The 50,737-nt window shown below is 73.2% G+C and carries 44 protein-coding genes and 1 pseudogene; 15 read left to right on the top strand and 30 right to left on the bottom strand.

The features are described from left to right. Positions 1–125 precede the first annotated feature (125 nt). Together ACFWPS_RS42315 and ACFWPS_RS42310 are read right to left on the bottom strand one after the other, a co-directional pair. On the bottom strand, positions 126–1,763 hold the full coding sequence (locus ACFWPS_RS42315; RefSeq protein ID WP_383716183.1) for an APC family permease: 1,638 nt from the start codon (positions 1,761–1,763) through the stop codon (positions 126–128). 229 nt (positions 1,764–1,992) lie between these two features. Next, positions 1,993–2,406 (bottom strand): CoA-binding protein, encoded by a 414-nt coding sequence (locus tag ACFWPS_RS42310; protein ID WP_383716180.1) that lies wholly within the window; start codon positions 2,404–2,406, stop codon positions 1,993–1,995. 166 nt (positions 2,407–2,572) lie between these two features. Between ACFWPS_RS42310 and ACFWPS_RS42305 the strand changes: the two genes are divergently transcribed. From ACFWPS_RS42305 to ACFWPS_RS42285, 5 genes are all read left to right on the top strand, one after another. Continuing rightward, the gene (locus tag ACFWPS_RS42305; protein ID WP_383716177.1) at positions 2,573–3,343 is read left to right on the top strand and encodes a hypothetical protein; all 771 of its coding nucleotides are present in this window, start codon (positions 2,573–2,575) and stop codon (positions 3,341–3,343) included. Beyond that, on the top strand, positions 3,340–3,882 hold the full coding sequence (locus tag ACFWPS_RS42300) for a SixA phosphatase family protein (RefSeq protein WP_383716174.1): 543 nt from the start codon (positions 3,340–3,342) through the stop codon (positions 3,880–3,882). The genes ACFWPS_RS42305 and ACFWPS_RS42300 overlap by 4 nt, the downstream gene beginning before the upstream one ends. Before the next feature lie 26 nt (positions 3,883–3,908). Beyond that, positions 3,909–4,535 (top strand): YigZ family protein, encoded by a 627-nt coding sequence (locus ACFWPS_RS42295; protein WP_383716171.1) that lies wholly within the window; start codon positions 3,909–3,911, stop codon positions 4,533–4,535. A gap of 131 nt (positions 4,536–4,666) precedes the next feature. Then, a complete protein-coding gene (locus tag ACFWPS_RS42290) occupies positions 4,667–5,830 on the top strand; it encodes an exonuclease SbcCD subunit D (RefSeq protein WP_383716168.1) in 1,164 nt (387 codons plus the stop codon). An 82-nt stretch (positions 5,831–5,912) separates the two neighbouring features. Continuing rightward, entirely contained in the window at positions 5,913–8,903 is a 2,991-nt protein-coding gene (locus tag ACFWPS_RS42285) for an AAA family ATPase (RefSeq protein ID WP_383716166.1), read from the top strand. Between the two features lie 93 nt (positions 8,904–8,996). On the opposite strand, the gene ACFWPS_RS42280 is transcribed toward ACFWPS_RS42285, so the two are convergent. After that, entirely contained in the window at positions 8,997–9,443 is a 447-nt protein-coding gene (locus ACFWPS_RS42280) for an Lrp/AsnC family transcriptional regulator (RefSeq protein ID WP_383716163.1), read from the bottom strand. 134 nt (positions 9,444–9,577) lie between these two features. Here ACFWPS_RS42280 and ACFWPS_RS42275 point away from each other — a divergent pair, with 134 nt between their 5' ends. Together ACFWPS_RS42275 and ACFWPS_RS42270 are read left to right on the top strand one after the other, a co-directional pair. Next, complete coding sequence (locus ACFWPS_RS42275; protein ID WP_383716160.1) at positions 9,578–10,060, top strand: rhodanese-like domain-containing protein; 483 nt, start codon at positions 9,578–9,580, stop codon at positions 10,058–10,060. A 47-nt stretch (positions 10,061–10,107) separates the two neighbouring features. After that, complete coding sequence (locus tag ACFWPS_RS42270) at positions 10,108–10,623, top strand: immunity 21 family protein (protein WP_383716158.1); 516 nt, start codon at positions 10,108–10,110, stop codon at positions 10,621–10,623. Between the two features lie 7 nt (positions 10,624–10,630). Here ACFWPS_RS42270 and ACFWPS_RS42265 read toward each other — a convergent pair whose 3' ends face one another. The 6 genes from ACFWPS_RS42265 to ACFWPS_RS42240 all read right to left on the bottom strand — a co-directional run bounded on the left by ACFWPS_RS42265 (position 10,631) and on the right by ACFWPS_RS42240 (position 16,732). Beyond that, on the bottom strand, positions 10,631–11,860 hold the full coding sequence (locus ACFWPS_RS42265; protein ID WP_383716155.1) for a cytochrome P450: 1,230 nt from the start codon (positions 11,858–11,860) through the stop codon (positions 10,631–10,633). A gap of 34 nt (positions 11,861–11,894) precedes the next feature. Then, positions 11,895–13,289, bottom strand: a complete 1,395-nt coding sequence (locus tag ACFWPS_RS42260) for an NAD(P)/FAD-dependent oxidoreductase (protein WP_383716152.1) — start codon at positions 13,287–13,289, stop codon at positions 11,895–11,897. Continuing rightward, positions 13,276–13,503, bottom strand: a complete 228-nt coding sequence (locus tag ACFWPS_RS42255; RefSeq protein WP_383716193.1) for a ferredoxin — start codon at positions 13,501–13,503, stop codon at positions 13,276–13,278. The genes ACFWPS_RS42260 and ACFWPS_RS42255 overlap by 14 nt, the downstream gene beginning before the upstream one ends. Positions 13,504–13,646: 143 nt before the next feature. Further along, on the bottom strand, positions 13,647–14,336 hold the full coding sequence (locus tag ACFWPS_RS42250; protein ID WP_383716151.1) for a hypothetical protein: 690 nt from the start codon (positions 14,334–14,336) through the stop codon (positions 13,647–13,649). 182 nt (positions 14,337–14,518) lie between these two features. Further along, positions 14,519–16,207 (bottom strand): DUF885 domain-containing protein, encoded by a 1,689-nt coding sequence (locus ACFWPS_RS42245; RefSeq protein ID WP_383716148.1) that lies wholly within the window; start codon positions 16,205–16,207, stop codon positions 14,519–14,521. Positions 16,208–16,240: 33 nt separating this feature from the next. Continuing rightward, the gene (locus ACFWPS_RS42240; protein ID WP_383716146.1) at positions 16,241–16,732 is read right to left on the bottom strand and encodes an Lrp/AsnC family transcriptional regulator; all 492 of its coding nucleotides are present in this window, start codon (positions 16,730–16,732) and stop codon (positions 16,241–16,243) included. Positions 16,733–16,791: 59 nt separating this feature from the next. On the opposite strand from ACFWPS_RS42240, the gene ACFWPS_RS42235 reads away from it, so the two are divergent. Further along, positions 16,792–17,970: a trans-sulfuration enzyme family protein gene (locus ACFWPS_RS42235; RefSeq protein WP_383716143.1), complete on the top strand. Its 1,179-nt coding sequence runs from the start codon at positions 16,792–16,794 to the stop codon at positions 17,968–17,970. Positions 17,971–18,077: 107 nt separating this feature from the next. On the opposite strand, the gene ACFWPS_RS42230 is transcribed toward ACFWPS_RS42235, so the two are convergent. The 5 genes from ACFWPS_RS42230 to ACFWPS_RS42210 form a co-directional block, all read right to left on the bottom strand. Continuing rightward, positions 18,078–19,517, bottom strand: coding sequence for a GNAT family N-acetyltransferase (locus ACFWPS_RS42230; RefSeq protein WP_383716141.1), 1,440 nt, complete (start codon positions 19,515–19,517; stop codon positions 18,078–18,080). A 144-nt stretch (positions 19,518–19,661) separates the two neighbouring features. Further along, complete coding sequence (locus tag ACFWPS_RS42225; RefSeq protein ID WP_383716139.1) at positions 19,662–22,334, bottom strand: DUF6493 family protein; 2,673 nt, start codon at positions 22,332–22,334, stop codon at positions 19,662–19,664. Continuing rightward, positions 22,334–23,764, bottom strand: coding sequence for an SWIM zinc finger family protein (locus ACFWPS_RS42220; protein ID WP_383716136.1), 1,431 nt, complete (start codon positions 23,762–23,764; stop codon positions 22,334–22,336). The genes ACFWPS_RS42225 and ACFWPS_RS42220 overlap by 1 nt, the downstream gene beginning before the upstream one ends. 162 nt (positions 23,765–23,926) lie before the next feature. Then, complete coding sequence (locus tag ACFWPS_RS42215; protein WP_383716133.1) at positions 23,927–25,507, bottom strand: alkaline phosphatase D family protein; 1,581 nt, start codon at positions 25,505–25,507, stop codon at positions 23,927–23,929. 108 nt (positions 25,508–25,615) lie between these two features. Then, positions 25,616–27,046 (bottom strand): PLP-dependent aminotransferase family protein, encoded by a 1,431-nt coding sequence (locus ACFWPS_RS42210; RefSeq protein ID WP_383716131.1) that lies wholly within the window; start codon positions 27,044–27,046, stop codon positions 25,616–25,618. A 47-nt stretch (positions 27,047–27,093) separates the two neighbouring features. Between ACFWPS_RS42210 and ACFWPS_RS42205 the strand changes: the two genes are divergently transcribed. Beyond that, positions 27,094–28,062 carry an EamA family transporter gene (locus ACFWPS_RS42205; protein ID WP_383716128.1) on the top strand — a complete coding sequence of 323 codons (969 nt, stop codon included), beginning with the start codon at positions 27,094–27,096 and terminating at the stop codon, positions 28,060–28,062. 486 nt (positions 28,063–28,548) lie between these two features. Here the strand turns inward: ACFWPS_RS42205 and ACFWPS_RS42200 are convergent, their stop codons facing one another. Continuing rightward, positions 28,549–29,379, bottom strand: a complete 831-nt coding sequence (locus ACFWPS_RS42200; protein ID WP_383716126.1) for an alpha/beta fold hydrolase — start codon at positions 29,377–29,379, stop codon at positions 28,549–28,551. Between the two features lie 566 nt (positions 29,380–29,945). Between ACFWPS_RS42200 and ACFWPS_RS42195 the strand changes: the two genes are divergently transcribed. After that, entirely contained in the window at positions 29,946–30,707 is a 762-nt protein-coding gene (locus ACFWPS_RS42195; RefSeq protein WP_383716191.1) for a GntR family transcriptional regulator, read from the top strand. 75 nt (positions 30,708–30,782) lie between these two features. On the opposite strand, the pseudogene ACFWPS_RS42190 reads toward ACFWPS_RS42195, so the two are convergent. The 3 genes and pseudogenes from ACFWPS_RS42190 to ACFWPS_RS42180 all read right to left on the bottom strand — a co-directional run. Beyond that, a pseudogene (locus ACFWPS_RS42190) lies at positions 30,783–31,937 on the bottom strand (ROK family transcriptional regulator); the annotation flags it as partial. Between the two features lie 101 nt (positions 31,938–32,038). Then, positions 32,039–32,689 carry a response regulator gene (locus ACFWPS_RS42185; RefSeq protein ID WP_383716123.1) on the bottom strand — a complete coding sequence of 217 codons (651 nt, stop codon included), beginning with the start codon at positions 32,687–32,689 and terminating at the stop codon, positions 32,039–32,041. Positions 32,690–32,703: 14 nt separating this feature from the next. Further along, positions 32,704–33,858: a sensor histidine kinase gene (locus tag ACFWPS_RS42180; RefSeq protein ID WP_383716121.1), complete on the bottom strand. Its 1,155-nt coding sequence runs from the start codon at positions 33,856–33,858 to the stop codon at positions 32,704–32,706. 109 nt (positions 33,859–33,967) lie between these two features. Between ACFWPS_RS42180 and ACFWPS_RS42175 the strand changes: the two genes are divergently transcribed. Both ACFWPS_RS42175 and ACFWPS_RS42170 read left to right on the top strand, forming a co-directional pair. Beyond that, positions 33,968–34,891 (top strand): ABC transporter ATP-binding protein, encoded by a 924-nt coding sequence (locus ACFWPS_RS42175; protein ID WP_383716118.1) that lies wholly within the window; start codon positions 33,968–33,970, stop codon positions 34,889–34,891. Positions 34,892–34,893: 2 nt separating this feature from the next. Further along, entirely contained in the window at positions 34,894–35,604 is a 711-nt protein-coding gene (locus ACFWPS_RS42170; RefSeq protein WP_383716115.1) for an ABC transporter permease, read from the top strand. An 8-nt stretch (positions 35,605–35,612) separates the two neighbouring features. Here the strand turns inward: ACFWPS_RS42170 and mug are convergent, their stop codons facing one another. The 10 genes from mug to ACFWPS_RS42120 form a co-directional block, all read right to left on the bottom strand. Further along, a complete protein-coding gene (gene mug, locus ACFWPS_RS42165; protein ID WP_383716189.1) occupies positions 35,613–36,158 on the bottom strand; it encodes a G/U mismatch-specific DNA glycosylase in 546 nt (181 codons plus the stop codon). Then, positions 36,155–37,600 (bottom strand): adenylosuccinate lyase, encoded by a 1,446-nt coding sequence (purB, locus tag ACFWPS_RS42160; RefSeq protein WP_383716113.1) that lies wholly within the window; start codon positions 37,598–37,600, stop codon positions 36,155–36,157. Before purB ends, mug begins: the two co-directional genes overlap by 4 nt. Positions 37,601–37,673: 73 nt before the next feature. Beyond that, entirely contained in the window at positions 37,674–38,018 is a 345-nt protein-coding gene (locus ACFWPS_RS42155; RefSeq protein ID WP_383716110.1) for a DUF4326 domain-containing protein, read from the bottom strand. A gap of 10 nt (positions 38,019–38,028) precedes the next feature. Continuing rightward, positions 38,029–38,811, bottom strand: coding sequence for an SGNH/GDSL hydrolase family protein (locus tag ACFWPS_RS42150; RefSeq protein ID WP_383716107.1), 783 nt, complete (start codon positions 38,809–38,811; stop codon positions 38,029–38,031). Between the two features lie 91 nt (positions 38,812–38,902). Further along, a complete protein-coding gene (locus ACFWPS_RS42145; RefSeq protein WP_383716104.1) occupies positions 38,903–39,916 on the bottom strand; it encodes a hemolysin family protein in 1,014 nt (337 codons plus the stop codon). Then, positions 39,913–41,247 (bottom strand): hemolysin family protein, encoded by a 1,335-nt coding sequence (locus ACFWPS_RS42140; protein WP_383716101.1) that lies wholly within the window; start codon positions 41,245–41,247, stop codon positions 39,913–39,915. The genes ACFWPS_RS42145 and ACFWPS_RS42140 overlap by 4 nt, the downstream gene beginning before the upstream one ends. Positions 41,248–41,401: 154 nt before the next feature. Beyond that, a complete protein-coding gene (locus ACFWPS_RS42135) occupies positions 41,402–41,836 on the bottom strand; it encodes a GNAT family N-acetyltransferase (protein ID WP_383716099.1) in 435 nt (144 codons plus the stop codon). Between the two features lie 44 nt (positions 41,837–41,880). After that, on the bottom strand, positions 41,881–42,735 hold the full coding sequence (locus ACFWPS_RS42130) for an LLM class F420-dependent oxidoreductase (RefSeq protein WP_383716096.1): 855 nt from the start codon (positions 42,733–42,735) through the stop codon (positions 41,881–41,883). Positions 42,736–42,764: 29 nt separating this feature from the next. Next, on the bottom strand, positions 42,765–45,332 hold the full coding sequence (locus ACFWPS_RS42125; protein WP_383716093.1) for an ABC transporter permease: 2,568 nt from the start codon (positions 45,330–45,332) through the stop codon (positions 42,765–42,767). A 4-nt stretch (positions 45,333–45,336) separates the two neighbouring features. Continuing rightward, positions 45,337–46,125 (bottom strand): ABC transporter ATP-binding protein, encoded by a 789-nt coding sequence (locus ACFWPS_RS42120; RefSeq protein ID WP_383716091.1) that lies wholly within the window; start codon positions 46,123–46,125, stop codon positions 45,337–45,339. A 141-nt stretch (positions 46,126–46,266) separates the two neighbouring features. Here ACFWPS_RS42120 and ACFWPS_RS42115 point away from each other — a divergent pair, with 141 nt between their 5' ends. Together ACFWPS_RS42115 and ACFWPS_RS42110 are read left to right on the top strand one after the other, a co-directional pair. Beyond that, on the top strand, positions 46,267–46,518 hold the full coding sequence (locus tag ACFWPS_RS42115) for a toxin-antitoxin system HicB family antitoxin (RefSeq protein ID WP_217551774.1): 252 nt from the start codon (positions 46,267–46,269) through the stop codon (positions 46,516–46,518). Between the two features lie 4 nt (positions 46,519–46,522). Next, on the top strand, positions 46,523–46,897 hold the full coding sequence (locus tag ACFWPS_RS42110) for a fic family toxin-antitoxin system, toxin component (protein ID WP_383716088.1): 375 nt from the start codon (positions 46,523–46,525) through the stop codon (positions 46,895–46,897). 39 nt (positions 46,898–46,936) lie between these two features. Here ACFWPS_RS42110 and ACFWPS_RS42105 read toward each other — a convergent pair whose 3' ends face one another. Both ACFWPS_RS42105 and ACFWPS_RS42100 read right to left on the bottom strand, forming a co-directional pair. Next, positions 46,937–47,620 carry a class I SAM-dependent methyltransferase gene (locus ACFWPS_RS42105; RefSeq protein WP_383716086.1) on the bottom strand — a complete coding sequence of 228 codons (684 nt, stop codon included), beginning with the start codon at positions 47,618–47,620 and terminating at the stop codon, positions 46,937–46,939. A 75-nt stretch (positions 47,621–47,695) separates the two neighbouring features. Further along, positions 47,696–48,382, bottom strand: a complete 687-nt coding sequence (locus ACFWPS_RS42100) for an esterase/lipase family protein (protein WP_383716083.1) — start codon at positions 48,380–48,382, stop codon at positions 47,696–47,698. Between the two features lie 119 nt (positions 48,383–48,501). Here ACFWPS_RS42100 and ACFWPS_RS42095 point away from each other — a divergent pair, with 119 nt between their 5' ends. Beyond that, on the top strand, positions 48,502–50,676 hold the full coding sequence (locus ACFWPS_RS42095) for a LuxR C-terminal-related transcriptional regulator (RefSeq protein ID WP_383716186.1): 2,175 nt from the start codon (positions 48,502–48,504) through the stop codon (positions 50,674–50,676). Positions 50,677–50,737: the final 61 nt, after the last annotated feature.

The following is a 50,737-nucleotide window of genomic DNA, read 5'->3' as shown; positions in this document are numbered from 1 at the left end:
TTTGTGGTCGGGGTTGTGGTGGGGGGGGGCGGGGTGTCCCACCCCCTAAAATCTCGGCCGCCCCTACCCCCCCGGCACTGCCGCCGTGGCTGACGGGACGCAGGTGAGGAGGTGAGGAGGAGAGGTCAGTGCGCCGGGGCGTCGGTGACCACGACCTCGTCGATGCTGCGCTCGATGTCCTGGGCCGTGGAGGCGGTCGCCTTGGCCCAGTAGTAGATGCCGATCGAGAAGACGGCGATGACCACGATGTCCCACCACAGCGCGATGTTGTTCTGTCCGCCGAAGCTGCCCTGCCAGGAGATCAGGCCCAAGCCGATCAGATAGGCCGGCAGCCACTGCGCGGCCCGGAAGTCCAGCCGGGGCGCGTCCGGCAGGTTCCTGCTGTGGGCGTAGAAGGCGTAGCCGCCGAGCAGCAGGTAGCCGAGAATGATCGCGAGGCCGAGCCGCCACAGGATGTCCCAGCCGGACCAGTAGATGATCAGGTTGGCGACCACGAACGACAGCGGAGAGAGCACCTTGCCGAACGGCAGCCGGTACGGGCGCTCGCGCTGCGGCAGCTTGTCGCTGAAGACGCCGTACGCCAGCGGGGCACCGGCGTACATCAGCACGCTCGCCGAGGTGATGAAGCCGACCAGCTGCTGCCAGCTCGGGAACGGCAGGAAGCAGATCACGCCGGTCACGAAGGACATGATGAGACCGAACCACGGCACACCGCGGGCGTCGGTCCGGCTGAAGATCTTCGGAGCGTAGCCGTTCTTCGCCAGGCCGTAGGAGACGCGGGAGGTGGCGGTGGTGTAGATGAGGCCGGTGCCGCCGGGGGAGATGATCGCGTCCAGGTAGAGGACCCAGGCCAGCCAGCCGAGGCCCACCAGGGTGGCGAGGCCGGCCCACGGGCCGCTGATGCCCTCGTACGCGAGGTGGCCCCAGCCGCGCGCGAAGGTGCTGTGCGGCAGCGCGGCGATGAACACGATCTGGAGCAGGACGTAGATGACGGCGCCGATCGCGACCGAGCCGAGCGTGGCGCGCGGCAGGTCCTTCTTCGGGTTGCGGCTCTCGCCGGCCAGCTGGATGGCCTGTTCGAAGCCGAGCAGCGCGAAGATGATGCCGCTGGTGCTGATCGCGGTCAGGACACCCTTGGCGCCGAAGGGCGCGAAGCCCTCCGAGTGGAAGTTGCCCGGGTGGAAGTTGCCGATCGCGATGATGAAGATCGCGGCCAGCGGCACGGCGATCTTCCACCAGGTCGCGGCGCTGTTGGTGTGCGCGAGCACCCGGACGCCGAAGAAGTTGACGCCGACGAACAGGGCCATGAGCACGACAGCCGACAGCAGGCCGCTCGCGGTCAGGGTGCCGTCGGCGTGCTGGAGGTGCTGGGCCCACTTCCAGTGACCGGCGTAGCCGATCATGGCCTCGACCTCGATCGGGGCCACGGTCGCCGCCTGCAGCCAGGAGAACCAGCCGAAGGACATGCCGGCCAGGCCGCCGAACGCGTAGTGCGGGTAGCGGGCGGTTCCGCCCGCCACCGGGAACATGCCGCCGAGTTCGGCGTGCACCAGTGCCAGGAGCACGATCGCGATCGCGCCGATCACCCACGAGATGATCGCCGCGGGGCCGGCCACGCCGACCGCCTTCTCGGCGCCGTACAGCCATCCGGAGCCGATGATCGAGCCCACAGAGGCCCACATCAGGCCGATGAGCCCGACGTCCCGCCTCAGACCGCCCGAAGGTGTGATGTCCTCCGTCGCGGCATTCTCGACACTCACCATGTCAAGTGGCCTCTCAGTTTCTGAACGCAGCTTTAACGAGCAAGAGGGCACAACCTAAGGGCGCGTGTCGCAACTGGAGAAGAGTGTTGCCCAAGATTTGACCCTCGATCTTTCCTGTCTTGGCAAAAGCTTTTACACAGGTCAGCAAGGGTCACGGAATGTCCGTATTCAGTGGCGATATGTGAGAAGAGGGTGAGACAGGAAAGCTCAGATCTTCCTCAAATCCGGCTCAGATCTGGCCCAGGCGCGGTATTTCGATGGCCGGGCAGCGGTTCATGACCATGTCCAGACCCGAGGCCCGCACCCGCTCGTACGCCGCCTCGTCGACCACCCCGAGCTGGAACCACACCGCCTGCGCGCCCCTCGCCACCGCCTCGTCCGCGACCGGCCCGGCCAGCTCGCTGTTGACGAAGACGTCGACGACGTCGACATCGAAGGGGATCTCCGAGAGGGACGCGTAGCCCTGCTCGCCGTGCACCGTCTCCGCCTTGGGGTGGACCGGCACGATCCGCTTGCCGAACCGCTGCAGCACCTGCGCCACCCCGTACGCCGCCCGTCCCCGGTTGGATGACAGGCCGACCACCGCCCAGGTGTCACCCGTCCCGGTCAGAATCCTGCGGATCGTCGCTTCGTCGCCGTACACCGTCGGCCTCCTCGGCTCGGGGAACATTCGCCGTGGCCAACAGTGGCCGCCGGACCCTGATTCCCTGGCCCGCACCGGGCCCGCGCAGTACCGTCGGGACAGTCCGCGCGGCAGGGGGTGTCGCATGTCCCGCATGTCCCGCCACGGTGACCTGAATCGTCGCAAGGTGCCTGCGCACGTCCCGCCGCCCGCCTACGCTCAGCCCGTGCTGCGCATCCTCGACGCCAAGACCGGTCAGACCGTCCCCGCCGTCTCCGCCCGCCGTGCCCTGACCCGGGTCGAGGTCCATGCCTCCGGGTACGACCTGACGGCGCTGCGGGTCCTGCTCACCACCGACCTCCTGCTGCGCGCGCTGGAACTCGGCGGCACCCCGGTCCTGCCCCTGCTCACCGCCGACCACCACCAGGCCGAACTCCACGCGGCCGCCACCACCCTCGGCATCCGCCCCTTCGAGGACGGCCGCGACCTCGCCGCGGGACTGGGCGAGGCGCAGGTGGTCCACGTCACGGCCACGGGCGGGACCGTGGACCGCGCCGGGGTGACCGTCGCCGTCGCCCCCGCCGACGGCCCCGACGCCGGTGTCCTCACCACGCTCGACGACCCCGCCGCACTCCGGCTCGCCCTCCTCGACGCCCCGCGCGGCACGGCCGTCCACCTCGGTGCCGGCGCCCTCGACGAGGCCGGACGGCGGCTGGGCAGGCTGCGGCTGTCGGTGGCGCAGTGGGCACGCAGCCCCTCGCGGCCGGTGCCCGAGAAGGTCCGGGGGCGGCTGCGGGACGCCTGGGAGGACGACCTCGACGTGCCGGGGGTGCTCGGCGTGCTGCGCTGGATGGAGGACCAGCCCGAGATCCCGGCCGGCGCCCGCTTCGAGACCTGCGCCTACGCCGACCGGCTGCTCGCCCTCGACCTCACCCGCGATCTCGGGCGGGCGGCGTGATCACCCGGGCGGGCGCGGGCCCGCTGCGCCGCCTGGTCGTCCTGCGGCATGCCAAGTCGGCCTGGCCCGAGGGCGTCCCGGACCGGCTGCGCCCGCTCGCGGACCGCGGCCGCCGCGACGCCCCCGCCGCCGGCCGCGCCCTCGCCGAGTCCGACTGCCTGCCCGACCTCGCGGTCTGCTCCACGGCGGTACGCGCCCGGCAGACCTGGGAGCTGGCCGCCGGCCAGTGGGGCACACCGCCGCCGGTCCGCTACGACCGGCGGGTGTACGCGGCCGACGTGCCCGACCTGCTGGCGGTCCTGCGCGAGGTGCCGGCCGAGGTGGAGACGCTGCTGCTGGTCGGGCACAACCCCGGCCTGGAGGAACTCGTCCTCGACCTCGCGGGCGACGGCCTGGACGACACCCTGGAGCAGGTGCGCAAGAAGTTCCCGACGTCCGCGATCGCCGTCCTCGCCTGGCACGGCACGGCGTGGGCGGCCCTGGCCCCGGGGACGGCGCTGCTGACGGAGGTGACGGTGGCCCGGGGGCGTAAGGAGTAGCGCACGGGGCCGCATAGGCTGGGCGGATGCAGGACGAGTACCGCACAGTCGCCCGCGCGGGCACGCACGAGACCGAGGTCAACCGTTCCCGCTTCCTGTGCGCCCTCGCCCCGGCGGCCACCGAGCAGGAGGCCCAGGACTTCGTCGCGGCGGTCCGCAAGGAGCACGCCGACGCCACCCACAACTGCTGGGCCTACGTCATCGGCGCCGACGCCGGCACCCAGCGGGCCAGCGACGACGGCGAACCGGGCGGCACCGCAGGCGTCCCCATGCTCCAGATGCTGCTGCGCCGCGACATGCGGTACGTCGTCGCCGTCGTCACCCGCTACTACGGCGGCGTCAAGCTCGGTGCCGGCGGCCTCATCCGCGCCTACGGCGGTGCGGTCGGCGAGGCCCTCGACGCCGTCGGCACCCGCACCCGGCGCCGCTTCCGGCTGGCCACGGTGACCGTCGACCACCAGCGCGCCGGCAAGGTCCAGAACGACCTGCGCGCCACCGGCCGCGAGGTCCGCGACGTCCGCTACGGCGAGGCCGTCACCATCGAGATCGGCCTGCCGGACGCCGACGTGGCCGCCTTCCGCGCCTGGCTCGCCGACGCGACGGCGGGCACGGCCGGCCTCGAACTGGGCGGGGAGGCGTACGGAGACGCGTGAACCGGGGGTGAAATGCGTTAGCGTGGCGGGTGTTGACGGGGACGTCCTCGTACCGGTTCATGCCATTTCATGCCGGTTTGTTCGGGTCAAATGGGTGCAATAGGGGCAGGCGTGCAGGTCGGGGTGGTCTCGTGAGAATCCTGCACACGTCCGACTGGCACCTGGGCCGGGCGTTCCATCGCGTGAACATGCTCGGCGCGCAGACCGAGTTCATCGGCCACCTCGTGGCGACCGTGCGCGAGCACGCCGTCGACGCCGTGGTGGTGGCAGGGGACGTGTACGACCGCGCAGTGCCGCCGCTCGCCGCGGTGGAACTCTTCGACGACGCCCTGCACCGGCTCGCCGATCTCGGCGTGCCCACGGTGATGATCTCCGGCAACCACGATTCCGCCCGCCGCCTCGGCGTCGGCGCCGGTCTCATCGACCGCGCGGGCATCCACCTGCGCACCGAACCGTCGGCCGTCGGCACACCCGTCGTGCTCACCGACGCCTTCGGCGATGTCGCCTTCTACGGTCTGCCGTATCTCGAACCCGCCCTCGTGAAGGACGAGTTCGCCGTCGAGAAGGCAGGACACGAGACGGTGCTGGCCGCCGCCATGCACCGGGTCCGCACCGACCTCGCCGCCCGCGCGCCCGGCACCCGCTCCGTCGTCCTCGCACACGCCTTCGTCACCGGCGGCGAGCCCAGCGACAGCGAACGGGACATCACGGTGGGCGGAGTGGCCGCCGTCCCGGCCGGCGTCTTCGACGGCGTCGACTACGTGGCCCTCGGCCACCTGCACGGCTGCCAGACCCTCACCGAACGCGTCCGCTACTCCGGCTCCCCGCTGGCCTACTCCTTCTCCGAGGCCGACCACCGCAAGAGCATGTGGCTCCTCGACCTCGCCGCCGACGGCACGGTCACCGCCGAGCGCCTCGACTGCCCGGTCCCGCGCCCGCTGGCCCGCATCCGCGGCACCCTGGACGACCTGCTCGCCGACCCCGCCCTCACTGCGCACGAGGACGCCTGGGTCGAGGCCACCCTCACCGACCCGGTCCGCCCCGCCGACCCCATGGCCCGCCTCACCGACCGCTTCCCGCACACCCTCAGCCTGGTCTTCGCCCCCGACCGGGCCCCCGACGACCCCGACGTCACCTACGCCCGTCGCCTGGCCGGCCGCACCGACCGGCAGATCGCCGAGGACTTCGTCGCCCATGTGCGCGGCGCGGGCCCCGACGAACGCGAACTGGCCGTCCTGGGCGAGGCGTTCGACGCGGTGCGCGCGGACGGCGCGGTACGCGAGGTGTCCCGGTGACCGACCTCTTGCACCGCCCGGCGGCCGACCACCCGCACGGCCCGGTGACAGCGCACCCGCCCCGCCTCGCAGAGGTGGCCGCATGAGACTCCACCGGCTCGACATCACCGCCTTCGGACCCTTCGGCGGCTCCCAGGACGTCGACTTCGACGCGCTCTCCGCCGCCGGGCTCTTCCTCCTGCACGGCCCCACCGGCGCCGGAAAGACCTCCGTCCTGGACGCCGTCTGCTACGCCCTCTACGGCACCGTCCCCGGCGCCCGCCAGAGCGGTCAGGGCCTCACCCTGCGCAGCGACCACGCCGACCCGGCCACCCGCACCGAGGTCCGCCTCGAACTCACCGTCGCCGGACGCCGGTTGGAGATCACCCGGCAGCCGCCGTGGGAGCGCCCCAAGAAGCGCGGCGCGGGCACCACACTGGACAAGGCCCAGACCTGGCTGCGCGAGTACGACGCGACGGCCGGCGCCTGGAAGGACCTCAGCCGCTCGCACCAGGAGATCGGCGAGGAGATCACCCAGCTGCTCGGCATGAGCCGCGAGCAGTTCTGCCAGGTCGTGCTGTTGCCCCAGGGCGACTTCGCCCGCTTCCTGCGCGCCGACGCCGGTGCGCGCGGCCAACTGCTCGGCCGGCTCTTCGACACCCAGCGCTTCGCCGACGTCGAGAAGCGCCTCGCCGAACGCCGCAAGACGACCGAGGCCCGGGTCCGGGAGGGCGACTCCGCACTGCTCGCCGACGCGCACCGGATGCAGCAGGAAGCCGGCGACGCGATGGAGCTGCCCGACCTGACCCCTGGCGAGCCCGGCCTGGCCCCGGCCGTCCTCGCCGCCGCGGCCGTCGCCCGCAGCACCGCACGGGAGCGCCTCACCGTCGCCCACTGCCGGCTCACCGCCGCCGAGTCGGTCCAGTTCGCGGCCGACCGCGCACTGGCCGACGTACGCGAACTGGCGCGGTTGCAGGCCCGGTTCGCCGAGGCGCGGCAGCGGGCCGTACGACTGGAGGAGCGGGCCGGGGAGCGCCGGGCGGAGCAGGCGCGGATGGAGCGGGCCCGGAAGGCGGCGGCGGTGGCGTCGGCGCTGGAGCTGCGGGAGGCCGCCGAGGCGGGGCACCGCGGCGCGGCCGCCGCCGAGGTGCGTGCGCGTGCACTGCTGCCGGAGACCTTCGCGGGAGCCGGTGCGGCAGGGCTCGCCGGCGCTGCCCGCCGGGCCGCCGAGGAGCTCGGCGGGCTGGAGGCCGGGCGCCGGGCCGAGCGACGGCTCGCCGAGGTCGTCGACGAGCGGGGCCGCCTCGACCGGCAGGAACGGGACGACGAGGACGTGCTGCGCGAGGCCGCGGGCTGGCTCGCCGGCTGGGACGCCAGGCGCACGGGACTCCAGTCCGGTATCGACGCCGCCCAGGACGCCGCGACCCGCGCCGAGCAGCTCGCCGTACAGCGCGACCCCGCCCGCCGGCGGCTGGCGGCGGCGCGGCTGCGGGACGAGCTGGGCCGGGACACCGACGAGGCCCAGCGCGCGGCCCTCGCCTCCGCCGAGCGGGCCGTCGAGGCGCGGACGCACTGGCTCGACCTCAAGGAACAGCGGCTGAACGGCATCGCCGCCGAGCTGGCCGCTCAACTCGCCGACGGTGAACCGTGCGCCGTCTGCGGGGCCACCGAACACCCGGCGCCGGCCGAGAAGTTCGCGGGCCACGTCGACCGCGACGCCGAGGAACGCGCGCTCGCCGCCCAGCAGCGCGCCGACGAGCAGCGCGCCCGGGACGAGCGGCGGCTCGGCACCGTACGCGAGGCACTGGCCGCCGCCACTGCCGAGGCGGGAGACACCCCGACCGGGCAACTGGCCGCCCAGGCCGATGAGTTGGAACGGGAGTACGCCCAGGCCCGGCGGGTCGGCTCCGCCCTGCACGCGGCGCACGAGCAGCTGCGGCTGGCCGAGCAGGAACGCGAGCGCCGACTGGACGAACGGCAGCAGGCCGAGGTCCGGGCCGCCGCCCGGCTGACCCGCCGCGAGGGCCTCGATGCGGAACGGGCCGCCCTCGAAGAGGAGTTGGACCGGGCCCGGGGGAGCGCCGCCAGCGTGTCCGCACGGGCCGCGCAACTGGAGAGGCAGGTGGCGCTGCTCACCGGCGCCGCCGACACCGCACGCGCCGCCGAGGACACCGCCCGGCATCTGAAGGACACCGACGCCAGGCTCGCCGACGCCGCCTACCGGGCCGGTTTCGACACCCCGCAGGCCGCGGCCGCCGCCCTCCTCGACGACACCGCCCACCGCGAACTCCAACGGCGTCTGGACGAATGGCAGTCCGAGGAGGCCGCGGTGCGTGCCGCACTGGCGGAGGCCGACACCGCGGCCGCCGCCCAGCAGCCGCCCGCCGACGTCGAAGCGGCGGAGCGCACCGCAGCCCTGGCCGCCCAGCGGCTGCGCGACGCCTCCTCCGCCCGCGACCGGGTGGCCCGCTGCTGCGCCGAACTCGACCGGCTGTCCGCCCGCGCCACCGACGGCGTACGCCGACTCGCCCCGCTGCGCGAGGAGTACGACCGGGTCGCCCGCCTCGCCGGACTCACCGCCGGCACCTCCGCCGACAACGAGCGCCGGATGCGCCTGGAGTCGTACGTCCTGGCCGCCCGCCTGGAACAGGTCGCCGCCGCCGCGACCGTACGCCTGCAGCGCATGTCGTCCGGCCGCTACACCCTGGTCCACTCCGACGACCGCACCGGACGCGGTCGCAGCGGCCTCGGACTGCACGTCGTCGACGCCTGGACCGGACGCGAGCGGGACACCGCCACCCTGTCCGGCGGCGAGACCTTCTTCGCCTCCCTCGCGCTCGCCCTCGGTCTCGCGGACGTCGTCACCGACGAGTCGGGTGGCGTCAGCCTCGACACCCTCTTCATCGACGAGGGCTTCGGCAGCCTCGACGACCAGACCCTGGACGAGGTCCTCGACGTCCTCGACTCCCTCCGCGAACGCGACCGCAGCGTCGGCATCGTCAGCCACGTCGCCGACCTGCGCCGCCGCATCCACGCCCAACTGGAGGTCACGAAGGGGAGATCGGGCTCGACTCTGCGGCAGCGCGGGGTCTGAGAAGCGACCCAAAGGGGCGCGGGGAACTGCGCGATCAGCCACGACGGCGCCGCAGTCGACCGACGGCATGTCGCGGCTCTCCCAGCGGAGCGCTCAGGTGCCGACCGCCCGGCGGGGGAGTGGCGAGGAGTAGACGACGCTCGTCGTCACCGAGCCCAGGGTGCCGATCCTGCCGGAGATCTCCTCCAGGTGGCGCATCGAGCGGGCGGTGACCTTGATGACGAAGCAGTCGTCGCCCGTGACGTGGTGCGCCTCCAGGATCTCGGGGGTGGCGGCGACCAGGTCGTGGAAGGGCTTGTAGTTGCCGTTCGGGTAGCGCAGCCGGACGAAGGCGAGGATCGGCAGGCCGAGGCGCTCCGGGTCGACCACGGCCGTGTACCCCTGGATCACGCCGGTCTCCTCAAGCCTGCGCACCCGCTCGGTCACCGCGCTCGGGGACATCGCGACGGCCCGCGCCAGCTCGGCGAAGCTGGCCCGGCCCTCGCGCTGGAGGACGTCGAGGATGCGCCGGTCGGTGGCGTCCGGGGAAAAGTCGGTCATGGGGGATGGATAACAGGGAATCCACGGCCGGACAAGGGCGGAGCCGGGGATCACGCCTTCAGGGAGCGGTATCACCGGCCGTAGATTTCCGGGCATGGAGATCCGCCGCCCAGGCTGCTAGCGAAAGGCCCGACATGACCGCCACCACCGCCACCACCGTCACTCCCGTCCTGCGCGTCGCCCCCGCCACCCCCGCCGAGGCCGCCGCCCACTTCCGGGCGAGCCTCGCCTTCCACGCCGACGTCTCCGACGTGGCCGCCGCCCTGGCCGCCGGCGGCGACCCCGGCTTCGCCGTCCTGGACTGCCGCTCGACCGAGTCCTGGGACCAGGGGCACATCCCCGGCGCGATCCACCTGCCCACCGCGCTCATCCCCGAGCAGGCGGCCGAACTCCTCGACAAGGCCGTGCCCGTGGTGACCTACTGCTGGGGTCCCGGCTGCAACGGCGCGACCCGCGCCGCCCTCGCGCTGGCCGAACTCGGCTACCGGGTCAAGGAGATGCTCGGCGGATTCGAGTACTGGGTGCGTGAGGGCTTCGAGTTCGAGACCTGGCAGGGGCGGGAGCGCCGCGCCCCGGACCCGCTCACGGCACCCGTCGAGGGCGACTGCGGTTGCTGATTCCCGGAGGCGAACCTGTGCCGTTGCTGTCCGTGTAGGTTCACCCCATGACTCGATATGCGGATCCAGGCGCGGTGGAATGGGTGGAGTCGGGCGGCGGCCCGCTGGTCGCGGTCCCGGAGACGGTCCTGCCGTTCTGGGCCGGCGCCGACAGCGAGGACCTGGCCACCGACTACGACCGGGCCTGCGAGGTCGACGGCTACGTCGGACTGCTCCCGGTCGGGGACAGCACGGCCCTGGTCCTCGGCGACGAACCCGCCTCGACGTCCTTCCTGCCGGACCACGGCACCTTCGTACGGTGGTCCGCCGCCAACTCGGAGGAGGAACTCCTGGCGCAGGTGCCGGCCGCCCTCGACGGCGCCGTGTGGGAGAACGAGGTCCGCTGGCAGGTCCCGGGCCCCGTCGTCCTGTTCGACTCCGCCTGGCCGGGCGGCGAGGCCGAGGGCGGCGACCATCTGCGGGTCCCGCTGGAGCCCGGCACCTACGCGGTGCGCGCCGCCTACACCAGGCCCGGCCCGGAAACCTGGCTGGGCCTGGTGCAGTTGCGCCGGCTGTCGTCCTGACGAGCCGTCACTTGATGCCGTCGATCGCGATGTCGAGGTGCCGCGGGCCGCGCAGCACCGCGTTCGGCCGGTACGGCGGCGGGTCCTCCACCAGCCGGGGGTTGTCGAGCCTGCGAGCCAGCTGGGACAGCGCGATCTGGGCCTCCAGGCGGGCCAGCGGGGCGCCGAAGCAGCTGTGGATGCCGCTGCCGAAGCCGAGGTGCTGGATGTCCTGGCGGTCCGGGTCGAAGCGGTCGGGATCCGTGAACCGGTGCGGGTCCCGGTTGCCCGCGCCCAGCACGAACCAGATGCGCGAACCCTTGGGAATCGTCACCCCGTGCACCTCCAGGTCGGCGATGCAGGTGCGCTGCGGCAGCAGCTGCACCGGCGGCTCGTAGCGCAGCAGCTCCTCCACGATCCGCACCGACAGCCCCGGGTCGTCGCGCAGCCGCTCCAGGTACTGCGGGTAGCGCAGCAGCGTCAGCATGCCGTTGGTGATGAGGTTGACCGTCGTCTCGTGGCCGGCGATGAGCAGCAGCACCGAGGTGCTGAGCACCTCCATGGTCGTCATGGATCCGTCCGGGCCGTGACTGTGCACCAGGTCGGAGAGCATGTCGTCGCGGGCTTCCTTGTGGCGCTGCTCCACCAGGCCGTTCAGGTACATGCCGAGCTGGAGCCGGGCCTCCTGCGCGGCCTTCTCGGAGTCGGCGGCCGTGCGGCTGTCGGGGTCGAGACCGGCGACGATCGGGTCGACCCAGGCCCGGAAGCGGGGCTCGTCCTCGCGCGGCACGCCCAGCAGCCGGCAGATCACGGTGACCGGGAAGGGGTACGCGACCTGGTCGACCAGGTCGATCTCGCGGGCGTCCCCGAGGCCGTCGATCAGCTCGGTGACGATCTCCTCCAGCTGGCCCCGCATGTTGTCGACCCGGTGCGGCTGGTGCGGCGGCCCGAAGGAGCTGTTGGCGATCCGGCGCAGCCGGTCGTGCTCGGGCGGGTCGAGCCGGATGAAGCTCGGCGGCAGCCCCGTCGCCTCAGGACCGGACAGCTCGTCCGCACCGGGCGCGGCCAGGTTGGCGGCGTCGGAGCTGATCCGCGGATCGTGGAGGAGAGCCTCGATGTCGTGGTAGGTGCTGATGATGTACGGGCCGTCATCCTCCTCGTGCAGCACCGGCGTCTTACGGAGTTCCTCGTACAGCGGGTACGGGTTGGCGCGGTTCGCGAAGTCGGTGATCTGGCGCAACATCGAGGTCTGCGTCATGACAGTTCCTTGGAGCGTCGGGGCCGGGGCGCGGTCAGTGGCGGGCGGGGTGGAAGACCAGCTGCTGGTCGGTCGGCGAGTAGCCGCTGAGGGTCACCATGGGGCCGTGCGTCGGCAGGGCGGGGTCCGGGAAGTCGGAGTCGACCGGCACCCGGCCCTCGGGACGGCGGTCCACCGTCGGGAACTCCACCGGGAACGGCGCGCCCCGCTCGATCTCCCGCTGGTAGAACTCCAGCCACCGCGTGTTGTCGAAGCTCACCGCGGCGATCGTCCGGCCGTTGTGGCCGTACACCCCGACGAACCGGCGTTCGGCCAGCGAACCCTGCGTGATCATGATCTGCTCGCCCATCGGCGGCACCCCGACCGACTTGATGTTCACGCCGAACTGCGACGACCAGAAGGCCGGCACCCACAGGTGCGGCCTCCGCTCGGCGCTCGGGCTGATCATGTTGTGGGCGGCGATCTCGGCCTGGGCGACCGCGTTGCCCCAGTGCTCCAGGGACAGGAACTGGTAGCCGAACAGCGCGTGCGGGGACCGCGCGACATCGCCGGCGACGAAGATGTCGTCGGTGACGATGCCCCGGAAGTCGAAGGCGCGGCAGCCCGCGTCGCAGGCGATGCCCCGCGGGCCCGCGCCGAGACCGGAACCGGCCAGCCATTCGGTGTTGCGGGTCGCGCCGAGCGACACGATCACCACATCCGCCTCGACGATGCTCTCGTCGGACAGATGGACCGCCCGCACCCGCCCGGCCGGGTCGCCCTCCAGCGCGGTGACCATGACCCCGGTGCGCAGGTCCACCCCGTTCTCGCGGTGCATCTCGGCCGCGACCGAGCCGATCACCCCGCCGAGGGCGCCCACCAGCGGCGCGCCCGCGCGTTCCGCCACGGTGACCGCGATCCCCTGCTCGCGGCAGGCCGAGGCGATCTCCGACCCGGTGAACCCGGCGCCGATCACGAACACCCGGCGCGGCCCGGCCTTCATCCGCCGCAGCAGCGCGGCCGCGTCGTCCCGGGTGCGCAGCGTGAACACGCCCTCCAGGTGGGCCTCGTCCTCCTTCGGCCAGGGCCGGGCGCGCACTCCGGTGGCGATCAGCAGCCGGTCGTACTCGACCTCGTCGCCGTCGGCCAGCCGGACCCGCTTGGCCTCGACGTCGAGACTCGTCGCCGCGACGCCCAGCCGCCACTTCGCGTCGATCTCCAGGCGGTGCGGCAGCGCGGTGTGGTGCGGGGCCGCCCTGCCGAGCAGTACCGCCTTGGACAGCGGCGGCCGGTCATAGGGCTCGTACGGCTCGTCGCCGATCATGGTGAGTTCGCCGGCGAACCCCTCGGCGCGCAGCGTCTCGGCGCCCCGCAGCCCGGCCAGCGAGGCACCCACGATCACGATCCGGCCCTCGCGCCGCAGCCAGTCGAGATAGTCAGTGGGCGGCATCGGAGGTTCCTCCCGCGAATCCGTCCAGGCCGTCGGCCGTGATCGCCTGCACCGGACAGGCGGCGACGGCGCGCGCCACCCGGTCCCGCTGCTCCTGCTCGGCCTGCGGGTTGTAGACGAGCGACTCCTCGCCGTGCATGGCGAAGACGTCCGGCGCGAGGAACGCGCACTGCGCGTATCCCTGACATCTGTTGAGGTCGACGACAAGGCGCATCATGGCTCCGCCCTTCCGGTGGCCAGGTCCGGTGCGTACCGCGGTCCGTCATGTCAGTCTCGGACGGCGGAGAACTCCCCGCACGCCAGCATGGGAGCCCGCCCCCGCGGTCGCGCGCCGGGGCCCGCCGATCGGGTGAGCCGTCAGGCCACCGGGACCGCGGGGTCCGCCGGGGTCGCGGCGGAGCGGCGGAAGCTCTCCATGACGATGTACGCGCTGAGCAGCAGCGACCAGGCCGGGAACACCAGCTCGGCCCAGGGCACGGCGGCCGACACGAACAGCAGGACCAGGGTGGTGAGGAAACCCAGCAGCGTGAGCCAGCGCGGCAGGATGCCCAGGCGGTGCCCGATCACCGACGCGGAACAGGCGAAGACGGCCGCCATCCGCATCGCGTACCCGGTCATCAGCGTGTACGCGAGGTGCTGACCGAAGTCCCAGGTGGGCCGGGACGGCGAGGTACCCGCCGGATGAGCGGTGTCCAGCACGGCCGCGGCCGCGGCGGCGGCGCCGAACATCGTGGCCGTGAAGACCAGGCCGCTGCCGAGGAACACGGTGGCCATGAACCGGTCCTCGGCGTCGCCGACGTGCGAGCGGACGGCGCCGACGAACCACAGGAAGAAGATGCCGGCGAACGGCACCAGCATCAGGGCCGCGCGGACGGCACTGAGCTGGGTGGGATCCGGCCGCTGGGTGCTGACCGCGTCGGCGCCCTGCGGGATGCCCAGCCGGATCAGCACCATGGCGGCGGCGAGCAGCAGCGCGAAGACGATCCCGGCCACGCCGGCGGCGCGCGGGGTCTGCAACGGCTGCCGTGGGGGCGTGGAGGTCTGCATGCGCGGCTCGCTTCCTGAGTCCGTTGGCCCCCGGCACCAGCAAGCCCGCTGCCACCGGCCGCCGCCACCGGAGCACCCCCGAACGGCAGACCGGCGCCGACCGGGCCACGGCTCCCGCCGGGCGCCCACGCGTGGTGGGCGCCCGCCGGGTCCTGCCGCCCGTCAGGCGCGGGCCCGTACGGTCAGAGCCGCGACAGCTCCTCCACCAGGTCGTCCAGGCCCAGCGAACCCTGGGACAGGGCCGCCATGTGCCAGGACTTGAGGTCGAAGCCGGCGCCCTGCCGCTCCCGGGCCTTCTCCCGGCCCAGCAGCCAGGCCCGCTCACCCAGCTTGTAGCCGATGGCCTGCCCCGGCATGGACAGGTAGCGGGTCAGCTCGCTCTCCACGAAGTCCGCGGGCCGGCTGCTGTGCGTGCCGAAGAACTCCTGGGCCAGCGCGGGCGTCCAGCGCTCCCCGGGGTGGAAGGGGGAGTCGTCCGGGATCGTCAGCTCCAGGTGCATGCCGATGTCGATGATGACCCGCGCGGCCCGCATCATCTGCGCGTCCAGGTAGCCGAGGCGACGCTCCGGGTCCGTGAGGAAGCCCAGTTCGTCCATCAGCCGCTCCGCGTACAGCGCCCAGCCCTCGGCGTTGGCACTGACCATGCCCACGCTGGCCTGGTAGCGGGAGAGGTTCTCGGCGATGTGCTTCCACTGAGCCAGCTGGAGGTGGTGGCCGGGCACGCCCTCGTGGTACCAGGTCGAGACGAGGTCGTAGACCGGGAACCGGGTCTGGCCCATGGTCGGCAGCCAGGTGATGCCCGGGCGCGTGAAGTCGTCCGACGGCGGCGTGTAGTACGGCGCCGCCGCGCTGCCGGGCGGAGCGATCCGGGACTCGACCCGGCGCACCCGCTCGGCCAGGTCGAAGTGGGTGCCGTCCAGCTTCTCGATGGCCTCGTCCATCACCGACTGCAGCCAGCTGCGCACCTCGTCGACACCCTCGATGTGGGTGCCCTGCTCGTCCAGGTGCGCCAGCGCCACCCACGGCGTGGCCGCGCCGGGCAGGATCTTCTCGGCCTCGGCCCTCATCTCGCCGAGCAGCCGGTGGTACTCGGACCAGCCGTACGCGTACGCCTCGTCCAGATCGAGGTCGGTGCCGTTGAAGTAGCGCACCCAGCGGGCGTACCGCTCCCGGCCCACCACGTCCGGCGCGCCCTCGATCGCGGGCGCGTACACGTCCCGCATCCAGTCGCGCAGCGCCAGCACCGCCTCGGTGGCGGCGCGGGCCGCCTCGTCCAGCTCGGCGCGCAGCGCCTCCGGCCCGGACGCCGCGAACTGCTCGAACCAGCCCTTGCCGTCGCCCGTGTCGGCCCACTCGCCGAGCTGTCCGACGAAGGTCGCGGTGGCACGCGGACCGGCGTACAGCTTCCGGTCCAGGCCGAGTTCGAGGGACTGCCGGTAGCCCTCCAGCGCGGCCGGCACCGCGCGCAGCCGTGCGGCGACCGCCGTCCAGTCCTCCTCGGTGGCGGTGGGCGTCACCGTGAACACCTGGCGCACGGCGTGCGCGGCGGAGCTCAGGTTGCTGACGGAACGCAGGCTCTCGTCGGCCTCGTGCACGGCGAGGGAGGCGTTGAGCCGCTCACGGAGCAGACGCGCGCAGCGACGCTCGATGTCACTGTCCGCACCGGGCTGCCGCTCGGCCTCGTCGAGCTTGGCGAGCGTGTCGCGCTCCAGCCGGGCGAGCGCCTCCGCGCCGGCCGGCGAGGTGTCGGGCAGCCTGCTCGAACTCTCCTTTACGCCGAGGAAGGTACCGGTGATCGGATCGAGGGCGATGAGCTCGTCGACGTAGGTGTCGGCGACCTGACGGGGCAGCGGGCTGTTGGTCTGTGACATGCGGTCCATCCTCGTACGCCGGACCACCGCGCGTCACGGGGATTGGGCCGCCGACACCGGCGGAAGCAGGGGCCCGCACTCCCACTGCTGGAATATCAGCCGGGTCTCCACCCGGGCGACCTCCCGGTGAGCCGTGAACTCGTCCAGGACCAGCCGCTGCAGGTCCGCCATGTCCGCCACGGCCACATGCACCAGGTAGTCGTCGGGACCGGTCAGATGGAACACCGTCCGCGACTCCGGCAGCGCCCGGATCCGCTCCACGAACGGTCCCACCAACTCCCGCCGGTGCGGCCTGACCTGCACCGACAGCAGCGCCTCCAGACCGCGCCCGAGCTTGGCCGGATCCAGCTCAAGGCGATGCCCGAGGATCACCCCGGAGCGGCGCAGCCGGGTCACCCGGTCCAGACACGTCGACGGCGCCACGCCCACCTGGGCGGCGAGATCGCGGTAAGTGGTCCGGGCGTCGTTCTGAAGCAGCCGCAGCAGATGCAGATCGACCGGATCCAGTACGACGGAATCAGCCATGGCCCGAACGTAACACGGGGCACACCCCACATCTCCCGTCGGGTGTTCACCCTGCGGTCATGGACTCAGCGAGCACCTACGACGCCCCGGCGCCCGTCCGCGGCCACGCCTCCCGCACGCCGCGCGCCCTGGCCACCGAGGCCGTGCACGCGGGCCGCGACGACCTCGCCCGCCAGTGCCTGCACGCCCCGCCGATCGACCTGTCCACCACCTACCCGTCGTACGACAGCCGCGCCGAGGCCGCCCGCATCGACGCCTTCGCCACCGACGGCGCGGACCCGGCGGGACCGCCGGTCTACGGACGCCTCGGCAACCCGACGGTGTCCCGCTTCGAGACCGCCCTGGCCCGTCTGGAGGGCACCGAGGCTGCGGTCGCCTTCGCCAGCGGCATGGCCGCCCTGTCCGCCGTCCTCCTCGCCCGCGCGTCGACCGGCCTGCGCCATGTCGTCGCCGTACGGCCCCTCTACGGCTGCAGCGACCATCTCCTCACCGCCGGCCTCCTCGGCACCGAGGTCACCTGGACCGACCCGGCCGGGATCACCGACGCGCTGCGCCCCGACACCGGCCTGGTGCTGGTCGAGTCGCCGGCCAACCCGACCCTCGCCGAACTCGACCTGCGCGCCGTCGCCCACGCCTGCGGCACGGTTCCGCTGCTCGCCGACAACACCTTCGCCACCCCGGTGCTGCAACGCCCCGCCGAACTCGGCGCACGGCTCGTGCTGCACAGCGCCACCAAGTACCTCGGCGGCCACGGCGACGTGCTCGGCGGAGTGGTCGCCTGCGACGAGGAGTTCGCCGGGCAGCTGAGAAAGATACGTTTCGCGACCGGCGGCGTCCTGCACCCCCTGGCCGGCTACCTGCTGCTGCGCGGCCTGGCCACGCTCCCGGTACGGGTCCGCGCCGCCTCCGACACCGCAGCCGAACTGGCCCGCCGCCTCACCGCCGACCCGCGCGTCGCCCGCGTCCACTACCCGCGACTGGGCGGCGCGATGATCGCCTTCGAGGTGTACGACGACCCGCACGAGGTCGTCTCCCGGGTACGCCTGATCACCCCCGCCGTCAGCCTCGGCAGCGTCGACACCCTCATCCAGCACCCGGCGTCCATCAGCCACCGCGTCGTCGCGGAGGGGGACCGCCGCAGCGCCGGGGTGAGCGACCAACTGCTGCGCCTGTCGGTGGGCCTGGAGGACGTGGACGACCTGTGGGCGGACCTGGACCGGGCACTGGGGGTGCTGTAGCGCCCCTTCAGCAGTAGCACCCCGTCAGCTGCAGCGCCCCGAAAGGGGCGCGGGGAACTGCGCGACCAGCCACAACACACCCGCAGCCGCCGCGCAGACCATGCCCCCTACGGCGCTTCGGCGTTCCCCAACTCACCCGCACTGGAAAGCCACCCCGCGGCAGTCACGGCATCACCCGGCCCCGCCGCCAGCCGCGCCGTGATGACCAACGTCCCCTCCTCGATCTGATAATCCAACGGCAACCCCAACCCCCTCATCGCCGCCACCATCCCCGTGTTGGACGCCTGAGTCACCGCGTACACGCTCTCGCAGCCCGCCTCGACGGCCATCCCCACCAGCCGGGTCAGCAGTTCGCCGCCGATGCCGCGCCGCTGCCAGGCGTCCTCCACGAGCAGCGCCACCTCCGTCTCGTCCCCGTCCCACAGCAGATGCCCGAGACCGACGATCCGGCCCGACGCGGTCTGCACGGCCAGCGTGCGGCCGAAGCGCGGGCTGAGCAGGTGGTTCAGGTACCGGTCCGCGTCCCCGACCGGGCCGTGGTAGCGCAGCCCGAGGGTCCGCGGCGAGCAACGCTCGTGCATCGCCTTCGCCGCCTCCAGGTCACCGGTGTCGGCCCGGCGCACGGTGATCGCGTCGCCCGCGGGCAACGCGATCACGTCCTGGCTGCGCGGGATGCGCGGCCCGAGCCGGGCGTCCAGCTCCACCAGCGCCCGCGCCCGCGCGAACTCCGTCGGCGTGAACGGGAGATACGGCCGTTCCACGGTGATCACTCCCCCCTCCGGCGCACGCAGCCGCATCACGGTGTCCTCCAGCGCCCCCTCGACGGGAACCGTCTCGGGGCTCCGGGCCCCGCCGACCGGGTGGGCGGGGAGCGAGCGGATCGTGCACCTCCCCAACAACTGCCGGAGGGCCAGCGGAAGTTCCGCCGCGTCCAGCGCGGTGCGGGTGGCCAGGCCCAGGACCCGGGTCGGGGCGTCGACCAGATCATGGGCGTCGGCCCGCTCGATCCAGGTGTCCGTGCCCCCGGCCAGCGCGACCGCCCGCGTGATCTCGCCGCCGATCAGCTCACTCGGGGCCCGCAGCAGGAACTCGTCCACCGTCCCGTCGGCCAGCGGATGCGTCTGCAGGCTCAGGATGTCCACGCGGTGCCCGGCGAACGCGGTGCAGAGCGCCGCCAGCGAACCGGGTTCGTCCCGCACCGTCGTCCGCAGCCGCCACAGTGTGCTCGCCCGGTCCCCGGTCCCCGAGGTGTCCGCGCCGGTCCCGGTCTGCCGTGTCTCGGTGACGGCCGGCCGGGTGCCGGTATCGCTGTCCGTCACCGGCGGTGCGTGACCTGGGCGCCTCGCCCACCATGCGTGGAAGCCCGCCGTGGCCGCCAGCACCAGCGCCGAGATCACCAGCAGCGCCGGACCGTCGGGCCCGTGCCCGATCAGGTTGGCCACCGCGTCCGCCACCGCGACGGCCGTGAACAGGGCGGCGAGTTCTACGACGTCCCGTCGCCAGTGGTGCACGGGGCGCCCGTTCCGCGCGCGTGTCACATCAGACATGTCTCGATTCATGCAGCCACTGTGAACCAAGGGTGTTGCGTGATCACGAACGCTCTGTGACCGATGGGTAAAGCATGCATACGTTCTTTTCGTGGCGGTTTGTGCGGTTGCCGAGGTCCGGGAAATGACCGATTCCTTCCCCTCTCAGGCGGCCGCCGCCACGCCCAGTGCGTCCCGCAGCCGACGGGCCTGGACCACCAGCCGCGCCGAGCCGGGCCGGCCCGCCGCCCCCGAGAGATGAGGCAGCTCACCCCGGGCCCCGGACCGCTCGGCGCAGTCCGCGGCGATCGAGAGCAGCTCCCCGAGTCCACGGGCCGTCCCCGAGGCACCCGCGGTCCCCCCGGTCGCGAGGTCGGCGAGGAGCACGGGCAGGGTGTGCCGGAGCATCTCCCATATCGTCGCGTTGGCCCCCGTGGCCGCCGCCGTCCGGGCCGACTCGGCCAGCCGCAGCGGCTTCACCGCACCGAGCCGGACCAGCAGTCCGAGGTCGGCGCCCAGCCGCTCCGCGTCGAGCTGTCCGCGCCCGGCGAGCACCAGCAGCGCGTCCACCGCGGCCAGCCGGTCCTCCGGATGCCGGGCGCCCAGCCCGTACGCCACGCACAGGTGCGTGCTCTCGCCGGCGACCCCGCCGGACTCGGCGAGCAGCGGCAGGGCGGCGGCCACGCCCCGCTCGTCGTCCAGGGCGGCCTCGGAGACTTCGTGCACCAGCCGTACGGCGACGAGTTCCCGCAGCTCCGGGAGTGTGGCCAGCCAGTGCCGGTGGTTCTCCTGGCCCCAGTGGTAGCAGTACCGGACCGCGTCGGACGTCGTGAACGGCCGGCCCAGCCGCCGGAACGCCTCGGGGAAGTCCGTCCGGAGTTCCCGGACCTCGCCGGACTCGATCAGGATGCGCGGACCCGATGTCCGAAGGCCGGAGCCGGGCAGGGCGGGCTCCCCGGCGGACAGCCAGCGCGCGAGCCGCTCGCCTTCGGGCGTGCCGAGTCCGCCCGCCCGCCCGGCGGCGGCCAGGGCCGCCGTACGGTCCTCGTGCCGGACCCGCAGCAGGGCCTGGGCGAAGTCGACCTCGCCCACCCGGGCGCCGAGGCGACGGCAGGTGTCGAGCCGGTCGACGAGCTCGCCCGGCTCCAGGTGCCCGGTGCTCCACGACGGCGTGGCCAGGAGCAGGGGCTGCGGGTCCGTCCGTATCCGGTAGGCCAGTTCGCGCAGCCGGACGTCGAGGATCCGGGAGAACCCGTGGCGCGCGCACTCGTGGTCGGCCGGACCGTGCTGCAGCCCGGCGAGCAGGGTGGCCGTGCTCACGGTTCCGTACAGCGTGGCCAGGACCAGTTCGAGGCCGCCCTCGGGGCCCAGGAGGCCGCGTCGGGTACGGGCGAAGTGCTCCTCGGCGTCCCGCCGGCCCTGCCACTCGGGCTGTCGCCACCAGCGGGTGGCCACCACCGGTTCGAGCGCCTCGCGCAGCGCGTCCTGGTCGCGGTGGGCGTGCCGGGTCAGACCGTCCAGCGCCCGCTCGAAAGCGGCCACGTCCCCGTCCCCGTCGGCCGCCAGCAGGGCCGAGACCTCCTCGGCGAGTTCCACGGCCGAATCCGGCGCGGCCATGAGCCGGAACGGCTCCGGGGGCGGCGGCAGCACCTCCTCGTACGCCTCGGGCGCCGCCACCGGCGCGAGGCCCAGGACCGCGGCCGCCCGGACATGCAGGGCCGGGCTCAACTGCTCGGCCGCGACGGCGATGTCGGATCGGACCGAAGGCTCGCCGCCGAGCCGCTCCGCATGCCGCTCCACCAGCTTCAGCGCCCGCTCCTGCAGCTGGGTGTCCTCGTGCCCGAACGCCTGGGCCACGGCCGGCAGCAGCTCCGCCGCCGTGGACGCGTCGCGGGCGAGCACCTTGCCGAGCAGCACCAGCTGGGCGCGCACCAGCTTCTTCTCGGTGCGGAACAGCAGCCCTTCGGAGGCCTCGGCGAGCTGCCGCGGGGTGAGGTCGCCGTCGAGGGCGAGGGCGGCGAGGACCGACTGGGCGTGTGCGGCCACCGGGGAGGCGGCGTCCCGGGCCAGGGCCGTCCAGTCGGCGACGCGCTCGCGCACCTCCTCCCGGGTGAGGGCGAGCAGGCCCAGCAGCGGCAGGAAGACCCGGTGGTCGGTCGGGCCGCCGCCGCGCAGCAGCCGGGCCACACAGGCGTCGGCCACGGCCTTGCGCTCCAGCACGCCGGCGCCGGTCAGCTCCGCGAGGGCGCTCTGCCAGGAACCGGGACCCTCGCCGAACAGCCAGCGGACCTCGCCCAGATCGGAGAGCTCGAACAGGCCGTTCACCAGCGGCGCGAGATCCGGCTCGGCGCGCAGCCGGTCGACGAGGGGGACCCGCCCCCAACCGTGGCCGATGTGGCGGACCCAGCCGACCACATAGGCGTCCGTCACCGGCACCTCGCATCCCGAGCGGCGGACCAGTCCCGCCATCAGCTGGAACGGCACGTCCGCGGAGACCGGCCGCGCGGCCAGCCGGCGGGCCACATCGGCCTGCCAGCCGGTGTCCCGGTCCGCCAGCACCTTCAGCACCATGTCCGCCGGCGCCTGCCGCCAGCGCATGTCCGATCCGGCGATCCAGGTCGCGGCCGCCGCGGCCCCCGAGTGGCACATGGCCCCGGCCACCTGGAGCGCCGGATAGCTGCGCTCGGACCGGCTCTCCCACGGCGCGGCCCGCAGCTCCTTGCGCAGCGCCTGCAACTCCGGCAGCAGCGAGCGTCGTTCGGCATCCGTCAACTTCTTCACCAGGAGGGCCGTCTCCCCGACACGCCCCGCCCGTACCGCCTCCAGCACCGCGCCCATCACGCACCCCCGCCGATCTCCGCCATGTCCTGCGCCATGTTCTGCTCCCTCTCGTGCTCCACCACGGCCCCCCGCCGTACCATCCGGACCGCCAGCGCGTGCTTGCACGGCCCGCGCCCGCCCCGGTACTTCGCCCACCACAGGCAACTGCAGCTCAGCACCCCCGACGCGTCCCGCACCCGGTGCACATGACCGTCCTCGGCCGTCACCGTGCCCAGCTCGCCGTCCAGGGCCACCGCGCCCGCGGCCACCAGCGCCCGGGCCGACCGCAGCCGGGGGTTGTGCCGCTCCACTCGCCCCGCGTCGTACGGCAGTTCGCGATGGAAGTAGGCGGCCTCCGCCGTGTCGTAGCCGACGCGCCCCGAGGTGCCGAGGCGGATCAGGGCCGCGCGGACCCGCTCCGGGGTGAGCCCGGCGGAGGCGGCCAGGTCGGCGACGTCGACGCGGGGCTCCCACGCCAGCAGGACCGCGATCAGCTCCGCGTCCTCGGCGGCCTCGTCGGTGGCGAGCGCGTCCAGGACGCCGCCCTCACCCGAGAACCCCCGGGCCGGGTCCGGCGACAGGGTCAGCGTGAGCCGCATGCCGGGCAGCACGACCTCCCAGGCCGCGGCCGTACCGGAGGCGGCGAGGGCGCCCTGCGGGCCGTAGACGCGCAGGGCCGTCGCATGGCGCAGCACCCGCTGCAGCGCGGTGAGCCGCTCCGGTCCCGGCAGGCACACCGCGCCCGGCACCGGACGGGTCGTCGGCCGCAGCCCCCGGCCCACCGGCACCACCCAGCGGGGACCCGCCGGGCCCCGGCGCGCGGTGCCGCCGCGGGGGAGCGAGCGCAGGAACCGCACCGCCTCGTCCGCCGGGAGCTCGGCCCGCAGCTCGAACCCGGCCGCCGTGACCTGTGCCTCGGCGAAGCCGCGCAGCCAGCGGTCCGGGAGCGGGACCTTCTTCTCCACCACCGGGCCGTCCAGCGTGGTGACCGCCAACTCCTCGGGGCCGACCCGCAGATGGAGCGGGTCGTCCGAGCCGAGCCGCGAAAGCGCCTCCCGCAGCGGGTTGTTGACGTCGACGTTCGTCGTGCCGTGACCCACCTCGCCGCCGTCCAGCCCCGGGCCGAGGACGTCCAGCCTGGCGTACACCCCGCCGCAGCCGGAGAAGGACTCGAAGCGCAGCCGGTCGCCGTTGCCCGTCACCACCGGGTCCAGCGAGGCGCGCAGCTGCGGCTGGTAGTACCGCGCGGCCGCCACGTCGGCCACCGCGAGCAGCCCGGCCGCGGCCACCTGAGGCGAGGTCAGGAAGCCCGCGAAGAACCGCGGATGGTCCTCGACCCCGGTGGGCGTCGCGCCCCGGGAGGTCTCCAGACCGAGCCGGCGGCCGTCGGCGGCGGAATGCAGCACGGAGGGTTGGCGATAGGCCACGGCCTGTGAGGATCGCGTCATGGGAAAACCGTAGAGGCGACCACTGACAATCGTCCTGACCTGCGAAAACGCACTGCTGGAAGGCGAGTTCGGGGACGTGGAAGGACTCGCGGCGGGAGCTGCGACAGGGCCGCGCACCGGGGGATGACGCCGGTGCGCGGCCCTGTGAAGAGCGTACGGGAGTTACTGGCCGACCCGGCCCGGCTGCAGGGTCTGCGTGAACAGCACGGTGCCGTCGTACTCGCGCAGACGCACCGTCAGTTCACCGCTGTCGCCGTCGATGTCGACCTCGCCGAAGAACTGGTAGCCCTCCGCGGGTGACACGTTCGAGGCGGTCGGCGCCTTGACGAACACCCGGTCGGGGCCGAACGTGCCGTCGAGCGCGTTGGCCGGGAAGGCACCGGCGTTCAGCGGGCCGGAGACGAACTCCCAGAACGGCGCGAAGTCCTTGAACGCGGCCCGCGACGGGTCGTAGTGCTGGGCCGAGGTGTGGTGGACGTCGGCCGTCAGCCAGACCGTGCCGGTGATCTTCCGGTGCTTGACGTACCGCAGCAGCTCCGCGATCTGCAGCTCACGGCCGAGCGGCGTGCCCGGGTCGCCCTGGGCCACGGCCTCGAAGTTGGCCTTGCCCTCGACCGGGTCGGGGACGACCAGCCCGAGCGGCATGTCCGCGGCGATCACCTTCCACACGGCACGCGACCGGGACAGCTCGCGCTTGAGCCACTCCAGCTGCTCGGCGCCGAGGATGCCCTGCGGGTCGGTCGTCTGGTCGTCGGGCGAGTTGGCGTCGCGGTACGTCCGCATGTCCAGCACGAACACGTCGAGGAGCGGGCCGTGGTGGTGGACGCGGTAGATCCGGCCGTCCGGACGGCCGCTGATCGTGGAGATCGGGAAGTACTCGGAGAACGCCTGCCGGGAGCGCAGCGCCATGTCGTCCAGCCTGGTGCCGGCCGGGTAGGCGGTGCCGGTGCCGATGACCTCGCCCGGGTACCAGTTGTTGCGGACCTCGTGATCGTCCCACTGGATGACGTTCGGGACCTGGGCGTTGAACCGGCGCAGCGCCTGGTCGAGCAGGTTGTAGCGGAAGTTGCCGCGGAAGTCGTCCAGCGTGACCGCGACATGCGACTTGGCCTCGGAGGTGACGTTGCGGTACAGGCTGCCGTCGGGCAGTGCCTGGGTCGCCGAGATGACGCCGTCGGCGTAGATGTTGTCGCCGCTGCACAGGAAGAAGTCCGGGTCCAGCTTCGCCATCGCGTCGAAGATGCGGTAGCCGCCGAGTGACTCGTTGATGCCCCAGCCCTGCCCCGCCAGGTCGCCGGACCACACGAACTTCACGTCCTGCCGCCGCCGTGTGGACGCCGTACGGAAGGTGCCGGTGACCGGCTCGCCGGTGCGGCGCGGGTCGTCCGGGTCGGCGAGCAGCACACGGTAGTGGATCTGCTCGCCGGACGGCAGCCCGTGCAGCCGCGTGGTGCCGGTGAAGTCGCTGTCCGCGCCGAGCAACGGGCCGCGCCATCGGCGGGGGTTGCGGAACGACTCGGTGGCCGAGGTCTCCACGATCATCCGGGCCGGCCGGTCCGAACGGACCCACACCAGGCCGGAGTCGGCGGTCACGTCGCCCGCCTGTACGCCCCAGTCCGCGCGGGGGCGCCCGGACAGTGCGAACGCCGGCGCCGAACCGAGCGCCGTGGGCAGGGTCAGGGCCGCAGACGCGGCGAGCGAGCCGCGCAGCACGCTGCGACGGCCGGGGAGCGAAAGGGACATGGAAGGGCCTCCAGAGCGGGATCCGGCCAGTTGTGCACAGCCACAACTACTGGGGCGCCGCAGCGCACACGGAAACCGCAAGTGAACAACTGACCGGCCCAGGGGATGTCACCTGTCGGTGGCTGCCGCCATGAGCCGCACCCCCTCCCGGATCCGTGCCGCCGGCAGATGCGCGTATCCCAGCACCAGCCGTACGGCGGACTCCTCGCCCCGCGCATGGGTGCACGCGCTCAACGGACGCACCGCGACCCCGGCCGCCGCCACCAGCCGCACGAAGCGGCTCTCCGGCCCGTACCGTTCGGGCAGTTCGGCGATGGCGTGCAGCCCTGCCGCGATCCCCGACACGCGCGCGTGCGGGAAGTGCTCGGTCAGGGCGGCGATCAGGACGTCCCGCCGCTCCCGGTAGGCGCGCTGGCAGCGGCGCAGCTGCCGGTCGTAGTCGCCGCGCTCCAGGAACCGGGCGAACACCGCCTGGTCGACGGAAGGGTGCCCCAGGTCCATGGTCCGTTTCCGGTCGACGACGTCGTCCGTCAGGAACTCCGGCACCAGCAGCCAGCCCAGCCGCAGTCCGGGGGCGAGGGACTTGCTGACCGACCCCATGTAGGCCACCCGCTCCGGATCGAGGCCCTGGAGCGCGCCGACCGGGGCCCGGTCGTAACGGAAGTCGCCGTCGTAGTCGTCCTCCAGCAGCAGCCCGTCCACCGACCGGGCCCAGTCCAGCAGCCGGGTGCGGCGTCCGGCGGAGCAGGCGATCCCGGTCGGGTACTGGTGGGCGGGCGTCGTCACCACCGCGCGGACGCCCGACGCGTGCAGCGGGCCCGGTGCCAGGCCCTCGTCGTCCAGGGGCAGCGGTACGGCGCGCAGCCCGGCTGCCGCGTACAGGCCGTCGTGCTGCGGGCTGCCGGGGTCCTCCACGCCGATCTCGCGCACCCCGCGCGCGTGCAGCACGGAGCCGAGCAGCGCCGCCGCCTGCGCCACCCCGGAGACGACCACGATCCGCTCCGGGTCGGCGACCACGCCCCGGCGCCGGGCGAGCAGTTCGGCGAGGGCCGAGCGCAGCCGGGGCAGTCCGCGCGGGTCCGGATAGCCGAGGTCGCGGTGCGGCAGCTCCGCCAGCACCTCGCGCTGTGCGGCGGCCCAGGCGGCGCGCGGGAACAGCGAGAGATCCGGTGACCCCGGCAGGAAGTCCACCCGGACACCCTGCGGGCGCGGCGCGAGATCACGCGCGCGTGGCGCCGCCGCCCGCACGGCACCGCCCACCCAGGTGCCCGCCCCGCGGTCACTGCGCAGGTAGCCCTCCGCCGTCAGCTGCTCGTACGCCTCCGTGACCAGCCCCCGCGACACCCCGAGATCCTTGGCCAGCTCGCGGCTGGACGGCAGGCGGGTGCCGGGCGCGAGCCGCCCCGCGCGGATCGCCTCCCGCAGCGCCGCCTGGAGGAAACGGCCACGCGCGCGTGCCGGCGCGGACGCGGCCGGCAGCAGCAGCTCCCACGCGGCGGAGCCCGGCAGGGCGCCCGGATTGGTCCCCGATGACGTCATGGAAGTGGACCTTAATCCGGGCCGCCCAGGTTCCTAACGTCGTCCTCATGAACGCGACCATCACGCGCGGTGCCCTGCTGACCGCGCTCGCCTACGTCCTCGTCGGCGGCTCCTTCACCGCCAACAGCGTGCTGGGCCACTATCCCTACGCGGGCGGCCAGTTCCTCCGCTACGGACTGGCCTGCCTGCTGCTCGTGCCGTTCGTCGGGCGGAGCGCGGCCGAGCGGCTGCGCGGGCTGGGGGCGCGTGCGTGGCTGCGGCTGGCCCTGCTCGCCGCCGTCGGGATGGTCGGCTTCAACCTGGCGATCCTCGCCGCCGAGCGCACCGCGGAACCGGCGGTCCCGGGCGTCTTCGTCGGCTGCGCCCCGGTGGTGGTCGCGGTCCTGGTCCCGCTTCTTGACGGCCGTCGGCCCCAACGCCTCGTCCTCCACGGGGCGTTGCTTGTCGCGGCCGGTGCCTTCGCGGTGCAGGGCTGGGGGCGGACGGACGGCGGCGGTCTCGCCTTCTCGTTGTGCGCCCTGGCAGGTGAGGTCGGGTTCGCGGTGCTCGCCGGACCGGTGCTGCGGGCGCTCGGACCACGGCTGCTGACCGCCACCGTGTGCGCCCTCGCCGCGGCCGAGGCGGCGCTGACCGGGGCCGTGCTCGACGGCGGGGCGTGGCTGCGCCGACCCGATGCCACGGAGACGGCCGGGCTGCTGTGGCAGGCGGCCGTGGTGACGGTCGTCGGGTTCGTGTGCTGGTACATGGGCGTGCAGCGGATCGGCACGGAGCGCGCGACGCTCTTCACCGGCCTCGTCCCGCTCGCCGCCGTGTGCACCGCCCCGCTCGTCGGAACGGGCTCCTACGGACCTGCCCAGGCCGTCGGCGGCGTCCTGGTGGGTGCCGGGGTCGCCCTGGGCTCCGGCGCCCTGCCCCACCTCGGCCGCAGACCGGCGGTGACCTCCCCTCGGCCCCACCGCGCCGGCTTCCGCACAGCACCCGACCACACTCCGCCCCACCGCGCCGACCACAGATGACCCGGCGGCCCGCGCCCCGTCCCACCCTGCCGACCACAGGTCACCGATGCCCGTGCTCTGTCCCGCGACACCGACAGCTGGTCGGTGATTGCGATGCTTTGTCCCGCCATGCCGACGGCGGTTACGGGGCCCGCGCCCCGTCCCGCCATGCCGACCGCAGGTCACCAGCGGCCTAGCCAGCGCTTTGTCCGCCACACCGACCGCTGGCCGGTGGCGGCCGGTGCTTTGTCCCCGGCGTGCCGACCGTTGGTCGGCGGTGGTCCGTGCTTCGCGCGCCGAGCCGACCGCCGGTCACCGATCCCCGTGCTTGTCCCTCAACGCCGACCGCCAGTCGCGATTACCTGTGCTCTGCCCGACCGTGCCGACCGCGGGATCCCGGTCGCCCCGGCCCCGCGTCGCATCGTGCCGTCGGCTGACAGCCGTCCGGCGGCCGGCGCGGACAAGCCGGTGGCTGGTGCGGGCACGGCGGCGGTGCTCGGCCTCCCGTCAGCGGCTGCCGTCGAGGATGACGCGGGCGACCAGCGCCGGGTCGTCGTTCATCGGGCAGTGTCCGCAGCCGGGCAGCCGGACCAGCCGGGCCTTGGGGATGATCTGCTTGGCCCGGACCCCCTGGCGGCGCACCAGCAGCATGTCCCGGGTGCCCCAGCCCACGGTGACCGGGATGCCGGGGACGTCGTCGGTGAACTGGACGGCGGAGCCCGCCCGCAGGGTCTCGGCGAATCCGCCGGCATGGGCGAGGGCCAGCGTCTCCGCGACCACGGCCTCGGGTGAACGGCGCGCCGGGCGGGCGTAGATGGTGCTGGTCAGGGCCGTCCGCCCGGCGGCCGACCGGGACAGCCGCTCGATCAGCGGGAGCGGCAGCCGCTCCGCGATCCGCCGCATGGCGATGAGCACGCCGAAGGCGTAGCGCCGCTCCGCCTGCGACCAGAAGCCGGCGGGGGAGAGGGCGGTGACGGACCGTACGAGCTTCTCGCGGCCCAGTTCCAGCGCCAGCAGCCCGCCGAGCGAGTTGCCCGCCACGTGCGGCCGGTCCAGCTCCAGGGTCTCGAACAGGGCGCCGAGCACGGCGTTGGTGGTCGGCAGGTCGTAGGTGAGGCCGTCGGGAAGGGCCGGGGAGGCACCGAAGCCGGGCAGGTCCACGGCGATCACGTCCCGCTCGGTCGCGAGGATGTCCACCACGGGGTCCCAGGCCTGCCGGTGATGCCCTATGCCGTGGATGAGGACCAGGGGTTCGCCGCTGCCCACGCGCGCGTACGAGACGGTCACATCCTGCCCGCCGAGCGCGGCCGGGACTTCGAAGGAGACGGTGGCGGACATGGAGGCTCCTCGTCTGGGACTTCGGTGGACGCCGTAGACAGCTTGTCAGCAATTGCTACTCGCGGGTAGTCCCCGATGGGGTGTGTCGCACGTCGGCCTGTCCCGTCAACGCGCCCTGTGTGGCTCCAGGTTGAAAACGGGGTGCCGTGCCGTCCCGCGGGTTCGCCGCACCGGCTGCCTCCACGCCCGGGGCCGCGGCCGCCGACGGTCCGCGGATCATTCTGGGCCAGGGGTGCGGAGCGCGGCGCGATTCCGCCGGACGCGCGGGAGCGTGTCGGGCGGGACGGGGCGGGACGGGGCGGCGCGGTCCGCGGCCGTCCGGTGAACACCCTGTTCCGGGCGGTTCTCGCGGTGCGACGGGAGCTTTGCCGCCATGTCACGAAAACGCCCCCGCGCGAACGCCTCGTGAACGGTCTATGGCACCGCTTTCTATGCGTTGGCCAAGGGATCGACGATTGGTCTTGACCAAGGGTGCGCGCCGTCCTATGGTCGCAGATAAGTACAACAACCTTTAATAAACAAGGGCGCTAAAACGCCGCCGGACCACGGCGATTGCGGAGGACAGGGTGGGGACCACGCAGCTGGAATCGGTGCCGGAACCGAAGTACTGGCATCTCAGGACCGTGCTCAGTGAGGCACTGGACTCGGAGTTCTCGGTCGGCGAGATCCTGCCCAACGAGCGCGACCTCGCCGCCCGCTTCGGCGTGGCCCGGGCCACCCTCCGCCAGGCCCTCGAACAGCTCGAACTGGAGGGCCGGCTGCAGCGCCGCCGCGGTGTCGGTACGACGGTCGCGCCCCCGCGCGTGGGCGTGGCGGTGGGCACCGACCAGCACGCCTGGCCGGGTGCCTCCGGCGACGCCTGGCAGCCCGCGGACTGCACCCTCGCGGTGCCGCCCGCCGCCGTCGCGGCGGCCCTGGAGACCGGCGCGGAGGAGCCCGTGCACATCGTGCGCCGCTCCCGCGTCTCGCACGGCCAGCCCGTCGCCGCCGAGCTGCTCTACATCCCGGCGGCCTCGGTCCCGGAGCTGACGGCGATCGACGCGCCGTCCGGAGCAGCCCGCGCGCGTGCGGTCCTGCGTGAGCTGCAGCGTCTGGAGCTGGAGGGCCAGGACCGCGCAGTGGAGCTCGGCTCGGCCCGCGCGGACGACGCCAAGGAGCTCGACCGTCTCCCCGGCGCCCCGGTGCTGGTCGTCACCACCCGCTTCCTCGCCGCCGGCCGCACCGCCGCGCTCTCCGTCGCCACCTACCGCGCGGACACCTGCCGGCTGACCTTCGGCGACACCGGCGGCGTGGAGATCCACCACGGCCCCGAGCGGCAGGCCTCCTAGCCACCGCGCCGGACGACCAGGTCGCGCCCCGGTTCTGCACCCGGGCGCGCATCGCGATGCCCCAGCCCACCGGCAGCCGCGGGCGGTGACCGTCCCGTCCACCGCGAACAGCTGCTCCTCCACATGATCGAGGGCGAGCCGCAGCGCGCCCGTCGCCACCGCCGCCTCGCCGAGCAGGGAGAGAGCCACCCGGGGCGGCCGCAGACAGTAGCGGGCGAGTTCACGGCGCAGCGGCTCCAGGACGCCGTCCAGGCCCGCCGCCCAGCCGCCTATCACCACCAGCTCCGGGTCCAGCGCCAGCACCAGCGCGGCCACGTCGTGGACCAGCCGCTGGATGAACCGGTCGACGGCAGCCCGGGCCCGCGCGTCACCCTTGCGGGCCAGCGCGAACACCTCGGCGACCGCCTGCTCGTCCAGCGGGTGCAGCGGCTCGTCGGTGGTGGACAGCAGCGTCTCCGGGGTCACCTCCCGGCCCAGCAGGTGCAGCGCGCCGATCTCCCCGGCCGCCCCGCCGTACCCCCGGTGCAGCCGCCCGCCGATCAGCGAACCGGCGCCCGGACTCAGCCCGGCCATCACCATCACCACGTCGTCGGAATCGGTGGCCGCGCCCTTCCAGTGTTCGGCCACGGCCGCCGTGTTGGCGTCGTTCTCCACCAGCACCGGGCACTTGAAGGACCGGCTGAGCCGCTCGCCGAGACGCAGCCCCGTCCACTCGGGCAGCGCGGTGCCCAGCCGCACCCGGCCGTCCGCCTCGACGATGCCGGGTGTGCCGACCCCGACGGCCCGCAGCGAACTGCGCGCCACCCCGGCCCGGCGCAGCAGCTCGGCGACGGCGGTGCGCAGCCGCTCCAGCCGCTCGTCCGCGTCGGCGGTCTCCTCCACCTCCTTGGCCTGTGCCCCGAGTATCCGGCCGTCCAGGTCGGCCAGGAGCGCGGCGACGCGGTGCGGGCCGATCTCCAGGCCCAGCAGGTGCCCGGCCTCGGCCCGGAACCGGAACCGCCGCGCCGGCCGCCCCTGCCGCCGGGTGGCGCCCTCCTCGGCCGCCTTCTCGACGACCAGACCGGCTTCGATGAGCCCCTCGACGACTCCTTCGACGGTCGGCCGGGACAGCCCGGTGACCCGGGTGATCTCGGTGAGCGTCGCGCAGTCGGTGGCCCGCAGCGCGTGCAGCACCACCGCGGAATTGATCCTTCGCAACAGAGACGGATCACCGCCGGTCAACCCCGCCAACGTCCGTCCTCCCAGCTAACCCTGCACGTTGGCCGGATCGTACTTCGGCGCCGACGACCCCGGCGAGTGCCGGACGCCTCCGATCTGCCGGAAATCCGCGATCAGCGGGGCGTGACGAACCCCGATTCGTACGCCGCGATCACCGCCTGAGTGCGGTCCCGCACCCCGAGCTTGGCCAGCACGGCGCCCACATGGGACTTCACGGTCTCGGTTCCGACGACCAGCCGCCCGGCGATCTCGGCATTGGTCAGCCCCTGCGTCACGAGCCGCAGCACCTCGGCCTCCCGCTCGGTCAGCCGCGCCCACTCCAGGCCGTCCCGCCCTTCGCCCCGGCCGTATCGTCCGGCGAGCTGCCGCACCGATGCCGGGAAGAGCAACGACTCGCCCTCGGCGACCAGCCGCACCGCGTGCACGATCTCGGCCGGCCGGGCCCGCTTCAGCAGAAACCCGTCGGCACCCGCGCGCAGCGCCTCGTACACGTACTCGTCGTCCTCGAACGTCGTCACCACGAGGATCTTGGGCGGCTCCACGACCGTGCGCAGCAGCGCGCGGGTGGCCTCGATCCCGTCAAGGAGCGGCATCCGCACGTCCATCGCGACCACGTCCGGCCGCAGTTGCCGCACCAGCGGGATCACCGCAGCCCCGTCCGCCGCCTCCCCGACCACCTCGATGTCGGGCTGTGCCGTCAGCACGGCCCGCAGACCCGCGCGTACGAGGGGTTCGTCGTCGACGAGCAGGACGGTGACCGGCATCCGGCCAGCCTAGATCAACCGACCGGCAGCTCGGCGTGCACCTGCCAGTCGCCCCCGTCCGGTCCGGTATGTGCGCGGCCCCCGAGCAGGGCCGCGCGCTCGCGGATCCCGCGCAGCCCGCTGCCCCGCCCGGGCCCGGGTATCGCGCCCGGAAGCGGATTGCGCACCTCCAGGTCCAGCACCCCGTCGGCCACGGTCACCCGGACCCGTACGGGCACGGCCCCCGCGTGCCGCAGCACATTGGTGAGCGCCTCCTGGAGGATGCGGTAGCCCTCCCGGGAGACCGGCCCCGGCACCGCCTCCAGTGGGCCGGTGACCTCGGCGTCCACCTTGGCGCCCGAGACGCGCGCGGACTCCAGGAGCCGGCCGGCGTCGGCGAGCGTGGGCCGCCCGCTCACCGGCTGCCGGGACTCGCGCAGCACACCCAGCACCCGCTCCAGATCCTCCAGCGCGTTCCGGCCGGTCTCCTCGACGGCGGCCAGCGCCCGGTCGGTGAACTCCGGATCGCCCGCCGCCCGGGCCGCACCCGCCTGCACCACCGCCACCGTCAGCGCGTGCCCGATCGAGTCGTGCAACTCGCGCGCGATACGCGTGCGTTCCAGCAGCTGCTCGGTGCGCTCCTCCAGCGCCGCGAGCCGCTCGGCGGCGGACGGCCCGAGCAGTCGCCGGGCAAGCACGGTGACCAGCTCTCCGAAGCCGACCACGGCCGCGTAGAAGGCGATCAGTGGCAGTGGGACCAGGAGGGCGTACGCCCAGTGCGGCCGCGCCGTGTCGAGGAACGGGTTGCCGTCGGGCGTCTGTCCGGCGGCGAGCCGGCCGAGGTCGAAGGCGATGGCCGGAAGCCACACCGAAGCCAGCGCGCCCGCCGAGCCGAGGACCATCCGCGCCTCCAGCCACAGCACCGTGCGCCCCCGGTCCCGCCAGGTCGCCGACGGCGTCTCCGAGATCCCCGACTCCTCCTCACCCGGGGTGAGCAGCAGCCGCGCCTGCACGCCCTCGCCCCGGCGCACGGCGGGGATCAGCCCGACCGGGATCAGCAGCAGTGCGGGCACCCAGGGCGTCGACGGGGAGATGAAGAGCCACAGAGCGACGACGAGCATCGGCACCCACAGATGCAGCAGGCGCGTGTAGGTCGTCCCCCGCAGCAGCGGGCGGAGAAAGCGGGCCATGCGGACATCGTGGCAGGCCCCACTGACAACGGACCTCCCCCGAGCGGGGGAGGCGATCTCCACCGGCGGGGGAGGACCCCGACCGCCCTGCCGGGCAAGGCTGTCGGCCATGACCAGCATCGAGGTGCACGACCTCACCAAGGAGTACGGTGGCCGCCGGGCCGTGGACCACCTCACCTTCGCCGTCCGCCCCGGACTCGTCACCGGCTTCCTCGGCCCCAACGGCGCCGGCAAGTCCACCACCCTGCGGCTCGTCCTCGGCCTCGACCGCGCCACCTCCGGAACGGCCACGATCGACGGGCGGCCGTACCCCGAACTCCGCGAACCCCTGCGCCGGGTGGGCGCCCTGCTCGACGCCGACGCCGCGCACGGCTCACGCACCGGACGTGATCATCTGCGCGCCCTCGCGGCGAGCAACCGCATCCCGGCCGGCCGGATCGACGAACTGCTGGCGGAGACAGGACTGGAGCCCGTCGCCCGGCGCCGGGTGCGCACGTACTCCCTGGGTATGCGCCAGCGGCTCGGGATCGCCGCCGCCCTGCTCGGCGATCCCGAGGTGGTGCTGCTCGACGAACCCTCCAACGGCCTCGATCCCGAAGGCATCGTCTGGATCCGCGGTCTGCTGCGCCGACTCGCGGCGGAGGGCCGCACGGTGCTGGTCTCCAGCCATCTCATGAACGAGACGGCGACCTTCGCGGACCACCTGATCGTCCTCGGCCGCGGCCGGCTCCTGGCCGACACCCCGGTCCGGGACTTCATCCACGCGCGCGTGCGGCCCGCGGCGAGGGTCCGTACCACCGACGACGAACGACTCGCCGAACTGCTCGCCCGGCACGGCCAGGACGCGGCGCGCGGCGCGGACGGGGTCTGGACGGTACGGCACGCGCGCGTGGAGGACCTCGGCCGCCTGCTGGCCGACGCGGCCGTCCCCGTCCTCGAACTCACCCAGGAGGAGGCCACCCTGGAACAGGCCTACCTCGATCTGACCGCGGCGGAAGCCGAGTTCACCGCACAGCACCACCAGGAGGCCTGACCGTGCCGTTCCAGCCCGTACTCCACGCCGAGTGGATCAAGATCAGTACGCTCCGCTCGCTCGTCGGCACCTTGTGCGCCGTCCTGCTCACCACCGTCGCGTGCTCCGCGCTCTCGGCGGCCGGCTCCGGCCACTCCGACCCGCTCTTCTCCGCTTTCGCCGGCGTGTCCCTCGGGCAGATCGCGGCGGTCGCCTTCGGCGCGACGGCCGTCTCCTCCGAGTTCCGGGGCGCCGCCCTGCGCCTCACGCTCTCCGCGGTGCCCGACCGGCGGCGCTGGTTCGCGGCCAAGGCCACGGCGATCGCGCTGCCCGTGCTCGCCGTAGGACTGGTCACCGGCCTCGTCACCCTCGTGCTGGGCAGGTTCCTGCTCGGAGCGGCCGCGCCGACCTGGCCGGAAGGGCTCCGCGCCGCGCTGGGCTGTGGCGTCTACCTGACGCTGATGGCCCTGTTCGCCGCGGGGCTCGCGGCCGTGCTGCGCAGCGGGACCGCGACGCTCGGCACCCTGATCCCGTTCCTGCTGATCGTGTCGTTCGTGATCGGTGACGCGTTCGGCTCCGTGGCGGATGTTCTGCCGGACAGAGCAGGCCAGGTGGTGTTCCAGGAGACGTGGGACGGCACCCTGGGGCCGTGGAGCGGGCTCGCGGTGACGGCACTGTGGGCGGGTGCCGCGCTGCTGGCGGGAGCGTGGAGCATCCGGCGCCGGGACGCCTGACGCCTGCGCTAACCCTCCGCCGCCACCCGCAGCCGCCCGAACTCCTCCGCCATCGTCGCCGCCGTCCAGTGGGCGTTCAGCCCGCTGGGGTTCGGCAGCACCCACACCCGGGTGTCCCCGAACGTCCGCTCCTGCGGCCCCACTTGGGCCTTGCGGTCGTCGAAGGCGGCCCGGTAGGCCGTGACGCCGACCACCGCCAGCCACCTCGGCCGGACCCGTGTCACCTTCGCCGTCAGCAGCCGCCCGCCCTGCGCGTACTCCTCGGCCGACAGCTCGTCGGCCCGCGCGGTCGCCCGCGCCACCACGTTCGTGATGCCGAGCCCGTACGACAGCAACTCACCCTGTTCCGCGGGCTTCAGCAGCCGCGGGGTGAAGCCGGACAGGTGCAGGACCGGCCAGAAGCGGTTGCCGGGACGGGCGAAGTGGTGGCCGGTGGCCGCCGTCATCAGGCCGGGGTTGATCCCGCAGAACAGGACGTCGAGGCCGTCCGCGAGCACGTCCGGGACGAGACGGTCGCGGGCGGCCTCCAGTTCCGCCGCCGTGAAGCGGCTCAGAGGATCGCTCCGGGGGTGTATCCGGCGGCCTCCGGGTGCTGCTTGACGAGCTCCTCGATACGGCCGACGACGACACCGACCTGGGCGGCGGCCGCGCCCGTGAAGGACAGCCCGTCGGCCATCAGCGCCGCCAGCTGCTCACGGTCCAGCGGCAGCCGCTCGTCGGCGGCGAGCTTGTCGAGCAGGTCGTTGCGCTCGGCGCCCTGCTCGCGCATCGCGAGCGCGGTGGCGACGGCGTTCTCCTTGATCGCCTCATGGGCGACCTCACGGCCGACACCCGCGCGCACCGCGCCCATCAGCACCTTGGTGGTGGCGAGGAACGGGAGGTAGCGGTCCAGCTCCCGGGCGATGACGGCCGGGAAGGCACCGAACTCGTCGAGGACCGTCAGGAACGTCTCCAGCAGGCCGTCGAGCGCGAAGAACGCGTCGGGCAGGGCCACCCGGCGCACCACCGAGCAGGACACGTCGCCCTCGTTCCACTGGTCGCCCGCCAGTTCGCCGGTCATCGAGGCGTAGCCGCGCAGGATCACCATGAGGCCGTTGACGCGCTCGCAGGACCGCGTGTTCATCTTGTGCGGCATCGCCGAGGAGCCGACCTGACCCGGCTTGAAGCCCTCGGTCACCAACTCGTGCCCGGCCATCAGCCGGATCGTCTTGGCCAGCGAGGAGGGGGCGGCGGCCAGCTGTACGAGCGCGGTCACCACCTCGTAGTCCAGCGAGCGCGGGTAGACCTGGCCGACCGAGGTGAACGCCTGCGAGAAGCCGAGGTGCCGTGCGATCCGGTCCTCCAGCTCGGCGAGCTTCGCCGCGTCGCCGCCCAGCAGGTCCAGCATGTCCTGGGCGGTGCCGACCGGGCCCTTGATGCCGCGCAGCGGGTAGCGGGCAAGGAGCTCCTCGACCCTTCCGTACGCCACCAGCAGCTCGTCGGCGGCGGTCGCGAAGCGCTTGCCGAGGGTGGTGGCCTGCGCGGCCACGTTGTGGGAGCGGCCGGCCATGACCAGCTCGGCGTACTCGCCGGCCAGCTTGCCCAGCCGCGCCAGCACGGCCACCGTACGGTCGCGCACCAGCTCGAGGGAGAGCCGGATCTGCAGCTGCTCGACGTTCTCCGTCAGGTCCCGTGAGGTCATGCCCTTGTGCACGTGCTCGTGCCCGGCGAGGTCGTTGAACTCCTCGATCCGCGCCTTCACGTCGTGTCGCGTGACCTTCTCGCGCTCGGCGACGGAGGCCAGGTCCACGGTGTCGAGGACCCGTTCGTAGTCGGCGATCGCCGCGTCCGGCACCTCGATCCCGAGGTCCTTCTGGGCCCGCAGCACGGCGAGCCAGAGCTGCCGCTCCAGCTTCACCTTCTGCTCGGGAGACCAGAGCGTGGCGAGCTCGGCGGAGGCGTAGCGTCCGGCGAGGACGTTCGGAATGCGGGGCTTGGCGGGCGCGGCTGAAGTCACGTGTACGGATTCTACTGGCGATTCGTGCAGGCCAGCGTCACGGGGTCGCTCGTGTGAACGTACGAGAGCCGCGTCACCGCTCCGGAATGCCGGCCAGTTCCGCCAGCACGTCCGCGTGGCACAGCTCCGGTGCGCACCAGCAGGCCAGGGTCTTCCCGTGCAGCTCCGCCACCAGTTCCAGCAGCTCGGGCCGCTCCAGCAGATACGCCCGGTACATCGCCATCACCTCGGCCCGGCTGCCGTCCCGCTTCCTCTTCGGGGTGTCGTAGGCGAAGGGGTTGTGCAGCGGGTGGCGGGGCAGGTCCCAGCCGCCCATCGTCCAGCGGCGGCCCACGTAGACGACGTCCGCGGGGGCGTGTTCCAGCCGGGGGCCGAACTCGTGGATCCGGCCCCTGACACTGATCACCCGGGTGGGCACGGGAGCGCCCCTACGCCTCGTACGGCAGCAGCTCCGGCCGCTTCGGCGCGCGGCCGTCGCCGGAGGAGCGGCCGGTGAGGCGGCGGCCTATCCACGGCAGCAGGTACTCCCTGGTGAAGCGGGCGTCCGCGACCCGGCGGGCGACCCAGCCGGGTGGCGCCGTGGCCGGGATCGGCGTGCGCCACTCGGGGTCCTCGGGCTCGTAGCCGAGGGTCTGCCAGACCGCTTCGGCGACCCTGCGGTGCCCCTCGGCCGTCAGGTGCAGCCGGTCCACGTCCCACAGCCGGGGGTCGGCCAGCGAAGGCGCGCCGTACAGGTCGACGACGACGGCGCCGTGCCGCTCGGCCAGCTCGTCGACGACGCCGAACAGCTCCTCCATGCGAGGCCGGAACCGCTCCAGGACCGGGCCCTGGCGGCCGGGGCTGCGCATCAGCACCAGCTGCTCGCAGGCCGGCGCCAGCCGCTCCACCGCCTCGGTGAGCAGGTCCCGGACCTGCCCCATGTCGCACTTGGGGCGCAGCGTGTCGTTGAGGCCGCCGACCAGCGTGATCACGTCGGGCCGCATGGCGACCGCCACGTCCACCTGCTCCTCGACGATCTGCCCGATCAGCTTGCCGCGCACCGCCAGGTTCGCGTAGCGGAAGCCGGGGGTGCGGGCGGCCATCCGGGCGGCGAGGACATCGGCCCAGCCCCGGTAGGAGCCGTCGGGCTTGAGGTCCGACATGCCCTCGGTGAAGGAGTCGCCGATCGCGACCAGGCTGGAGTGTGCGGGAAGCACCGGGTTCTTCTGCATGGCGACAGAGATGGTATCCCGGGGCGCATACCCGTCGGTCGGTCACTCCCTCCGGAGCCGCGTCGGCCACTCCCTCTCCCTTCGACGGGGCCTACGCGTGCTGCCCGAACAGCTCCCGCAGCACGTCCTCCATCGTCACAAGACCCGCCAGCCGCCCGTCGTCGCCGAGCAGGCCCGCCAGGTGGGTACGGCTGCTGCGCATCGCGGTCAGTACGTCGTCCAGCGGTGTGGTCTCCCGCACCCGGGCAATCGGCCGCATGTCCCGCAGCCGGAACGCCTCGTCCCGGGGCGAGGCGTCCAGCGCGTCCTTGACGTGCAGATAGCCGACGATCCGCCGCCCCTCGTCCACCACCGGGAAGCGGGAGAACCCCGACTCCGCCGACAGCCGCTCCAGCTCCTCCGGGGTGACGCCCACGCGCGCGTAGACGACGCGTTCCAGCGGCACCACCACGTCCCGCACCGGCCGGCGGCCCAGCTCCAGGGCGTCGCGCAGCCGCTCCTGCGCCCGGTCGTCGATCAGGCCCGCCTCACTGGCGTCCCTGACGATCTCGGCGAGCTGGGTGTCCGTGAAGGTCGCCGAGACCTCGTCCCTGGTCTCCACCCGGAGCAGCCTGAGCAGGCCGTTCGCGAAGGCGTTGATCGTGAAGATCACCGGGCGCAGCGCCCGGGACAGCGCGACCAGGGGAGGGCCGAGGAGCAGCGCGCTGCGCACCGGCTCGGCCAGTGCCACGTTCTTCGGGACCATCTCGCCCAGCAGCATGTGCAGGTAGGTCGCGAGGGCCAGCGCGATCACGAAGGACACGGCATGGCCGGCGCTGGTGGGCACGCCGAGCGCGTGGAACACCGGCTCCAGAAGATGTGCGATCGCGGGCTCCGCGACCACGCCCAGCACCAGCGTGCACAGCGTGATGCCGAGCTGGGCGGCGGCCAGGAGCGCGGACACGTGCTCCAGTCCCCACAGCACGCTCTTGGCCCGCCGGTCGCCCGCCTCGGCGTGCGGCTCGATCTGGGAGCGGCGCACCGAGATCAGCGCGAACTCGGCGCCGACGAAGAAGGCGTTCACGACCAGCGTCGCGAAACCGATCAGCAGCTGTACGGCGGTCACCGCTGCCCCTCCTGCTCCGTGTCGTCGGCGAGCGGCGCGTGCAGCAGCACCCGGGCCGCCCGCCGCCCCGACGCGTCCACCACGTCCAGCCGCCAGCCGGCGACCTCGACGCCGTCCCCGGTCTCCGGTATCCGGCCCAGCTCGGCCGCGACCAGCCCGGCCAGCGTCTCGTACGGCCCCTCGGGCGCCCGCAGGCCCACGCGCGCGAGCTGGTCCATGCGGGCCGCGCCGTCCGCGGAGTAGAGCGCGCGGCCCGTCGCGTCGGCGCCGGCGGGGGCCAGGTCGGGCGTCTCGTGCGGGTCGTGCTCGTCACGGACCTCGCCGACGACCTCCTCGACGATGTCCTCCAGGGTGGCGACCCCGGCCGTACCGCCGTACTCGTCGATCACGACGGCCATGGTGCGCCGGCCGCCGAGACGGTCCAGGAGGCGGTCGACGGTGAGGGATTCGGGGACCAGCAGGGGTTCGCGCATCACCTGGGCGACCCGGACCCGGGACCGCTCCTCGGCCGGCATGGTCAGGATGTCCTTGATGTGGGCGGTGCCGACGACCGAGTCCAGGCTGTCCTCGTAGACCGGGAAGCGGGACAGGCCGGTCGCCCGGGTCGCGTTCGCCACGTCCTCGCAGGTCGCCCGGACCTCCAGGGCGACGACCTGGACGCGCGGGGTCATCACGTTCTCGGCCGTGAGATCGGCGAGGTTGAGCGTGCGCACGAACAGCTCGGCGGTGTCCGCCTCCAGCGCGCCCTGTTTGGCGGAGTGCCGGGCCAGTGCGGCCAGCTCCTGGGGCCCGCGCGCGGAGGCCAGCTCCTCGGCGGGCTCGATGCCCAGGCGGCGTACCAGCCGGTTCGCGGTGCTGTTGAGATGGCTGATGAACGGCCGGAAGGCCGCGCTGAACCAGCGCTGGGCGTTGCCCACCCGCTTGGCCACGGCCAGCGGCGCGGAGATCGCCCAGTTCTTGGGCACCAGTTCGCCGACGACCATCAGGAACACCGTGGACAGCGCGGTGCCGATCACCAGCGCGAGCGAGCTCGCCGCCGACGCGCCGACACCCACCGCCTCCAGCGGGCCGGCCAGCAGCTTGGCGATCGAGGACTCGGCGAGCATGCCGACCACCAGATTGGTGACCGTGATGCCGAGCTGCGCCCCCGAGAGCTGGAACGTGAGGTTCCGTACGGCCTTGAGGGCGCCCGCCGCCCCGCGCTCGCCGCGCTCCACGGCCCGCTCCAGCTCGCCGCGCTCGACCGTGGTCAGCGAGAACTCGGCCGCGACGAAGGCACCGCAGGCGAGCGACAGCAGGATCGCCACCAGCAGGAGGAGCACTTCGGTCATCGGGTCACCTCCGTCCCATGATCGGACAGGACGGACGGGACCGCGCGGTGTTGGCGGCGGACAGGACCGGGAGGCTCGCCCATGGGTGGACGCTCACGCACCTTTCATCGGGGAACGACTGTTTCCCCAATGGTAAAGGATCGGCAAAGTTACCTCAGTGGTCGCCGTCCGTCAGTGGCTTCACCCACCGCCGCCACTGCTCCTGGGGCTGGTACCCCGCCGCCTGCCAGGCATGGTGCGCGGTCTCGTTGCGCACCAGCACCATCGCGTCCGCGCGTCGCCCGCCGAGCCGTACGAACCGCTCGTCGGCGGCCGTCAGCAGGGCCGAGCCGATGCCCCGGCGGCGTCGCTCGGGATGCACGGCCAGCCGGTACAGATGGCAGCGCCAGCCGTCGAAGCCCGCGATCACCGTGCCGACGAGTTCACCGTCCAGTTCGGCGAGGAGCAGGGCCTCGGGGTCGGTGGCGAGGAGACGGTCCACCCCGCCGCGGTCGTCGCTGATGCTGGCGCCCTCGGCCGCCGTCTTCCAGAAGGCGAGCACGGTGTCCAGGTCGTCGGGCCCGGCGGTCCGTATACGCAGGTCGGTCATGCGGCGATCCCATCACGACCAGCTCTGCCTGCCGGCCATTTCCACTATGCGGACAGCTCTGTGATCGCCGGAGCGAATGCCTCCATGTACGGCTCCAGCACGGTCAGGTACGAGAACCCGTACCGCTCGCGCCGCTCCCGCACCTGCTCCCCGACCTCCTCCAGTGTGCCGACGAGGATGGTCGGCAGGGCGAGGGACTCTTCCAGGGTCAGCTCGGGCCGCCGCTCCAGCAGCGGGCCGAGCGCGGATGACGGGTCGTCGGTGATCGCCACGATCTGGATGAGCAGGTTCCGTTCGGCGGGTTCCTCGCGGCCGGCCGCCAGCCCCGCGTAGCGGGCCACCCGTTCGTCGAGCTCCTCCGCGGTGACCGGCTCCAGGCGGCCCTCCGCGTTCCCCGGCGTCAGGCGGGCCCCGGCGAAGGCCGCGATGTCCGCGTGCTCGGCGGTCAGCCGCAGCATCCGGTCACCGTTGCCGCCGATCAGCAACGGCACCCCGCACCCCTCCGACTTCAGTAACTCCTCGACCGTGCGGCGCAGATGGTCCACCCGCTCGCCCGGCGAGCCGAACGGCAGTCCGGCCCGGTCGTGCTCCGCCTGCACATAGCCGGTGCCCAGCCCGAGTTCGAGACGGCCGCCGGTCAGCGCGGCGGTCGTCGCCACCTCGCGGGCCAGCAGCGTCGGGTTCCAGAAGGCCGCGTTGAGCACGAAGGTGCCGAGCCGGGGCCGCTCGGTGGCCCCGGCCGCCGCGACCAGTGCCGGGAACGGCGCCGGCATGCCGAGATGGTCGGGGACGAGGAGCACGTCGTACCCGAGTTCCTCGGCGCGCCGGCACTTCGCGCGCCACTCGCCGGCCGACGCGGGCGTGAGCAGGTTGACCCCGAAGCGGAACGGACGCGGCATGAACTCTCCTCAGCAGCAGGGGGCGTGAGTCACTCGTGCGCGATGGCCGCCAGCACGTTCATGCGCGATGCGCGCAGCGCCGGCAGCAGCGCGGCCACGATGCCCACGACCGCCGAGCCGATCACGACCGCGACGATCGTGCCCCACGGAACGGCGAGGGCCTTCATGCCCTGGAGCGCCAGGACCTGCTGGGTGCACACGCCCCACACCAGGCCGAGCGCGAGCCCCAGCACCGCGCCGAACACCGCGATCACCACCGACTCCAGCCGGATCATCCGGCGCAGCTGCCGCCGGGCCAGCCCGATCGCGCGCAGCAGCCCGATCTCCCGGGTGCGCTCCACGACCGACAGGGCGAGGGTGTTGACCACCCCGAGCACGGCGATCACGATCGCCAGCCCGAGCAGCGCGTACACCAGGTACAGCAGGACGGAGATCTGGTCGTGGACCAGCTTCTTGTAGTCGGCCTGGTCACGGACCTGCACCTGCGGATAGGGCGCCAGCGTCTTCTCCAGCCGCGAGCGCAACTGGTCGGCGCTGGTGCCCGGGGCCCGGTTGACGTACAGCGAGGAGTCCTGGCCGCCGGGGACGTACTTCTCCACCGTGGCGATGCCGAAGAACAGCCCGCCCTGCGTGCCGAAGCCGCTGCCGCCGTCCTGGTCGGTGAGGGCGCCCACCTTCATCTCGGCCCGCTTCCCGCCCTGGAACTCGACCGGGAGCACGCTGCCGAGGCGCACCTTGTGGTCCGTGGCGAAGGTGGCGTCCATGCCGAGACTGCCGGCGGCCAGCGCGGCCGCGGTGTCGCCGCTCTTGTAGGTGACATGGGCGACCTCGTCGACCTGCGGGTCGTACCCGGCGGCGGTCGTGGTGACCCGCTTGCCGTCCGGCAGCCGTACCGCCACCGCCGCGAACCGCTGCCGTACGACGAGACCCACGCCCTCGGTGCCGCGGACCTTGTCGGTGATCTCCTGGGTGAACGGCAGGAAGTTGCTGTTCTGGACGACGAAGTCGGCGCCCAGCGTCTTGTCGATCTGCTGGTCGAAGGACTTGGACATGGAGGCGCTGGCCACCGACATCCCGCCGACCAGGGCGAGCCCCACCATGAGCGCGGCTGCGGTGGCACCGGTACGGCGCGGGTTGCGCAGGGCGTTGCGCTGGCTCATCCGGCCGACCGGGCCGAACAGGGCGGGGAAGGCCCCGCCGAGAACCCGGATCACGGGGCGGACGAGCAGCGGTCCGGCGATGACGGTCGCGATCAGGGTCAGCACGACCCCGAGGCCGAGCAGCGAGGCGGCGGAGGCGGTCTTCGAGGCCGCGGCACAGCCCGCGAGGGCCGCCGCCCCGAGCGCCCCGACGGCCCCGCCCACGATCGCCCGCGTCCTGAGCGGCTTGCCGATCCCGGCGATCTCGGCGTCCGCGAGCGCCGCCATCGGCGACACGGTCGCCGCGCGCCGGGCGGGCAGATACGCGGCGACGAAGGTGACGCCGACCCCCACGACGTAGGCCGCGACCGGCGTGCCCCAGCCGATGACCATCTCGGTGGCCTTGAGGTTCATCCCGAACGCGCTCATCAGCTTGATCAGCCCGAACGCCAGCCCGACCCCGGCGCCCAGGCCCAGCGTCGAACCGACAAGACCCAGCAGCACCGCCTCGGTGAGCACGGACCGCCGCACCTGCCGCCGGTCCGCGCCCAGGGCGCGCAGCAGGCCCAGTTCACGGGTGCGCTGGGCGATCAGCATGGAGAAGGTGTTGACGATGAGGAAGACGCCCACCAGGGTGGCGATCCCGGCGAATCCCAGCATCACGTACTTGATGACGTCGAGGAAGCCGCCGAGGTCCGCGGCCGACGACTTGGCCTGCTCGTCGGCGGTCTTCAGGTCGTACGTCCCGGTGCCGATCGCCGCGCCGATACGGCCCTTCAGTTCGGCGTCGGTCACGCCCTGCGCCGCGTCCACCGAGATGCTGGTGGCCCGGCCCGTCGAGCCCAGCAGCTCCTTCGCGGCCACCGCCGGGTCGAGGAAGACCAGGGCCGCGCCGGGGTTGGTGGTGGTGAAGGTGGCGATGCCGACGATCTCGACCCTGAAGGTGCCGGGCTGGGCCTGCACGGTCAGCGTGTCGCCGATCCGGACGTGCTTCTTGTCGGCGGTGTCCGCGTCGAGCAGCGCCTGGCCGGCGCCCTGCGGGGCGTGCCCCGAGGTGAGCTTCACGGGGCTGCGGCGGGTCAGGTACCAGTCGGTGGCGATGGTCGGGGCGCCGGTGGTCGGGCCGACCGACTTGTTGTGGCTGTCGACCACCACGATGTTCTGCACGGAGACGTCCGCGTGGGTGTCCGCGACCCCGTCGACCTTCGCCACCTCGCCCGCGAGCGAGGCCGGCACGGTCTGGACGGCGCCCGTCGGCACCGACGACTTGAGGTCCTGCTTCGGCTCCACCGTCACGTCGGCGGAGGTGGAGGCGAACAGCCGGTCGAAGGTGCGGGTGACGGTGTCGGAGAAGATCAGGCTGCCCGCGACGAACGCCACGGACAGGACGATGGCCAGCGCGGACAGCATCAGCCGTCCCTTGTGCGCGAGGAAGCTGCGCAGGGTTGCCTTGAGCACCGGGTCAGTCCTCCTCGGGCCCGGAGGACCCGCGTCCCACGTCAAAACGCTTCATGCGTTCGAGCACGGCGTCCGCCGTCGGCCCCTCCGTCCGGTCCACGATCCGGCCGTCCGCGAGGAAGAGCACCAGGTCGGAGTGGGCGGCGGCGCCCGGGTCGTGGGTCACCATGACGACCGTCTGGCCGAGCTGGTCGACCGCCTCCCGCAGGAAGCCCAGCACCTCCAGACCCGCCCGTGAGTCCAGGTTCCCGGTCGGCTCGTCGGCGAAGATCAGCTCCGGGCGGGAGGCCAGCGCCCGCGCACAGGCCACCCGCTGCTGCTGGCCGCCCGAGAGCTGCGTCGGCCGGTGCTTGAGCCGGTCCCGCAGCCCGAGCGTGTCGATGACCTGGTCAAGCCACTTCTCGTCGGGCTTCTTGCCCGCGATGTCCATGGGCAGGGTGATGTTCTCGGCGGCGTTCAGTGTCGGGATCAGGTTGAACGACTGGAACATGAACCCGATCCGGTCCCGGCGCAGCCGCGTCAGCTCGCGCTCCCGCAGCCCGGTTATCTCGGTGCCGCCGAGCCAGACCTGACCGGCCGACACGGTGTCCAGCCCGGCCAGACAGTGCATCAACGTGGACTTCCCGGAGCCCGACGGGCCCATGACCGCGGTGAAGCGGCCGCGTGCGATGTCCACGTCCACCGAGTCCAGTGCGAGCACCGCCGTCTCGCCCGCGCCGTACGCCTTGGTCAGCCCGCGCGCACGGGCCGCGACCCCGTCGGCGGCGGGCGCCTCCGCAGCTGCTGTGGACAAGACTGCCTCCCCGTTTCACACGTCGGTCACCCGACCTCTTTGTCCGGGTCGAGCGTAGTGTGACCCGTCCCACAGCCGGTATCACTTTTCGATTCCGATGCGCGCTTGCCGTTGCTAGCATGTCGGCGCTAGCGTCTAGGTATGGCGAAGACCCAGCTGAACGTGCGAGTGGACGAGGGCACCGCCAAAGCGGCCCGCGAGCGCGCCCTCGCGCGCGGTGTGAGCGTCAACCGCTACATAGAGGAACTGGTCATGCAGGACACGGGTGAAGCGGGCCGTACGTTCGTCGAGGCCGCCGCCGATTTCATGAAGCAGTACGAGTCCGTCTTCGCCGAGGAGTTCGGCGAGCCGCACGGTACCGACACGTCTGACAAGACCGAAGGCCGTCACTGATCCCTTGAGCGACCTGACGATCGACCTCGCCTGGCTCCTCATGCTCGCCGAACAGAAGACCCCGGGTGACCCGCAGGTCACCGACTGGGGTGCGCTGATCGCCGCCGTCGCCAGGCACCAGGCCGAGATATTCGACGTCCCCGTCTACGACACCCCGCACGCCCGGGCCGCCGCCCTGCTCCAGCTCCTGATCCACGTCCCGGCCCTGGAGCGCTCGAACGCGCTGTTCGCGTCCTCGGTCGCCTACGCCTACCTGGTCGCCAGCGGCCTCAAGGTCGCCACCTCGCCCGAGCAGGTCCGCGACCTGGCCCGGTTGGTCAAGAACGGCGAGGCGGGCGTCGCCGACATCGCCGAGGAACTGCGCCGCTGGAGCCTGTGACCGGTCCGCGGGGCCCGTGACCGGTCCGCGGGTCCGTGATCAGGCCTCCGGGGGTTTGCGGGCGACGCCCAGCGCGCAGTACGAGGAGGGCAGCCGCGGGCCGTTCTCCGGCAGGAACACCCGGCGATACGGGCCGATCTCGAACCCGGCCGCGCGCAGCTCGGCGACCGGGTCCCGGGACAGATGGCAGTCGCCGCTCAGCAGCGGCCACACCGTCCGGTCCAGGGCCCGCTGGGTGAGTCTCATCGCCGGGCCGCCGCCCACGCCGTGCTCGAAGAACCGCAGCTCACCGCCCGGCCGCAGGACCCGCCGCACCTCCGCGAGCGCCCGCTGCACGTCCCGGACACTGCACAGCACCAGCGAGAGCACCGCCGCGTCGAAGGCCTCGCTCTTCACCGGCAGTGCCTCCGCCGCGCCCGGCACCACGTCCACCGGGACATCGGCGCGCACGGCGGTCTCCACCGCCAACTGCCGCAGGGTGCGCTCCGGTTCGATCGCGACGACCTCCGCGACCGAACCGGGATACCGCGCGAAATTGAGCCCGTTGCCGGCCCCGATCTCGATCACGCGCCCGGACAGCCCGAAGAGCAGCCGCTCCCGGATCGCGGCCATGCCGAGTCTGGTCTCGGCGGTCACGCTGTACCGGGCGTAGAAACGGGCGAAGAGCGGGTGGTGGACGGGATCCCGCACCGGTTTGCCGGCGCCGGCGGACATCAGCCGCATGACGGACCTCCCGACGGAAGCAGGTCTACGGTGATTGTCCCCCGCACGGGCCCGTCGCACCCCCCGCGGCAGGTCCTACGAGATGAAGTCGCGCACCTGCTCGTACACGCCGTAGTTGTCGTTCATGTCGGTGTGCGAGATGCAGCCGACGTCGACGTTGGTCGCTCCGCTCAGCTCCGCCGAGGTGTCCGGGTCGATCGCCGCGTCGCAGTCCGACCAGTACGCCGCGTACGAGACGCTGCCGGGCGTCTCGTCGCCGGAGTTCAGGGCGGTCAGGAACGAGCTGCCGGTCGTCATCTCCTTGCAGGACGTGTAGAGCCACCCGCACAGCGAGGCGACGCTCGTCCCGTGGTTCACCCCGGCGACCGAGACGAAGTGGTCCACGTACGAGGTCCCGCCGAGGTTCTTGAGGTAGTAGCGGCTGTTGAGCGCGCCCATGGAGTGGACCACCAGGTCGACCTTGGAGGCGCCGGTCTTGGAGAGGACGGACTGGATGTAGGTGGACAGCGTCGAGGCGGTGGTGACGTTCGACTTCGTCCAGTCGTACGAGATCGCGTACAGCTCGGAGGACGAGTAGCCGTCCGCCTCGAAGTCCGAGATCCAGGTGTTCCAGCTGCTGGAGTCGCTGCTCAGGCCGTGCACGAACACGATCGGGTCGTGACTCGCCGCGTGCGCGGTGCCGGCGGTCAGGGGGAGGGACAGAAGGAGCGAACCGGCAATCGCCGACAGAGCGGTTGCGATGCGACGCTTGGCGCGTTGCATGATGCCTCCTGAAACGGGTGGGGTTGTTCAGGAGTGTCGGGACGGGTCTACGCGCGCCGCATCGGTGAAGTCGCCAGTCTTTACGAGTCAACTAACTCGCCAGTAACGTCTTTGGTGTGGTGATACCGGTGAACCCCCCACCTCTCGACCGCACTTCGCCACCGCAGCCGACCGACGCGGGGCCGTGCCCGGCTTCGGCGCTCCCCGAGGGCGTCCGCGCCCGGGTGCTCCGCGTCGTATACGAAGACCAGCGCGCCGTGGCCGAACTCGTGCCGCGTCTCACCGAACGGCAGGCGGCAGGCGCCGACCCGCTGCCGGTCGAACCGGACGAGCTGGCACCGGGGTTGCTCCATGCCCTGCGCCGGGAGATCCGTGCCCTGCCCGACGAGGCCCGGCTGCTGTTGCTGCTGGCCGCCGCCGACCAGTACCCGGTGGCCACCCACGCCTTCCTGCGCGCGGTCACCGCCGGCCGGCTCGACACCCGCCCGCTGGAGGCGGCCGAGGCGGCCGGCGTCGCGCACGCCAGCACCGGCGGAGTGTTCTTCCGGGATCCCTGGACCCGGATCGCCGCCTACGAGACCGCCTCACCGGCCGACCGGCGCGAGGCCCACCTGCTGCTCGCCCGGGTGCTCGGCGGCAAGGGCGAGACGACCCGCCGCTCCTGGCACCGGGGCGCCGCCGCACTCGGCCCCAGCGCCCGGCTCGCGGCGGAACTGCGCACCGCCGCCGACCGGGCCCGCGCCGAAGGACGGCCCGCCCTGGCCCGTGCCCTCGCCGAACGCGCCGCCGACCTCTGCCCCGACCCGGCCGAGGAGGCCCGGCTGCTCGCCCGGGCCGCCGCCGACGCCTGGTGCTCCGGGGAGCCCGACCGGGCGAGACGGCTCGCCGCCCGGACCGACAACTCCGCTCTCAACGGCGTCCTCGCCCTCAGAGCCGGCAACGCGGCCGAGGCCTTCGACGCCCTGCTCACCGCCGCCGTACGGCAGGAACGTTCCGCCGATGCCGTCGAACTCCTCGCCCTCGCCACCGAGGCCGCCGTCTACACCGGCGACCTGAGGCGCTGCCGCGAGGCCCATGTCCTCGCCCAGTGGCTGGACCTCCCGCCGTCCGGCATCCTCGCCGCACTCGCCTGCGCCGTCGAAGGCCGCTACGCCGACGCCCGCGTCCTCCTCAAGGCCACCGCGGGCCGCTGCGGGCCCGGCGGCGACCCCGGTCCGCTGATCCACTCCGGCATCGCCGCGCTGATGCTCGGCGACCACACCCGGACCGTCACCGCCACCCTCCGGGCCGCCGCCTCCGCCCGGGCCCGCGGCATCCCCGGGACGGAAGCACAGGCCATGGAGTTCCGTGCCTACGCCGACTTCTGGACCGGCCGCCCCCGGGCCGCCGAGGCCGCCGCCAAGGAGGCCCTGAGCCAGGCCCACGCCACCGGGCAGGACAACGGGGCCTGCCATCTCCAGGCCGCGCTCGCCATGTTCGCCGCCGTCACCGGCGACGAGGAGGCCTGCCGGGAGCGTGCGGCGGCCGCCCGCTCGCACGCCCTCGCGCACGGACTGGGCCTGCCCGCCGCCCTCGCACAGTGGGCGCTCGCCTTCCTCGACCTGACCAACGGCCGCTTCCCGGCGGCCGCCGCGCGACTGCGCGCCCTCGCCGGCTTCGGGCCCGGACACGGCCACCGGGCCATCCGGCACCTGGCCACCCCGCACTACGTCGAGGCCGCCGTCCGCACCGGCGACACCCGGGTCGCCCGCGCCGCGCACGCCGACTACCACCGCTGGGCCACCGCCGTCCGCAGCCCCGACGACCTCGCGCTCAGCGCCCGCTGCCGGGCCCTGCTCGCCCCCGGCGCCGAGGCGGTCCAGCACTACCGTGCCGCGCTCGACCTGCACGCCCGCGGCACCCGGGACTTCGAACGCGCCCGCACCGAGCTGCTGTTCGGCGGTGCGCTGCGCCGGCTGCGGCAGCGCACCGAGGCCCGGGACCGGCTGCACAGCGCCCTGGAGGCCTTCGAGTCCTTCGGCGCCCCGCACTGCGCCGCCCAGGCCCGCGGCGAACTCCGCGCTCTGGGCACGGCGTTGACACCTGCCACCGGTGCGCCCGACCCGGCCGCCGTGCTCACCGCCCAGCAGCTGATGGTCGCCCGGATGGCCGCCGACGGCGCCACCAACCGCGAGATCGCCGACCGGCTCAATCTCAGCCCCCGCACCATCGACCACCATCTGCGTGGGGTCTTCAGCCGGTTGGGGATCCGCTCCCGGATCGAACTGGTACGGCTGCTGGGCGCATCGCCCTAGGCCGTCGGTCGGGTGCGGCGCCGTCGTGGCTGGTCGCGCAGTTCCCCGCGCCCCTAAAAGG

It is taken from the genome of Streptomyces sp. NPDC058457 (assembly GCF_042720695.1).
GTDB lineage: Bacteria > Actinomycetota > Actinomycetes > Streptomycetales > Streptomycetaceae > Streptomyces.
This window is presented reverse-complemented; position numbering and strand designations above follow the sequence as displayed.

Excerpts from the sequence above, each read along its gene's own strand:
- ACFWPS_RS42260 (WP_383716152.1), bottom strand. The coding sequence starts at position 13,289 with ATGCCGCCCACTGACTATCTCGACTGGCTGCGGCGCGAGGGCCGGATC.
- ACFWPS_RS42280 (WP_383716163.1), bottom strand. The coding sequence starts at position 9,443 with ATGACCGACTTTTCCCCGGACGCCACCGACCGGCGCATCCTCGACGTC.
- ACFWPS_RS42245 (WP_383716148.1), bottom strand. The coding sequence starts at position 16,207 with ATGTCACAGACCAACAGCCCGCTGCCCCGTCAGGTCGCCGACACCTAC.
- ACFWPS_RS42285 (WP_383716166.1), top strand. The coding sequence starts at position 5,913 with ATGAGACTCCACCGGCTCGACATCACCGCCTTCGGACCCTTCGGCGGC.
- ACFWPS_RS42250 (WP_383716151.1), bottom strand. The coding sequence starts at position 14,336 with ATGCAGACCTCCACGCCCCCACGGCAGCCGTTGCAGACCCCGCGCGCC.
- ACFWPS_RS42205 (WP_383716128.1), top strand. The coding sequence starts at position 27,094 with ATGAACGCGACCATCACGCGCGGTGCCCTGCTGACCGCGCTCGCCTAC.
- ACFWPS_RS42135 (WP_383716099.1), bottom strand. The coding sequence starts at position 41,836 with ATGACCGACCTGCGTATACGGACCGCCGGGCCCGACGACCTGGACACC.
- ACFWPS_RS42225 (WP_383716139.1), bottom strand. The coding sequence starts at position 22,334 with ATGGGCGCGGTGCTGGAGGCGGTACGGGCGGGGCGTGTCGGGGAGACG.
- ACFWPS_RS42230 (WP_383716141.1), bottom strand. The coding sequence starts at position 19,517 with ATGTCTGATGTGACACGCGCGCGGAACGGGCGCCCCGTGCACCACTGG.
- ACFWPS_RS42150 (WP_383716107.1), bottom strand. The coding sequence starts at position 38,811 with ATGCAGAAGAACCCGGTGCTTCCCGCACACTCCAGCCTGGTCGCGATC.
- ACFWPS_RS42210 (WP_383716131.1), bottom strand. The coding sequence starts at position 27,046 with ATGACGTCATCGGGGACCAATCCGGGCGCCCTGCCGGGCTCCGCCGCG.
- ACFWPS_RS42265 (WP_383716155.1), bottom strand. The coding sequence starts at position 11,860 with ATGACGCAGACCTCGATGTTGCGCCAGATCACCGACTTCGCGAACCGC.
- ACFWPS_RS42220 (WP_383716136.1), bottom strand. The coding sequence starts at position 23,764 with ATGACGCGATCCTCACAGGCCGTGGCCTATCGCCAACCCTCCGTGCTG.
- ACFWPS_RS42185 (WP_383716123.1), bottom strand. The coding sequence starts at position 32,689 with ATGCCGGTCACCGTCCTGCTCGTCGACGACGAACCCCTCGTACGCGCG.
- ACFWPS_RS42200 (WP_383716126.1), bottom strand. The coding sequence starts at position 29,379 with ATGTCCGCCACCGTCTCCTTCGAAGTCCCGGCCGCGCTCGGCGGGCAG.
- ACFWPS_RS42130 (WP_383716096.1), bottom strand. The coding sequence starts at position 42,735 with ATGCCGCGTCCGTTCCGCTTCGGGGTCAACCTGCTCACGCCCGCGTCG.
- ACFWPS_RS42140 (WP_383716101.1), bottom strand. The coding sequence starts at position 41,247 with ATGACCGAAGTGCTCCTCCTGCTGGTGGCGATCCTGCTGTCGCTCGCC.
- ACFWPS_RS42240 (WP_383716146.1), bottom strand. The coding sequence starts at position 16,732 with ATGGCTGATTCCGTCGTACTGGATCCGGTCGATCTGCATCTGCTGCGG.
- ACFWPS_RS42180 (WP_383716121.1), bottom strand. The coding sequence starts at position 33,858 with ATGGCCCGCTTTCTCCGCCCGCTGCTGCGGGGGACGACCTACACGCGC.
- ACFWPS_RS42275 (WP_383716160.1), top strand. The coding sequence starts at position 9,578 with ATGACCGCCACCACCGCCACCACCGTCACTCCCGTCCTGCGCGTCGCC.
- ACFWPS_RS42115 (WP_217551774.1), top strand. The coding sequence starts at position 46,267 with ATGGCGAAGACCCAGCTGAACGTGCGAGTGGACGAGGGCACCGCCAAA.
- ACFWPS_RS42235 (WP_383716143.1), top strand. The coding sequence starts at position 16,792 with ATGGACTCAGCGAGCACCTACGACGCCCCGGCGCCCGTCCGCGGCCAC.
- ACFWPS_RS42255 (WP_383716193.1), bottom strand. The coding sequence starts at position 13,503 with ATGCGCCTTGTCGTCGACCTCAACAGATGTCAGGGATACGCGCAGTGC.
- ACFWPS_RS42270 (WP_383716158.1), top strand. The coding sequence starts at position 10,108 with ATGACTCGATATGCGGATCCAGGCGCGGTGGAATGGGTGGAGTCGGGC.
- ACFWPS_RS42175 (WP_383716118.1), top strand. The coding sequence starts at position 33,968 with ATGACCAGCATCGAGGTGCACGACCTCACCAAGGAGTACGGTGGCCGC.
- ACFWPS_RS42100 (WP_383716083.1), bottom strand. The coding sequence starts at position 48,382 with ATGCAACGCGCCAAGCGTCGCATCGCAACCGCTCTGTCGGCGATTGCC.
- ACFWPS_RS42215 (WP_383716133.1), bottom strand. The coding sequence starts at position 25,507 with ATGTCCCTTTCGCTCCCCGGCCGTCGCAGCGTGCTGCGCGGCTCGCTC.
- ACFWPS_RS42295 (WP_383716171.1), top strand. The coding sequence starts at position 3,909 with ATGCAGGACGAGTACCGCACAGTCGCCCGCGCGGGCACGCACGAGACC.
- ACFWPS_RS42105 (WP_383716086.1), bottom strand. The coding sequence starts at position 47,620 with ATGCGGCTGATGTCCGCCGGCGCCGGCAAACCGGTGCGGGATCCCGTC.
- ACFWPS_RS42315 (WP_383716183.1), bottom strand. The coding sequence starts at position 1,763 with ATGGTGAGTGTCGAGAATGCCGCGACGGAGGACATCACACCTTCGGGC.